Origin of the sequence: Brevibacillus sp. HB2.2 (assembly GCF_013284275.1) — a bacterium.
Taxonomy (GTDB): Bacteria; Bacillota; Bacilli; order Brevibacillales; family Brevibacillaceae; genus Brevibacillus; species Brevibacillus brevis_D.
In genome coordinates this window covers 1-57,427 of record NZ_JABSUV010000002.1, presented here as the reverse complement: position 1 = coordinate 57,427, position 57,427 = coordinate 1, and the positions used below count along the sequence as shown (strand labels likewise).

The following is a 57,427-nucleotide window of genomic DNA, read 5'->3' as shown; positions in this document are numbered from 1 at the left end:
TCACTCGCCTCGATGCCCATCAATCGCTCTGCTGCTTTGTTAAACAACGTAATAATTCCTTGGCGATTGACCCCGATAATCGCATCATGCGTGGAGTTCAACATCGTTTCCCGCTCCCGCTGATTTTGCATCAAGACTGCAATCAGCTTATCGCGTTCCCGAATCAATTTCATGACGATTCTCGTAAACGTTCCTGGGATGAGCACCGTCTTATCTTTCTTTAATTGCCTGAGATGCTCATACTCCCCCAGGTCCCCTGTAGCTTCTAAAATGACATCCAGATCCTCATCCAAATAAGGCTGATAATCCTGATCGACAGGAATCCCCAATGATTGAGCGAGCAGTATTCCTGGGGCGTCAGGCCGTTGATCAACAACAGCAACGACTTGTAATCGGTCCATCTGGTTTAACATCCGCAGGAGTGCTGTTCCACCACGTCCCGCACCAACGATGAGCAGCTTGTGCATGCGAGAGACCCCTCACTTTTTGAACAACCTCTTTACCATCCTACTGTTTACGATCTTACTCGTTACCATTGTACTCCAACAAACCGTTGATGGACAGGCGTTCTTCCCTAACGTGCGCTCGTTCGTGTGCAACAGGTACGGTGGACAAGGCTGTTGGCATTCGATATGATGAAATGACCATACTGTGGTTGTTGTAGTTGTTTACGCATTCGAGAAAGGGGTGAAAACCCTTGGTATTTCAGAAAATCATTGCACTCTTAATTATGGTAATCCCGGCGGCAATCGCCATGTACGGAATCAAATTAATCCGTGACGCATTTTTTTATTCTGCCTCTCCGGATGTCGGATTTTTATGGGGAAAACTCATTCTAGGTATACTGGCTTTCGCTCTCCCTGTATGGTTTATTGCCGGATTTATTCTCCATCATGAACGCAAAAAAAATCGCGTACAGCCCCGTTTCATGGTTCCTGAACCTGATGACGAGGACTAGACCAAACCGGACGAGCCAGTCTGGTTTTTTTTATTTTCAGCTTTTGTAACTCTCCCCCATTGATCGAGTCGTCGGAGCCAACTGACCTGTTCAATCACGCGGGAAAACGAGCAAAATTCTGCCGCAATCTGCATACACAGGAAAAGCACGAGCATACTCGCCTGAACATAAATCGGTGTCCCGATGACAAAGGAAAAGCCTGCTGCAAAACCCAAGGCATTCGCCCCTGTATCTCCGAGCATGATTTTGCCTCCAACGTCATGGGGAAACATGAGCATACTTGCAAGGAAGACAGGGGTCAAAAAAATCCAGTTTGCCATCCCCGTACTGGCTCCTATTGTCCACAGACTAAAAGTTCCTGCCAATGCTGTCAGACACCAAAATACTTTAATCGCTCGTCCAGGCCGCAAATCAAACAAGTTAATGATATTGGGTGAGAGCGCAAGTAAACCAAAGGCAACAAAGCCTGCCCATAACGAATCCGAAAGAGTTAGAGTGAGACAAAATGCCGTGCTTGTCCCTCCAATTAACTTCCACATCCCGCTGGTGATTCGCCTCTCTCGCCATAGCACGCCAAAATGTCCACGAAAGCCTTTTGCATCTAGATCTGATGCACAATCATCACGCCATCCCCAAAAGGCCATTGTGATCATACCTGTTAGAAATAATAAACCGTGCAGGAGAAACTCACTTTTGACCCCTCTGAGCAAAAATATTCCGATCAGCGCGATACCGGTTATAATGCTCGAACACACGAGGATAACCCCCCCTGCTGTCAGTACTGGCTCTCCTTCGTAATTGAACCGATTCATCCCCAGAGCTTTGAGCTTTTGCGTGCCGATTTTATACAGCGGACGGTCCAACACCAGTGGAATAACGACAGCGACGAGCATCATGAGCATCATGATTTTCGTTTCCACTCTTGGCCCTCCCACCATTTCCAGCATAGCGTTCGGCTAATCGCGACAAACTCCTTCCCGCGATGACTGAAGCCTGCCCAATCGTTTTTCGTTTCACGATGCGAAAAAAAGACAGGGACCTCTGCTACACGATACCCTGCCCGCAAAGCATCGACAGTGAGCCCCACCTCTAGGCCAAATCCCTTATCCTGACTCCCCAATCGGTCAAGAAGCTCGCGACGTATTGCCCGTTGTCCCGATAAAGGTGCTTTTGCTTCAAAGCCTGTCAACATCCGGATGCCATAACGGGCCAATCCTTTTGCTAATCCGAGACCTGCTTTCACTTGCGGAGGTGGCAGAACAGCTACCGCCATATCACAGACATCTTGTAGAACAGGCGTAAGCAAATGTGCTGCTTCTGCTGCGCTGTCTCGCAAATCACCGTCGAGAAGCATGACCACATCCCCACTGGCACACTTCCAGCCCAATTGAACAGCTGCACCTTTCCCTTGATTGCGCGGTGCTTGAATCACCTTATCCGCCCACTTGCTTGCGATGTGTGCCGTCTCATCTTGACTGCCATCATCAACAACGATTAGTTCATCACAAAATAAACGTTCACGGATGGCACGGAGTGTATCACCGATGGAAGCCTGTTCGTTGAACGCTGGGATGACAACGCTAACTTTTTTCACGCGAGCCCTTCCTCTCAGCCAATCTATTTTGCACTTGCTCCAAAAGTGCCCATTGTTTTGCGGGAGAGTCAGGCACATCTACGACCTGTATCCAGGAATTCACCTGTTTTTCCCGTAGCCAAAGCGGGGCTTGTCTTGCTACCACCAAAAGCACCCCATCTCCCCAATTATTACCCTCGTGATAAGAAATCACTTCCATGCCTACTGAATGCATCAGTTGCGTAATCTGTTCAGCAACGTTGCCATCCTCCTGCCAAACATACACCTTGCTTCCTGCAAGTTCATCCACATAGCGTATGCTCATGAGTTGGACGACTTCTTGGTTGCTGCGCGCAACTTCCTTCAGCAGACGATTTATTTGCTGCCTTAATTCATGGTTGCTTTTGAGAGCGCGATCGTACTTTGCTTCCATATTGGAAAGAATGCCTTTTGTTCCTTGCGTTATCCATGAATGGCCTGCGGTCCCTCCTAACAAGATACCTACCCCAAGTGCGACAAATATGGCAGCCAGTGAAATCAAATGATAGCGGAAGGGTATCATGTCTACCTCCATGAAGTGCGTTGTTCATAACGTCCAAGTCCGCCAACTGGTCCAAATCATCTGTACAGCATGTCGGGTAATTGGATTAATCACGAGCGCGGCTGAAACAGGGAGAAGCATCGCGACTATACACCAACCCCACAGCTTCCATGACTCGCTCGGCCGATAGAGATGACTGACTCCTTTGGCATCAATTAGCTTTGTCCCAATCTTCGTGCGAACCAATAACGTGCTCGCCATGCCTTTGCGGCCTTTTTCCAGAAAATCAATCATATTGGTATGGGCACCGATCGTGACGATTAGCTCAGCCTCCTTTTCGTACGCTAGCAGCATCGCCACATCCTCACTCGTACCAGGTGCTGGCAAAACATGAAAAGGCAAACCGAGAGCTTTTATGCGAATCGTTCCAGGTGCTGTCCCATCCATGAAAGCATGGACAACGACCTCCGCTCCGCTTTGGAGTGCTTTGTCCGAGACGCTATCCATATCTCCCACAATCAGGTCTGGACGATACCCCGCTTCCATGAGGGCATCTGCACCGCCATCGACCCCGATCAAAACAGGACGATATTCCCGAATATAGGAAGTTAGCGTCAGTAAGTCCTCTCTATAATGTTTCCCGCGAACGACTACTACGACGTGTCGCTGTTCCATTTTTGTATGTAATTGCACATGGCAAAGTGGTTTCAAAAACAGGTCTTTCTCCTTGCTGGCGTACAAAAGTGTATTATCGATAAACGACGAGAGTGTGTCATCCAACTTATCCTGCGCTTCATGCCATCGGTTCAAAACAGAGGGAACTGTCACCTGCTGTAGCCTGTACACATGGACCCACTTCTCTTCCAATAGGATGTACAAATTTTCTTCACGTATCGTTGCATACTTGCCCTCGATCCATTCCATGAACGAATCCGACACATCTACATCCAGTACCTCATAAAGGGTGACACCGTTTGTTAAAAGTTGGCGAGCTCCTTCAGCCGGGTATTGACCCGTCATAAATGGCGAAAGGTTGAGGACGACTTTTACCCCTCTTTCCAGTAAGGACTGTGCTGCTATCTCATCAACGTCCGGATGATCAATGATGGCGATATGATGGGAGTGGAGACGTTTGCACAACTGCTTCGTCTTCAGATCAGCCGCTACGACAGCGGTGTATGAATGTGCTGCAGAACCATTTCGTTTGCCCACTTTTCCACCTCCGCCTTTAGTATGCTAAATATTTCCTCCCTACATGCAAAAAACGGTCAGACCGTTTTTTGCAGACCGCCAGCGGTCCCGTCATGTTCAATGAAAAACATCGAGATGTTTTTCACAAAAAAAAGAAGCTGTGCATCGAATGCACAACCTCTTTTAAGCGAAACGTTTTCAGTTTAATCTACGCACCCTTGGCCAGGTAGTAAATGATCAAACCATCAGCGAACAGGAAGACCATCAAAGATACAAAACCAAATAGAATTGCAAAGGTGTTTTTCGCTTTGATGGAATTCAAACAGCCCCAAGCGATAAAGAATGTGAAGATAAACATCAGGATGTCAAATAAAACGATTTTCATTTACGACAACTCCTTCACCATGATGACGCAAACAGGAATACAATGGCAATTCCATTATATAGCTTCAGGTATTATGAGACAAGCATATCCAAATTTGTGAACAAAAAGTTTCACAATTTTTTCCCTTTTATTGTGCCACATGCTGCGCTACCTATCCATATACTCCAGCAATCTTGCTCATTCCATTTTTCTTGCCCGGCTACGTGATCATGAATGGTATGAACGAGGCCTTTCAGTTCTTCATCGGTTAATTCATGCAAAATGGAGCGGCCTTTTCTGGAAAGTAAGTCAGCTTCCAATTCAGACCAGCTATCGTATTCACGTCTTGTCTCCCATAGCGTCGTCTTATTCACCTGTTCAAGCCCCGCGAGCTTCATCGTGTTCTGCACCATTGTATCATCTGGTCTTCGTGTCTGCTCTATCGTTAGCAAGCGCGGGTATCGAGTAAAGAAAAAACCGCGAAAATGAGTCGGTGAGGCTGGCATTTTGACATCGTCCATTGTCCGGTCCTGGATTAAGCAAATCCCGCCCGGTGCCAATAGCCTGATAACTTCTTTAAAAAACTTCTGCAGGTCTTGTTCCGGGAAATGATGGATCAAGGCGCGAGCGAATACAATATCCGCACACTGACTCGGCAATCCGGTTGAGCGGGCATCCCCTTGTGCAAACGAAAGCTTCGGATCGTCTGCGCATTGCTCGCTCGCCGCTTCCACCATCACGCGGGAAAAATCAATGCCCGTGACAGAGGCAGCTCCTAGCCTAGACCAAGCCTTACTGTAAATTCCTCCGCCACAACCAATGTCCACGACATTTTTCCCCACGGGATTGACGAGTGACAGGATTGTCTGACTCCACGAATCATCAGCGGTTCTCCCCGTATAGCTCAACTGGTTTTTTTCCGCGTGAAAATCAATTGTCATTCCTGCTTCGCCTCCATGAACTCCAAACGGTTTCCAAATGGGTCCTCTGTGAAAAAGCGAATAAGGTGAGGAATTTCTTCGTCAATCCGAAATGAGATCCCATTTGCTTGCAGATGCTCCATCAGCGAACCAATGTTTTGCACAAGGAACGCCGGATGTGCTTTTTTCGCAGGGATGAATCCTTCCTCTACGCCAATATGAATCATTTGCGCCCCACATTGAAACCATACACCACCTCGAACGAGAAGCTTCGCTGGCTTTGGAACCTCTGGCATTCCCAAAAGCTCACCGAAAAACTTGCGCGCTACGTCCTCTGTCCCTGCTGGTGCTGCTAATTGTACATGGTCGAGCCCAATCCATTCATGCTTGGTTGTCATCGTCTTCTTGTCCTCCTCTTTTTTTGCACAGAACCATCCATTCGTCAATCTGATGGGTCATTACTCTTCCTTCGTTTGTGGTAATCCCAAGATACTCCTTTTGTTCATCTGTAGCGTTCAGCAGCAGATTTTCCACATTCACTTCCTGCTCAGATGATTCGGAGGTGCGCTGAACCCATGGTAAAAATTCAAACCTTTTTTTGCGTTCCCTCTGCTTTTGCAAAATCAAGCCATTCGCTTCAAACAAAGCGTGCCATTCACCGACGGAAAGACATCGCACATGACTGGGATCGCGTGTTTTCTCTACTTCATTTATGAATGCGGAAAGCGACGAGTCCTCAGGCGAAACGTTGTCAATGAAGAGAAACAAACCCCCAAGGGTCAGCACGCGACTCACCTCACGAACAAAAGCCGCCGGATCGGGAAAATGATGAGCTGCAATTCGGCATGTGACAATCTCAAATGATTCATCGAGAAACGGGAGAGATTCTGCATCAGCCTGCACATACATCACATTATTGACAAGTGCTGTTTCATTGGCAGCAGATGCCCCCATGAGCATCGGGCGAGTCAAATCCGTGGCGACGACCAAGCTCACATGAGGAGCCAAAGTCCTCGCTACGTGCCCACCTCCTGTAGCGATATCCAGTGCCCGCCAGTTCTCTCTTGGCTGCATCCACTCTACCATTAGTTCCAGGTCGCAGCCTTTTGCATGCGTCTTGCTTTGCACGTATTGCTCTGCATTTTTTCCAAATTGTGCTTGAACAGCTTGTTTGATCTCCTCATTCTTCATCGGGAACACCTCCTGCCTTTATCATATTCCAATGTTTGTCATCCTTGTTATAGAATACAGATAACTAGTTATCGACAATTTGAATAGGAGGCATCTTACAATGGATCGAGAAAGTCTTGAGGTATTTTTGACGATCGCTCGTCATGGATCGATTAATCGCGCTGCACAGGCTTTATTTTTGGCGCAATCAACAGTGACACACCGGTTGAAGCAGCTAGAGCGCCAGGTTGGGAGTGCGCTGTTTGTTCGTACTGCCTCAGGAGTAAGTCTTACAGGCGAAGGACGTCGGTTGCTACCGGTTGCGACGAATATCGTTGAGCAAATGCGCTCCTTTATCCAGGAGAAAGAACAGCGCCAATCGATGAACATCGTCGCAGGAAAAGCTTTTGTCGCCTATGAACTGCCGAGACTTATTGGGGAGTACCGGATTGCTCATCCCGGCTTTACCTGCTACGTCCGCTCTACGTTGTACGAGGAGTCCCTTAGCGCCCTGCTAACAGGAACGGCTGATATTGCCTTTCTCGGGAGTGAAATGTATCACCCGCACATCCATCAAGAATTCCTTCCCAGCGATCGACTCCTGCTCGTCATGGCGCCCAGTCATCCTTGGGCAAGCGGGTTTCCAGGTTTTCAGGCATGGGGAACCGAGGAAATGATTGTATTCGGGAATCACACCGCTCCTTATCGCCAACGAATCGACCGCTATCTGGCCCAGCAGGGAGTTTTTCCGAATATTATTATGGAATTAGACAGTTTCAATGCTGTTAAAAAAATGGTCGAACGTCAGCTAGGAATCACCATCCTGCCGGAAAGAACCATCCAACAAGAGCTGGCGACCGAAAGATTGGTTGCCTACGATATCGCAAACGGCGAATTAGTGCGCCCCACTCTCATCGCCTACCTACACCCAAAAAAAGAGGACGATGCTTTCCAGCAATTCGTCCAATGGATCAAAGAACATTATTAACAAAAGTTCACTGTAGTGTTAATACCGTAAGCTCTGGGCGGCAAAATAAACGAACTGGCAAGATCGTCGTACCCAATCCTCTGTTGGTGTACACAGCCATGCCGCCTACCTGATACAGTCCTTGTACATATTTACGTCCGTATTGAGGCGTCATGAGATGACCAATGAAGGGCAAGCGTACTTGTCCGCCATGGCTGTGGCCGGACAGTTGGAGATGCACAGGATGCTCTGACGCAATATCAGCAAAATCAGGCTCATGCGCCAATAAGATTACGCTGCCCTCCGGCGGGATATTTTCGAGCGCCCTTGAAAGATCAGGTACACCATAGAAAATATCATCGACCCCCGCCATGTATAACTGCTGGCCATCCTTGTGTACGACAACGTGCCGATTATCCAACACTTCGAAGCCTGACGCGACTAAGCCATCTCGAACCTTTTGCTGTTCACCAGCTCGATAATCGTGGTTGCCCAAAACGGCGAATTTGCCTAATGGGGCTAGAAGCTGATTGAAAAGGGGAACGGCGGCGAATAGCGGTCGCGTCACTTCATCAACGATATCCCCTGTGAAGCAAATCAAATCCGGTTTTTCGCTCTGGATTGCGGCAATAACTGGCTCCAACTCTTTCGGTTCAAAATAATGACCAAGATGGACATCACTGAAATGAATGAGCTTTGTCCCCTTAAAGCTTTCTGGCAATCCCGGTATTGTGATGGACAATCGTACGATATCCAGTGCTTTTCGTTCCCATACATGACCGTACACGCCAGTCGCTATACCGAGTCCAATCAATCCACCTACCCATTTACTGACTTTGTGGAGAAATGTCTTCCTTGAAATGGGAGCAAGGCTAGGATCATTCACTATCTTTTGTTCGCTCATACCCATTCACGACAACGTCCAATCTCCCCGTCAACGGGTCAATAAGCAAGCCATGTACCTCCACATTCGGTGGGAGGAGCGGGTGATTTTTAATCGTTTCTACGCTATTTTTCACACTTTCTTCTACACGATCGAAACCGTGCAGCCATTTATGTAAGTTAATCCCCGCATGTTGAAGCGTGGAGAACGTTTGAGCCGAGACTCCTCGCTCTAGCATCTTCTCCATCGTGCGTTTGCTGTCGATCGCACTCATCCCGCAGTCATAATGCCCGACGACCATCACTTCTTCGGCATTCAATTCGTAGATCGCAATTAGAATACTGCGCATGATACTCCCAAAAGGATGGGACACGATTGCCCCGGCGCTTTTCACGTGCTTGATATCCCCATTGCGCATGTTCATGGCTTTCGGCAAAAGTTCAACCAAACGGGTATCCATACAAGACAACACGACCAATCGTTTATCAGGGAACTTGGTGGTTTGGTACTTTTCATATTCTTGGTTGGCCACAAATTCACGGTTAAATGCGAGAATTTCATCCAAATTGCGCACTTTCACAGCACCTGCCTCGCTATTAGTAGTATGTATTTGTATCGTATGCTTTTCTATTTTACATAGGAGGATCAAAATCTCGCAAGGGACTGTGGCAGTTTCTTATCAAATGGTTCATTTTGTCAGGATGTAATGCTGCTCGTCCAAACGAAATTTTTTTGGTGAAAAGAGGTCTTCGATCGTTGAGTAAACGGGTTCTCTTTTTGTGAATTTGTCACCTATCCATAGATCATACAGTTCAACCTGCGTCTTGTCGTGATCAAGTAGCTCCTCGTACCAAGCACGTAGATGCATCATTCTTGCAATGCTGGATTAGGCTCAATTCCTGGTGTTTCTCTTATCATGACGAATAATTCTAGGCACATGGATTCAGTTCCTCCGGAAAGAGTAGTTTTTTAGTTATAGTAAAAATACTCCAACTTTGGTAAAATCAATAAAAACAGAATTAGGAGAGTTGCAGATTGAAATTTAGACTAGCCTTACTACTTGCACTAGCACTAATCCTTCCAGGTTGTAGTGAAACGGCAAGCACACCAGAAGTGCCGCTACCTGCATATGTATTAGCCATTGACCGATTTGACGAAAGCACCGGAATGTGGATGGTTGCTTTAGCGACAGAATCAAATGATGAAAAGGAATTGCGCGCTTTAGTGGAAAATACTCGGACCTTAGCGAAAGACAAGAAAGAGGAGATTAACTCCGTTTCTGTGACCATTATCAAACCAGATGGAAGGATTCCTCACACTGTAACGGCATTTGGCAGAATTGCCTTGACGAGTAAAGGCATGGAACAAACCGGATTGAGTAGTACCTCTGAAATGGTCTTTGAATATAGAAACGCACCCGCTGCAAGCCCCGAAAAACCACCTACTACACCAGCTAAAGAAACTACTAAGTGACCTTAATTCTATTTAGTAAAATGATGATCAAAGCCAGGGTTAAAATACCTTGGCTTATTTCTTGCCCCGACACAATAGCCATTTCATCAGGTTAAAACTTGGAAAAGCTTTTCTACTTGTTCCTTATTTGCGAATGACTCATCTATCGATAAAAAGGATAATAAGGTACTTGCTTTTTGGGCTTTATTTGCCGCAAACATTTTGTGATGGCCATCCAATAAAAAATGACTATAAACCCATATCTCATCAAAATGATTTAACGGATATTTTATATCTAGGAAAGAAATGCTCAACGCTGTAGGGGTTTCTTTTAAATCCACTCTGTCCATGTAATCATTAATTGCTATAGGATTTAATGATTCACTGGATTGAATGGGTACTATATATTCTTCAATTTTCCTCATACTGCTAATATTCCTTAGCCCAGCCTTATAGTACTCAGTCCCATGTGCCTCTCTTTTCAGCCTAGGATACACCTTCAGCAAAGTTGCAATGTAATGACCATTGGGAATGAGACAGGATAAATTAGACAGGAATTCTTGGTCTAGTGTATTTATCCCTTGATTTAATCGGTTGGATATTTTTGTTGCGCTTTTCATATCCATTCCTGAAGCGCTGGCATAAAAAAGACAGGTTTCACAATCTATACCTGTATTGGCGATCTCTTTTCCCCTCAATGGTTAGAAACCTTTGACGATAACCAGCCTGCTTATACGCAATTGGTGATGTAGAAGAACGAATATGAATTTCTTTATAGGACAATAGTTTGCTCATTTTTCATTATCTCCAAGATCGTATTAACCTTTGTATTTCGAGGGGTTTTCAACATAACTCTCGATAACATAACCACAATGCGTACAGATTCTATGAATGATGGCAGAACCAAGAGGAATAATCTTGCCTAAAGGAAACACTGCCGCATCTCCAGCTTGTCTCCCTTTTCCAATCTCATTACCTCCACATTTTGGGCATTGTTCGATTTGATTTTTCATTTTGTACCTCCCTATTTATTTTGATATTTCATTAATTTTTTAAATGGTTGTTCCACAATGCTTTGTCATAGTAATCGACACAAAGACCTTGATTATTTCGCGTAAATAGATCTAAATGATAGTGATCATGACCGAAACTCCTAAGAAACGAACCTGCTCCCGTTCTTGAAAGTGGCTCAAATAAACCAGAAGCGTATTCAAATACTATTTTGCTCCCTATTATAAAAAGAGTGTCATAATCTCGCTTCATCAATATCTTATCTTTATTTTCCTTATAATGGAACATTAAATAATCATCATAGTCTAAATCAGAAAATTTTCTTGGATTCACTTCAAAACTTCTAACTGTTCCCTTTTGCTGATTTGCTTTCTGTCTTAGCTCTTTCCACTGATGCGTATTAAGCTGGAGGGAATGATGAAGGAAAACAAGTTCATTATTCTTTTTCGCATGTGAAAATCTATGCAAGTGTATAGGTAAGTCTTTTTCCATATTTGTTACATGAATGATCTTATCTCTGTGATCTGCACCTATAAGAAGAACACAAGCTAAATACTGCAACGATTGTTGATTGCCAAAAATCATAAACATGTCCTTATCAAATTCACATGCGAATATATCTTTCGTATGAAATGCAGGAGTTAGAACAATGTACTTTTTATTCTGTAACCAGATTTCTTTTTGAAGGAATTGGATTTTCAAAACGGCCTCCAATAGATTTGTTTTTTCGCAAATGGCTATCTCGTTACAAAATGTTCCACTTTTTTCACGCGTTGCATTTCGATTCGTCCAGTTGTCCCTTGTAGCATTCTTTCTCCATCGCCATGCCACTTCGGATCTCGAATCCTATTCAGATCAAATATTCTTTCCCAACTGTCTTCTTTTGTAATTTTCAATAGTCCTTTTTCAAATGCACTGTCTTCCTGTTCATTATTGGAACAAAACGAATTATTCAACACAAAGTGCCAATCTTCAAAATCAGAAACTAGAACATCTTTCTCATCTAATTCTACTGTCAACCTCACACACCTTGTTCCTTCTTGAAAGTGACCCGTTTGTCGCATATCAGGTTTTTTCATCCAAAGCCAGATTGGATGTTCTCCCCTATAATTAGGCAATCGTTTCTTCATTTGATTCATCATCCATTTATATTCTTCTGGATACATTGCATGTGCTGGCGATCCTTCAAGATAGCCTTGCTTCTTAAAATGTTCCCATACTATTTCAGTTTGCAGCGTCCAGTATGTAGCCATAGCATCTGTTATTAAATGACTGTGATTCCGTAACAAATTACCCGCTCCCACCTTTTTAACTTTACTTGCATTTTTAAGGTAAAGAAAATTTCCCAAGCATGTAGAGTCCTACCAATACAAAAAGACACTAGCAAACAAGTGCTAATGTCTTTTGTATTGGTTAAGGATAATGTAAATGAGCATCTACACCTTAACTAATCTTCGCCTCAATCCGCATCTTGTCCGCCACCATGGCAATAAACTTACTGTTGGTAGGCTTCGCCTTAGATAATATTGATTAATTCCATCAGGAAAACGTGTCAAATGCATGATTTATTAAGGGTTTTAGTTAGTGAAGATTTGTTTTGAGCTTTAAGAATGTCGAAGTCATTTTACCAAAAATCCGAATGTTTATGAGCTTTCCATAGTAACATTTAAGTCCTACCTAATAAAATATGCCATTTTCAATATGGCCAAGAACAACAACCGGATTTTGACTCACAATCCGTAATTATTACCTTTAGTTAATTATATATGTTACTAAGTACAAATTTGAAGAATGCGTTCATAGCCTTAATTAAAAAATAAAAGGACTTCTCAAAGAAACTAATCTGTTTAGCTCCAAAAATATTGAAGGAACACCTCGTTTAACTTCTCCCTTACCATTTATTCTTTCTGTACTTGTACAGAGAACACAACACTGTTTGGCTCTTGTTATACCAACATAGTGCAAATTTAAATCTTGAATAGCTTCGGTATAAACTCCGTCAAACTCTTTTGGCAGAACGTATCTGTGTAAGTCAAGATGAAATACAACATCAAACTCCAGACCTTTCGATTTATGTAGAGACATAATTTGAATTTGGTTCTTATCAGCTGGCTTAAAACACTCAAGCAACTCTTCACTTTTTAGAATGTTGTTCAAAATAGAAATCGCATTCTGGTTTTCTGCTCTAGGATATATTATTTTAGCAACCTCAATAAATTTAGTAATACTGCTTTGTAAGTTTGATATGTTGTCCCTATTACTTTCTAGTTCACTTAGTAATCGCATAAATCGTCTTGCTTTCTCGACTTGTAGTTCAATTTCCAAATAACTTTCTACTAGTTCATATTTAGTAAATGAATCATCATATATAAAATTTAAAATTCCTTCAAATACACTACCCCAAAGAGTTTTATTACTATCAAACGGCGTTCCACCCAAGAACTTACTTTCTATTGTTAAATTTTTTTGGATAATCCTTCCTGTTCTGGCACTTCTCACAAGAATGCCTATTTCATTTCTTGATTGGACTCCAAAATTTGACATAACTTTAGGAATCACATCATTTAGCCATTTCGCAATATCAATTTCTCCACCAATTATTTTTTTAGAAAATATACGAATTTCGTCTGATGGAATATACTCAATAAAATCTTTTGAGATTAACTTTGTTGCATAGTTGATAATAGAGGGATGGCATCTTCGGTTTTTAGTTATTTGAAACAATTTAAAATCGGCATCTTGAGCTAGTCGTATTAGAAATTCAGAAGATTTATTTGAGAATCCAAATATTGATTGATTTACATCTCCAACTGCAATTGAAATAATATTCAACTGTTTCAACTTAATGAAAACATTGTGTTGGTCAGCACCAGAATCTTGATATTCGTCAATGAATACATACTTGTACCTAGTTTTTAAATAGTTCCTGCAGGAAGCGCAATTATCAATTATAAATAAAGCAAGTTTTGAAATTGATTCGAGCAATACATAGCCCTCTACATAGAGTTTAGTTATCGTATCAAGATGACCACTAATCCAATTGTCAGCATCCTCTTCTCCAATCTCAAATCCTGTGTATTCTTTGAAATAGTTATCTTTCATGTCAATTATCTCAAGTTCTTTTTTAGGAGCACCGAGAATATGCCTACCAAAAGGAAAAACAATTTCTGTTATATAGAATTTATCCATTGTGCCAAAGAATGAACCTTTTTTATCAGCCCCATTCTCCAAGCACCTTTTCTCAAGTTCTCTACTTGCTTTATTAGTATATGAAATCGCTATAACTCCTTGATAAAAAGACAACTCCTTTAATATACCAATAATTTTCCTGGATATTGTAAATGTTTTTCCACTTCCCGGTTGAGCTATAACGACCGTATGTCCAATGTAATCAATTATCTGTTTTTGTTCTGGTGTGGGATTCATCAAATAACTCCTCAACAATTTCTTTGCATCTGATTAAAGGACTAGATAAATTATCTGTTAATAGACCTTTCAATTTTCCTTGATTTTTATATAAAAAGTCGTACATAAATGTCGCTTTACTTTTTTGCATTTTATTCAGTAAGTTGTCATAATTGTTTTCCCCATAATATGTCTCAACTTGAGAGCGTAATGGTGAGTTTAATATATCATTTTCTAAGTCAATTTCAGATAGATACATATTATGACACTCCAACGCAGCTACAAACTCTTGACCTACTTCGACCTCAGATTCAGTTAGGTTTTCTCTTGAATTAATATTTGTTAATAGATTCTTCTTTTCTTTGATTAGTTGATTTATAGTTTCATCATTATTGCAATAGGCTTCGTAAATTTTGAGGCAACGTGAAATCCCAGCATAATAATGGTAATCTTTATACGGAACTTTTATGATGTCATTATCAGTTCTAACGACCCAATTAATACTTAAACTGCTTAAAACATCTATAAAAGGCTCGAAACCTACTCCATCGACCATCAAGATTGAAATGTTATACTTATCAATATCAATCTCTAAATCTGTCGCTAATGCTTTGTAAAATAGAACCTCTGAAGGTCCTTCAACTAGCAGTACAACATTTGAATAAAAAGCATCTGCAGGAACGATGTTCAATCTATATCCGAATTCAAGCATTGACTTTTCTAATCCTGTGTTACAACCATCATTAGCTGCTTTAGTTGAAGAATCAGCTTGGTTGTAAAGCCTGACAATAGAATCCGGAGAAAACTCACACGCAATTTGAGGTGAGTGTGAGGTTATTAAAACTTGGCTTTTTAGTGACTCCACTAAGTATTTAGATAGCCTCCTTTGTTGATGTGGATGGAGATGAGCTTCTGGTTCTTCAATACAACAAAAAGTTACCTCTAGTGGGGTATCGTCAGAAATTCTGTTTTTTGCAGTTCTTAATGCAAGGTAAATTTGATTATTACGTCCGTCTCCACCAACAGCTAGACTTTTACCGTTGACTTTAGAAACAAGTGTTACATTGTTTATAAAATCATCTACACCTGTCCCACCTGCATCAAAATCAATAGTGTTTGATATATGATGAAAGGACAAGTTTAGAAGTTCATCATTTAAACTATTGGTAGCATTGTTAATGTAGGATAGCTTCGTAATTCTTCTATTTAACAAGTGTATAGATTTTTCGATTTTTTTAGTTATTTTATCATCAGATTGTACTGTTTCTTCGCTTCTCTGTTTTCTCGATTCTAAAAGTAAATTTTTCTTTTCTTTCCTTATATACGAATGAAGCTCTCTACTACTCTCTATGTAATCCATATTCAATACCTTCAAGTAATACCGGGACTCAATCGGTTGTAAATCACTTTCATCGTGACCAATATAAAACTGATAACTTTTCTCCCCAGAACTCCCTCTCTTAACCTCATATGCAAGATAAAATTCACCTTGGTCATTTACATATTTACCAATTTTCCCAATTACACAATCCTCAACAACATTCTCAAATTTTATTCGTATGTATATTACATTATTTTCTTCATCATATACATGGAAATCAGAATCTTTAAGTTCTAAATCAGATTCAGATAATTTTTTATCAAGTAACAATCTGAGTGCATAAATCAAGTTTGATTTCCCTATATCATTTGAACCAATTATAAGAGTCTTTTTTTTAAAATTGATATTTGCCTGATTAAAGTTTCTAAAGCCATTGATTTGAACATTAGATATATACATAGTACCGTTCCTTTCAATCATAAATTATATTAATAAACACAAAAGTTTTCTGTTCAATTAATAATAGGAATTTCACACAAGTATATGGAATATAGTAATATTCTACCATAAATTTAGTTAGGAATAGTAATACGTTATTTAATTCGTAGAATATCATTCTAGGTTGAATAAAACCCTCGTAGCACTCTGTGGAATCAATAAATTAATTATTAGTAAAATACTCTATAATATAGGACAACCATCACCAATTCACTGAATGATACATAGGCATTACAGGAGACAGGGTCTTCTATTTAGCGTTCAGGCTTCGGATCATCAATGCTATCCACAGGATTTTTCGGTATTTCCCATTCAGCATGGTACAGATAATTGAAAAACCGATATAGTTAGCCATGGTTGTTATCGATATGTCCCTTTTAAAGTCACTTCCGTTGTCAGGATGATTAACCTTCTTGCTCTCTTCCTTATTGACCACTGTGTATTTGCCACGATCACGCGAAAACTTGATGTACTGACCACTGGACTTTCTTTACCTCTTCAATGCAGAAGCTGTCCTTGAGAAACAAGGCAAGCGGTTTGAGGGTTTGTTCATAGCTTGCTAATGTCTTACGAGATAAATTCTTGAGAACAATACCGCATGAAGTTGTCGATTTAATTCAATGTCGGTCATAAAAAATACCACTCCTTTATCGGCTTCTAGGAAGACCAATAAACAAGTGGAATTTGTTGGCTTGTCACTTCGATATTTATCGGCTCATAATGGATCATTTCCATTATTTATAGCCATCCTTGCAATAGCCCTTGACACGTTAAAACCCTTGCTCTGCCTACTCTTAGCTAATCTTCGCCTCAATTCGCAGCTTGTCCGCCACCATGGCAATAAACTCACTGTTGGTCGGCTTCGCCTTGGTGTTGGAAATCGTATAACCAAACAGGCTAGAAATGGAGTCCAAATTACCACGGGACCATGCTACTTCAATCGCATGACGGATGGCACGTTCTACACGACTAGCGGTTGTATTGAATTTCTTTGCAATGTCCGGGTACAGTACTTTGGTAATCGAACCAAGCAGCTCGACATCGTTGTATACCATCGTAATCGCTTCCCGCAAATACAAATAACCTTTGATGTGTGCAGGAACTCCAATCTCATGAATGATACTGGTGATGCTCGCGTCCAAATTGCGACCGCGGATTTGCAAGGTAGCTTGCGGTTTCGCAGAAGAAACAAAAGAAGAGGCAGGCTTGGTGGTAATGATTTGGCGGATGCGCTGAGCCAGCACCTCCATATCGAACGGTTTCAAAATGTAGTAAGCAGCTCCCAGCTCTACTGCTTTCTTCGTAATCTCTTCCTGCCCGAAAGCAGTCAACATGATAATTTTAGGTTGAGGACTTAAGCGCATGGCCTGAATTTGCTCCAAAACAGCCAAGCCATCCAGATGTGGCATGATGATATCCAAAATTAATACATCGGGTACACGTTCCTGCAGCAGTCGAACTACCTCATTGCCGTTGTAAGCAACACCCACAACATTCATGTCATACTGGCTACTGATGTACTCTTCTAACAGATTCACAAATTCTCGGTTATCATCTGCCAACAACACTTCAATCTTGCTCAAGGTCGTTCCTCCTAACAATGGACGGTCTTTTGGAAAGAAGGTGGCGTTCTAGAAGTTAACAAATCTAAAGGGATTAGTCCATACCATCTTTTTCTCTACAAAAATTATTCGACAAAGCAAATTCCATTCCTGCCAATGACGAAAGATTGAATGATTTAACTGATATTTCGACAAAGAATTCTTTCATTCCGAACCGATTCGTCAAAGGACTGCAAAAATCGGAAAAGCCGCCTCGCTTCGTTCGCGTGACGGCACTTTATTCAGGCAGCCTTGGGTGTATGGGTTCGGGATTCAGCAGTATCTCGGACATTCACGCCAGCATCCTGAAGCATCCATTCAATGTAGCAGCCGTATCCCGAAGTCGGATCATTGACAAACACATGCGTGACAGCACCGACGATCTTGCCTTTTTGAATGATAGGACTGCCGCTCATTCCTTGTACGATGCCACCTGTCTTTTCCAAAAGGCGTTTGTCCGTGACTTTGATAATCATCCCTTTGGTTGCAGGAAAATGCTGCTTGACCACGTTTGCGATCTCAATATCGAACTCTTCTACCTTTTGACCTTCCACGACAGTAAGAATTTTAGCTGGCCCTTCCTCTACCTGCTCAGCAAGAGCGATTGGTAACGGCTCCTGATAATAGCTGCGTTTGGGCTCGTCCTTCATTTTGCCGAAAATGCCAAATGGGGTGTTTTTCGTTATATTTCCAAGAACTTCACTTTCATTGTAGAAACGTGCAAATTTCTCCCCTGGATTACCACTTTGTCCTTTTTCAATCGATGTGACACTTGCTTGCACGATCTGGCCATCTCCAACAACAATGGCTTGACCAGTATCAACGTCGGATATGACGTGCCCTAATGCCCCGTACGCTTTGGAATTTGGATCATAAAAGGTCAGTGTCCCTACTCCTGCCGCTGAATCCCGAATATAGAGACCCATACGGTATTCACTGTCTTTTTTATCTTTTGCCGGGTGCAAAGTGAGGGATAGCTTTTCCTTGCCACGAACGACAAGCAATTGAACGGAATGATTCTTTTTCCCCGTTTCGTTAATCAATTTCTTTACGTCGTTCATGTCATTGATGTACATGTCGTTCATTTTGATAATCATGTCACCGACGTGTATACCTGCCTGTTCACCTGGAGAAAACTTGTTTTTCCCATCGTCTACTAAATGATGACCGACAACCAAAACACCCGCTGTTTGCAGTTTCACCCCGATTGACTGTCCACCAGGGTACAACCGCAGATCTGGCAATACATTAACTTTTACAGCAGTCAGCGGAATGTTATGCCACTTCACCTGCAATTGGGCTTCCCCAGCCCTGCGCGGTTCTACAGACATAGGCCTGCTCAAATCAACGGATACCTCACGCGCCTCTGTCCCGTTAACGTGCAAAATATCAGGATTGCTATTGATTAGCGTGCCCATTACCGGCACAGAGACCCGCAGTTGCTCGTGGGACCCTTCCATCAAACGCAATTCACGGGGAAAGGAGGACAGATCGCGGAACGGGGTGGAACTCACGACAAGCGCCGTGATGAGGAGAAGGAGACTTCCCATCCATTTTCTTTTGTTTTGTCGGATCACCAGTAATCACTCCTACCGTTCCCTACCTACACCTACAAAACAAAACGGTCAGGTCCATTTTGTTTGACCGAAAGCGGTCATGAGGGACACCTCCACCTTGTGTACCTTTAATGTTGCCACCAGCCAAGCGGATTATGTCAGGAAAATAACCCACTCAAAACATTAGAAAACCAGCCTTCACACCCCCTTGACGAGACCATCGTTGTTCTTCCTCCAATAAAAAAAGACCGCCAACCAAATTATCTGACGGTCTTTCGTTCACGGCCGAGGAGGATCATCTCGCGCGCATGTTCTTCTGTTTTTGCTGTGACCTCTGCCCCGCTTAGCATACGAGCCAGCTCTGATACCCGTTCATCATCAGACAAACGATTGACCCGCGTCTCTGTTTCATTCTCGCTCATTTCCTTTTTAATCAGAAAATGAGCGTCTGCCATGGATGCGACTTGTGGCAAGTGAGTAATGCACAGGACCTGTCGCTGCCCAGCGACTCGTGCGAGCTTTTCTGCTATCGCTTGAGCTGCTCTTCCGCTTACACCCGTGTCGACTTCATCAAAAATAAGGGTCTCCACTTGATCCGTGCCTGCCAAAATCGTTTTAATGGCCAGCATGACGCGAGACAACTCCCCACCAGAAGCAATCTTCGCCAAGGGACGCAATGGTTCTCCCGGGTTAGGTGAGATTAAAAACTCAATCTGATCCATTCCATTTGCATCTACAAAGCGCTTGATCCCGTCGATTTCTACCCCGTCATCATCCGGTGTCTGTCTGACGTCGATGGCAAAACGAGCACGCTCCATGTGCAGTTCTTTTAGCTGCTGCTCGATTTCTTGTGCGAGCTTTCCTGCACATTCGGAACGAATAACCGACAACTCCAATGCCTCCACTGCCAAATCGGCTGCGAACTCCTGCAATTGCTTTTCCACCTGCTGGAGGCGATCTTCGTAGTGATGCATGTCATCCAATTCATCCTGAATCGTGGCCGCGTACTCCAAAATATCGTCTACGCTTTTGCCATACTTGCGTTTTAGCGACTGGATTTGATCAAGGCGACGCTCTACTTCTGCCAGCTGCTCCGGTTCAAAATCCATTTGGTACGATAATTGACGAAGGTTATGCACCACATCTTCTATCTGATAGTATGCCGATTGGACTATCTCCAAAATCGGAACGAGCTGTTCTTCGTAGTTCACACCACGCTCGAGCTCCCCCATCGCATGTCCCAACCAATCCATGCCCTTCTGGTCACCATGCAATGCGCGGTATGCATCTTGAATCGTTGAATAAACTTTTTCAATGTTCATCCACTTTTTCCGCTGCTGCATGAGCTTCTCGTCTTCACCAGGTGTAAGGGTTGCCGATTCAATTTCATCGAGCTGATATTGCAACAGATCGATACGCTGTACCAGCTCCCGATCATTGCGTGCCATTCGCTCCAGATCTTGCTTTGTTTTGCGGTACGCCGTATACAGGGTACTGTACTCTTGTTTCGCAGCTCCCAACGCACTTTCCCCATACGCGTCAAGCCAATTGATATGCTTGTCTGACTGCATCAGCATATGCGTATCGTGTTGTCCATGTACCGTAACTAGCCATGGCCCTAACTCACGCAGCATTGCGAGAGTCACGAGTTGTCCATTGATTCGAATGATACTCTTCCCTTGGTTCGAGATATCTCGGCGTACCACGAGCATTCCGTCTTGCTCAATCTGGATGCCGACATTCTTACAAACGTCAAGTCCAGGGTGACCAGGCGGCAATTCAAACAGTCCTTCCACTTCTGCACGAGGCTCACCATATCGGACAAAATCAGCCGAAGCCCGGCCCCCTAACAACAGTCCTAGCGCATCGATAATGATGGATTTACCGGCACCAGTCTCCCCTGTCAGGATGTTTAAGCCTTTTTGGAATGAGACCGTCACTGATTTGATGATGGCAAAATTTCGGATCGAGAGTTCCACTAGCATCGCGAGCGACCACCTTCTACAACATTTCCATTAAGCGTTTTGTCACTTCATTGGTATTTTCTTTGGAACGGCAAATAATCAGGATAGTGTTGTCGCCACTGATTGTCCCCATGATTTCTTCCCAGGGAAGGTTGTCAATCAGTTCAGCTACCGCATTCGCATGTCCCGAAAGTGTCTTCAGTACAATAAAATGATCGGCCTGGTCAATGCTAATAAAGGAATCCACAAGCATGCGTTTCAGCTTTTGCAGTGGATTGAATTTTTGTTCAGCAGGCATTGAATACTTATATCGTCCATCAGGGAGCGGCACTTTTACCAAATGTAGTTCCTTGATGTCTCGGGATACAGTCGCTTGCGTCACGTTAAAGCCAGCAGTCCGCAAGCGGTCCACCAGATCATCCTGTGTTTCCACCTCTTGATTACTGATGATATCCCGAATACGAATATGTCGTTGCCCTTTGTTCATATGGATTACTCCCATTCCCCTTGTAATTTCGTTCGTATCGCTTCGAAAAAGCCACCTTTTTTCCACTTAATCAGCGGGGTAACACACGGTGACTTTTTAATGTAAATCTGATCGCCGCCCTCGAGTCGATAGCCAAACTGACCGTCAATGGACAGTCCCATCTCCTGATGAATGGCATCCACTTCGACCCGGATCGTTTGATTGCCTGACAATACCATTGGTCGAGCCGTCAAGGAATGAGGAGCCACTGGTGTCAGTAATAGCATGTCCACATTGGGAGCCACTATCGGACCGCCTGCAGAAAGTGAGTATGCCGTTGATCCCGTTGGTGTGGAGACAATGACACCATCTCCACTGAACGTCGCGACGTACTCATCATCCAAAAAGACTGCACATTGAATGATCCGGCAAAATGACCCTTTGGCAATCCCTATATCATTCATGGCCGTGTATGTCCCCAGTGTGATTCCTTTTCGCACCAAACAGGCTTCCAGCATCGCTCTCTTTTCAATGTCGTACTTTCCTGAAAGGAGATTGTCGACAGCCTGTGGCAGATGCTCCGGCTCCGCTTCCGACAAAAAGCCTAACGTGCCTAAATTGATTCCAAAGATCGGGATAGAGTGACCGGCAAGCTGGCGAGCAATTCTGAGTAGCGTGCCATCGCCTCCCAATACACAAACCAAATCCGCTTGGTTCCCCATCTCTTCTACAGATGTGCCCAGTTCTGGATGCCCTACATCTGATGCGATATGATCATCCAGGAATACTTGCGCCCCTCTGTCCTCCAGTAAATACAGCAGTTCCCGTGCAACGATACGTGCTTCGGGTTTTCCTTTGTTCGCTATGATTCCAATTTTCTTCACGTGGTCCACCCCAAAACTGGTTGGTTGGAAATCCTTCTTGAACAACCTCATATACAAGTATACAACTTCACATGCATAAATAAAAAGCCTCGATTGTGACAAAACTCCCGAGGCTTTGGTTTTTTATCCTATTTCAAATTCGCATGAGCAGACGCAACTACCTCTGTTACGCATTGCAGCCAAGCTTCCGAATCCATGCCGCCTTCACTTTTTTGGACATGCATAACAAATTCAATGTTTCCTTCTCCCCCTGTAATGGGAGAGTAATCCAAGCCCTTTAGCGCGAAACCCAATCCACTGGCAAATTGGCCGATGTCAGTCAGTACGCTTTCGTGTACGTCTGGATCACGAACGATTCCATTCTTTCCGACTCTATCCTTGCCAGCTTCAAATTGAGGCTTGATCAGCGCGACGACGTCACCGCCATCCGTCAGAAAACGGTACAGCACTGGCAAGATCAATCGCAACGAAATAAACGATACGTCAATCGATGCGGCGTTTGGCCGTTCATGTTCAAACGCATCCGGGTCCATATGACGGAAATTCGTCCGTTCCATGACGACCACTCGTTCATCCTGTCGCAAGCTCCACGCGAGTTGTCCGTACCCGACATCAATGGCGTATACAAGCCGTGCACCGTTTTGTAGCGCACAGTCCGTAAATCCGCCAGTGGACGCCCCGATGTCCATCATGACACGATCCTTCATGTCGATTTCAAAGACACGTAATGCTTTTTCCAGCTTGAGGCCACCCCGACTCACATACGGGTGTACCTCGCCCTTCACCGTAATCGCAACATCCTCGGCAAATTTGGTTCCCGGCTTGTCACAGCGGTCGCCAGCTACCTGCACAAGACCTGCCATTACAGCTGCTTTTGCTTTTTCTCTGGTCTCATAATGGCCTCTTTCGACCAAGAGAATATCAATCCGTTCTTTTCTTACACTCATGCTTCCACTACGCCCTTCGAAATTGGCATCAAGGATCGGACACGAGCAGCGATATGATCAGCTGTGAGCCCTACCTCTTGCCGCTGTTCCTTCACACTTCCATGCTCAACAAAATAATCTGGTACCGCGACAACCTGCACATTCATGCCGTGATAGCCTGCACGACTGTAGCATTCAATGACAGCGCTGCCGAAGCCGCCCATTTCACTGCCTTCTTCAACCGTAATGATATCGTAGCCTTCCTTTGCCAGACGGAATAGAAGCTCTTCGTCCAACGGCTTACAAAAACGTGCATTGACCAGCATCGGTTTGATTCCCTCTTCTTGAAGCTGATTGACCGCCGCCTCCGCAATTTCGAATACGTGACCGAACGAGAGAATCGCCACGTGTTTGCCTTCGCGTACAATCTCCGCTTTTCCGATTGGCAGCACTTGCAGTTCTTCATCCATTTTGACGCCACGAGTCGGCAATCGCGGATAACGATAAGAGATCGGACCGCCTTTATATTCCACTGCTGTCTTCATCATGTGACGCAGTTCATTTTCATCCTTCGGTGCCATGATGACCATATTCGGAATGATGCGCATGAATGCCACATCGTACATCCCTTGGTGTGTCTCCCCGTCTGCTCCGACGAGTCCAGCACGGTCAACGGCGAAAATCACATGGAGCTTTTGTCGTGCGACATCGTGGATCAACTGATCATAGGCTCTTTGCAAGAAAGTCGAATAAATCGCAAAGACCGGCTTCAAACCTTGTGTCGCTAATCCTGCCGCAAATGTACATGCGTGCTGCTCTGCAATCCCAACGTCAAACAGTCTGTCAGGATACTTCTGTCCAAATGGGATCAAGCCTGAACCCGCTGGCATCGCAGGAGTCACAGCCACAATGGAATGGTCTTCATCCGCAAGCTTCATCATGGTATCGGCAAAAACGGATGTATATGTTGGTGCGGATTTCGGTGTATCACCTGACTCGATTTTATACGTACCGATACCATGCCACTTGACCGAATCAGCTTCAGCTGGGGCATAGCCCAGTCCTTTTTTCGTGATGGCATGGATCAATACAGGTCCTTTTGTATGCTTGGCCGTCTTCAACGTATCGAGCAACAGCTCCATGTTATGTCCGTCAATCGGACCAATATACGTAAAGCCGAGTTCTTCGAAAAGAACGCCAGATACGAGCAGATACTTCATGCTGTCCTTGAAGCGCTCAGCCATGTGAGCCAATTTGCCCCCTACAGCCGGTATCGATTTCAACAAGCCTTCGACTTCATCCTTCGCCCACTGATAGTTCTCCGTCGAGCGAATCTTCCCCAAGTAGTTGTGCAAGGCACCAACGTTTGGCGCAATAGACATCTCGTTATCATTTAGCACAACGATGACATTCTTGCGTTCATGACCGATGTGGTTCAAGGCTTCTAAAGCCATACCACCTGTCAAGGCACCGTCACCAATCACAGCTACGACATGGTTCTTTTCCTTTTTCAAATCCCGAGCAGTCGCCATCCCCATTGCAGCAGACAACGAAGTACTGCTATGCCCGGTTTCCCAGACGTCATGCGGGCTTTCCACCATTTTAGGGAACCCGCACAGACCTTTGTACTGGCGCAAGGTCGGAAACATCTCCCGGCGTCCTGTCAGCATCTTATGTACGTAGGCTTGATGTCCGACATCCCAAATCAGCTTGTCTTTTGGACTGTCAAAAACGTAATGCAGAGCTAGCGTCAGCTCGACAACTCCCAGATTCGGCGCGAGATGTCCTCCTGTTTTCGAGAGCGTTTCGATTAGAAACTGACGGATCTCAGATGCCAATGTATGTAACTGCGGTTGCGTGCACTTTTTCAAGTCTTGAGGATCATTTATAGTAGTAAGCAGCATTGGTATTCCTCACTTTCCACTGTTCGTTCTCCGGCGATTGTGCATGCTGCATATCAATCAAGCCACTAGAAAACCCGGCTTTCCTTATTGCTATAGCCGATTCCGCTTATTTTCAGCTTGATTCATTATAACGGTTTCTTAATAAAAACACCACTTTTGATCAACATATACGAATATGAAGGCGATATCTTGTATTTTCTGGTAAGATAATTTTGAATACATACTCCGAACAAAAGAGGTGACGTCCGTGAAGTTCTCACAAATTCAGTATGAGCGCATGGATATGAACAAAGTTGAAGGACAATTCACGCAATTATTGGAAGCGTTTCAACATGCTTCAAGCTTCTCTGAGCAAGATTCGATCATGGCTCAATTGAACAAACTGAGACAAGAAGTGGAATCTGCGCGGTATGTCGCACAAATCCGCCACACGATCAATACAGAAGATTCCTTCTACAAGGCGGAACAGGACTACTGGGATGAAGCCACTCCTGTGTATACCGGCATCGTTTCCCGCTACTATCAGGCGATCGTCGATTCTTCCTTCCGCGCAGAATTGGAGCAAAAATGGGGAGCACAGCTGTTTCGCATCGCGGAGAGCACACTCCGTACATTTTCGCCGGAAGTCATTTCTGATTTGCAGGAAGAAAACCGTTTGGCCAGTCAATATGTCGCACTGAAAGCGTCTGCCAAAATCATGTTTGAAGGAGAAGAGCGAAACCTTTCAGAGATGATTCCTTTTACAATTGCGCAAGATAGAGACATGCGCAAACGCGCTAATGAAGCGAAGTATGATTATATGCGGCAACATACGGACGAATTTGATCGCATCTACGATCAGCTCGTCAAGGTACGCACACGCATCGCCAAAAAACTCGGCTTCAATAGCTTTGTGGAGCTAGCTTATGCACGTTTGAATCGTACCGACTACAATGCAGAAATGGTAGCCAGTTTCCGCCAGCAAGTGCTTGAGCACATCGTTCCAGTAGCATCAAAGCTCGTCGAACGTCAGCGACAACGCATTGGTGTCGGTACACTTGAGTATTACGATCTTTCCTTTGATTTTGCTACAGGGAATCCAAGCCCGAAAGGCCCGCCGGAATGGATTGTGGAAAACGGGAAAAAGATGTACGCCGAGTTGTCACCTGAAACGGACGAATTTTACAACTTCATGCTGGACAATGACTGTTTAGATTTATTGAGCAAAAAAGGGAAGGCAACTGGCGGCTACTGTGAATACATCAGCCAATACAGGCTCCCCTTTATTTTCGCTAACTTTAATGGTACGTCCGGTGATATCGACGTACTTACGCACGAGGCAGGACATGCGTTTCAGGTGTATGTAAGCCGAGATTTTGAGGTGCCTGAATATCATTTCCCAACCTTTGAGGCGTGTGAAATACATTCGATGAGCATGGAGTTTTTGACGTGGCCATGGATGGAGCATTTTTTCAAGGAAGATACCGACAAATACAAATTCTCACATCTGAGCAGCGGACTCCAGTTCATACCGTATGGCGTATCTGTTGATGAGTTCCAACATGTTGTCTATGAGAATCCAGATATGACCCCTGCGGAGCGTAAACAGGCTTGGCGTGAAATTGAGCGCAAGTACCTACCGCATCGCAATTACGCACAAAATGCGTATCTTGAGGAGGGCGGGTTCTGGCAGCAGCAAACCCATATTTTCCAAAGCCCCTTCTATTACATCGACTACACACTGGCCCAGATTTGCGCGTTCCAATTTTGGAAACGATCTCAATCTGAGCCAAAACAAGCTTGGGAGGATTATTTGACGCTTTGCCGCGAAGGCGGAAGTAAATCGTTCCTCGAGCTGGTACAAGTGGCGAAGCTCTATTCTCCATTTGAGGACGACTGCATTCCATCGGTGATTGGCGAGATTGAACAATTCTTAAATAGTATTGACGATAAAAGCTTGTAATCAGTAGGTGTACAAAAAAGCTGGCAGTTCCCGTACGGGTTGCCAGCTTTCCCTTATTTATTACGATCACGCACGTAGTCTGCCAACGGGCTGAGTGCAGAGTTCTCGATTCCCGCATCCGCAAGCGCTGCTTTTGCCTCGGTAATCAATTCGTCAAGACGCGCCTTCGATTCGGCTAGACCAAGAAGTGATGGGTACGTTGCCTTTTCCCGATCCGCATCGCTGCCAACTGCTTTCCCCAGCTCTTGGGCATCCCCTTCCACATTCAAGATGTCATCCTGAATTTGAAAAGCAAGACCTATGCAAACACCATAGCGTGTCAATGCTTCCATTTGGCCTTCGGATGCTTCTGCGAGGTAGCCTCCCCCGCGCAAGGCTGCGATCAAGAGATCACCTGTTTTGTGACGATGGATAAATTCGAGCTGATCCAGATTAAGGCGCTTGCTCTCCCCTTCGATATCCGCCATCTGTCCGCCGACCATGCCAGTTGCTCCTGCACGTTTTCCCAGCTCCGCAATCAGGTTCACGGTAGTAGCCGCTGAAACATCGGTGCGATCCATGTAAGCTTCTGCAATGTATGCAAACGCACGCGTCAGCAAGGCATCTCCTGCGAGAATGGCTGTTGCTTCACCGAATACTTTGTGATTGGTCGGTTTACCGCGACGAAGATCATCGTCGTCCATCGCAGGGAGGTCATCGTGAATCAAGGAGTACGTATGTATCATTTCCAGGGCAACCGCAAATGCCACGCCCCGTTCAATCGGCTTGTCCAATGCTTCGAGGACCGCCAACACCAGCATGGGACGCAACCTTTTTCCGCCTGCCATGAGCGAATACTTCATGGATTCGTACAAGTTTTCCGGAACTCCTTGCTGCTCAAGGGCTGGCTGGAGTCTTTGCTCTATATAGGCGGTCTTTTCCACCAAATAACTCTCGAATGTATGCACGCCGATCATGATTCTCCTTCCACGCGAAACGCCTTCTGCTTTACCTGTCCGTCTTCTTCCACCAACTGGGTAATCTTCGCTTCGATTGCGTCCAGCTTTTGACCACAAATTCTGGAAAGAGTTACTCCTTCCTGATATAGCGTAATCGCTTCTTCGAGGGGAATATCTCCTTCTTCAAGTCGATTGACGACTTCTTCCAGGCGCTTCATCGCGTCCTCGAACTGCATATCAGTCTCTTGTTCCGTTTTTTTGCGAGCCACTCTGCTTCTCCTCCTCCCGGTTCACTTTTTCCACACGTGCAGTCGCACTGCCATCACTTAATCGTACCATGATCTCATCGCCAGGGGCAAACTGTTCCACTGATTTCACGAGCCTGTCATTGGTGTATACGAGTGAGAATCCACGTTGCATGACCTTTAGTGGACTCAGTGCTTCTAACGTCGCTATACGAGCTGCGAATGCCATTCTTTTTTGGTTGAGACGGCCCAGCATCCGTTCGTCCAAGGTGGCGCGGAGCTTAGACAGATTTTTTCTTTTCTCTCCAATTTGATCAGCGAGGCGATAGCGCTTGATCTGTTCATCTAATCGCGTATAGCGTTCGCGTCTTCTGTCCAGCAAATGCTTCATGGATTGACGCATCCGCAAATGTGCCCGATCCAATCGTTCTGCCGCTTCCTCCAGCCTACGCTCCGGTTGGCGCATTGCATACGAATTGCCCAAGCGTGTCAAACGATTTCTCTGCTCTGTCATGGTACCACGTACTGCTCGATGCATCCGTATCTCGAGCTGTCGCACTCTTTCGACCCATTCCAAATAATGCGGTACAGCCAATTCAGCAGCGGCTGTCGGCGTAGCTGCCCGTACATCTGCTACGAAATCGGCGATGGTCACATCCGTCTCGTGTCCTACAGCGGAGATGACGGGAATGAGTGAAGTAGCAATTGCCCTCGCGACGTTTTCATCATTAAACGCCCACAGTTCTTCGATGGAACCTCCACCACGCCCTACAATGAGAACATCAATGTCAGGCTGATCGTTTATGATCCGAATAGCGGAGACAATCGATGCAGGTGCATCCGCACCTTGGACAACGGCTGGTGAAAGTACGATTTCTGCTTGCGGATATCGTCTACGAATCGTCGTGCAAATATCTCGGATGGCAGCTCCTGTCGGAGAAGTGACGACACCGACACGTTTGGGAAAACGCGGGAGCATCCGCTTTCTCTCTGCTTCAAACAACCCTTCTTGCGCCAATTTTTCTTTCAGCTGCTCGAATGCTAAATAAAGCGAGCCAAGACCGTCTGGCTGCATCTCTTTGGCGTAAAACTGATACGCGCCATCCCGTTCGTATGCAGAAATAGACCCACGCACAATCGCTTTTGCGCCATCTTTGGGCAAGAAACGCAGGAAGCGATTATAACTCGCAAACATGACGACTTTGATACGTGACTGCTTGTCCTTTAGCGTGAAATACATATGACCGCTGGAATGGTGAGTAAAATTAGAGATTTCTCCCCTCACCCATATATCTTGCAGGTGGGGTTCCTTTTCCAGCACCAGCTTAATATAACGATTGAGATCACTGACAGATAAAATATCTTGTAATGCCATGCGGCCCCTCCTTTACAAAAACTTGGCTTTGCCGTGCATGCAACAAGGACTATGCAAAAGAATGGATAAAGCTTATGCCTTATCCATTCTATAATAAGTTGCCGATCTTCTTCTATTGTTTTGCTTGCTTTTTCGCCGCCGCAACAGTATTTTTCAGCAGCATCGTAATCGTCATCGGGCCGACACCGCCTGGAACTGGGGTAATAAAGCTAGCCACTTCTTTGACCTCGTCGAACTTGACATCTCCAACGAGCTTACCCGTTTCAATGCGATTCACACCAACATCAATGACGACAGCGCCCGGTTTAACATGCTCCTTGCCAATCATATGAGCCCTACCAGTTGCAACGACGAGGATGTCCGCCTTTTGGGTGTATTCCTCGAGATTTTGCGTGCGAGAATGACACATGGTTACCGTAGCATTTTCCTGTTGCAGCAGCAATGATACCGGCTTACCAACGATGTTGCTACGTCCGATCACCACTGCGTGTTTGCCTGCCATCTGGGTGCCTGTGCGCTTGATCAATTCAATAATTCCATGCGGTGTGCAAGGAAGCATCGTATCATTTCCCAATACCATGTTGCCTATGCTAATCGGATGGAAACCGTCCACATCTTTTTCAGGAGCAATGGCTTCAATGACCGCATGCTCTGAAATATGAGCAGGAAGAGGAAGCTGAACCAAAATCCCATTAACGTTCGGATTTTCGTTCAACTGTTGAATGATAACCAACAACTCTTCCTCTGTGATGTCAGCGTCCTTCCGAATGATCTCGGATGAAATACCGACTTCCTCGCAGCCTTTTGCCTTACCCCGTACATAAGAGTGAGAAGCTGGGTCGTCTCCTACAATGACAACAGTCAAACCCGGGACGACCCCTTGTTTTTTCAATTCAGCTACTTCGTTCGCCAATTCGGCCCGAATACTCTGTGCGACTTCTTTTCCCTGGAGAATGGTTGCAGCCATGGAGAAAATGCCTCCTTTATCAACGTCGATACGTTAAGTGTACCGATTTCTCTCTCAGCTGTAAAGGCGAATTATAAAAAGTTCTTATTTATTTAATGTTCGCCTTTTGCTTCATCCAACCCAACATTGCGACTCCATAGGCATTATCACCGGAGTAAACGGGATCACAGAAGTACAGCTTCGCCTTCACGGCAGGGTGTTCCAGGCGTTTGATCAACCGCTCACGAATGTAATAATTAGCAGCTACTCCTCCGACAATCAAGATGTCCTTCGGGTAGCCTTGCTCTACTGCATGGCGCAAGGACTTCTCTAGTGCATTGGCAATACATTGCTCTGTCGCTCGCGCAATCTCAGCAGGGCTCGTACTCCCCTTCTCCACTTCCCGTAAAAGCGATGCTTCTGGACCAGAAAAACTAAAGGAGAGTCCGTCAACCGCCGAAGAAACCCGAAACTCACCTGTTGCTTCCTTTGCTAACTGCTCCAATGCAGGACCTGCAGGAAAGGACAGACCAAGTGCCACACCAATCCGATCGACCAGTTGACCTGCGTGCAGATCGATCGTCCCACCGATTTTCTCAATGGTATATCCGGCTGCATGACGCTCGCACAGCAGCAACTCGCTGGTACCTCCAGACAAATGCACAGCCAAAAAGCGGTCTTCTGTCGGACGCACCTCAGCAGTGTATTCCCCTGCCGCAATATGTCCCTCTTGATGAGTCGTCAAGTGCAGCGGAACGCGCAAATAAGTCGCCAACGATTTCGCCAAGCCTTCTCCTACTTTAAATACAGGCATATACGATCCGTCTTGCGGGCGTGGCTTCTCACTTACACAAATCGCGGCAATCTCGTAGTCCTTCCACTTCATCTCATCACTTAATTCCGGCAGGTTCATCACATGCTGAAAGACGGCTTCGGATTGTTGCAGTCCGCGCTTGCCCTCCTTTACTTTCAGAAGGCGTTTTGCTTCTGCGACAATTCGGCCGTCTTCCTCAGCCAAGCACAGTGATGTCCGGTAATTGCTCGTGTCGATTCCCAACATTACCTTACTCATGCTTGTATCTCCTACCTATTACGCCTGCTTGGTTTCACGTGATTGCAAGAAGCTTGACAACACACCGTTAATGTACCTGTGGGACTGCTCGTCGCTAAAGAGCTTCGCGACCTCAATCGCTTCGTTCATCACGACTTTGTCAGGTGTGTCTTGCTCAAACATGATCTCGTAAAAAGCCAGACGAAGAATAGCGCGATCTACATTGGCGATGCGTTCCAATTGCCATCCACGCAGATACTTCTTGATTTCTGCATCAATCTCAGTCAAGTTTTTCAATACACCATCGAGGAGATAACGTAAATACTGTGCATTTTCCTCGGATTCTTCCATGACGAGAGCAACCGCATCTGTTAGCGGAACCTCTGCCATATCAATTTGGAAAAGACATTGAACTACTTTTTCTCGTGCTGTTCTTCGTTTCATACCATTCATTCACCTACTAATTAAAATGAGCTCGGCCTTTGCTTCTTTCACCGAAACTTGCCTGGCAAAATCTTGTCGAGTATTTCACGCAAGTCTTCTTTATGATCGAGCTTTCGTCCAATATAATAACCGGTCCCGACAAACACAACAAAAACCAGTGTATCCCAAAATCCCACGAGAAGGTAGATGATGCCTAAAAAAAGTCCGGCAAAAACCCCCATTAGCTTTCCCTTGTGTTCCCACATTAACTCCCGCATCATTTACTTCACCTTCTATTCCACCCGTTTACGAGACGAGTAGTTTTCCTGCTGAGCTACTTCCGTCACGACAATGGTCACCTCAGAAATGACAACACCAGCAATCCCCTCGACTTGCTCCTTCACGTCAGCCTGTAGCTTCTGTGTCAGTTCAGGCAATGGCGTTTCTCCATCTACCGAAACACGCAGGGTGATAATATTGCCGCTCTCGAGTGCTTTGACTGTCGTTTTCAGATCGCGCACGCCTTTTACTCGGCGGGCGGCACGCTCTGCAATGGTCTGGATCGTCTGGATCGTAATGTTGACCTCACCCAAATCACTGCGCTGACGGATTCCCCGTTCTACTTTAGGCTTGTTAGAGCGGAAAGAACTGAAAAAGAAGCGAAGGCTTACTACGAGGAAAATGATCGCGACAATAAGATAGGTGATGTTCGTACCCGCCAGCATCTGATCCACATATGGACGGAAAAAATCTTGCGAGATCAATCCGCTGGTCGCTGCTATCGCGATGCAGGACAAAACAATGAGCGCAAAGCTATAAATCGTCAAGATAAAGCGGTCAAACAAGTTCACAAGCACCTCTCCTTTCAGCCATGTTTGAAAAAGGAGACAAACACGGCACGCTCCAGAAAACTCCATGAATGTATGCTCTACGCCTAAACTAAAATCACGTTTTCAAATGAGGAAAATGCCCCCTGTTCGTAGGGGGCATCCATCCGCTGCTTGTTAGCGCACGCGCTGGTGTTCTTCAACCGGTACTGGAGCCGGTACTTTTTCTTCTGCTTTCAATTCAACATCAACGATATGTACGTTTACTTCCACTACAGAAAGACCTGTCATGCTCTCAATCGCATTGCGTACACTATCTTGAATATTTCGAGCGACTTCCGGGATGCGATGTCCGTATTTGACAATGATCGAAACATCCACCGCCGCTTCGCGGGAGCCAACCTCTACACGCACACCACGTGCTATATTTTTACGGCCTAATCGTTCAGCTATTTCTCCTACGAAACCGCCGCTCATTTGCGCTACACCTTCTACTTCGGACGCAGCCATGCCGGCGATCACTTCCAACACTTCGGGAGCGATCTGGACTTTACCAAGTTCTGTTCTATCTAAGTCTGGAGTAAACTCTTCCATGCTTCGCACCTCCCTCTAATTTGTAATTCATTATACCAAGCACACCGTATTTTTACAAATCAGCCCTACTTACTCTTCATCCAGGTTCAAGTCGTAGGTTTCCAAGAATTTCGTATCGAAATTCCCGCTGACAAATACTTCGTGCTCCAATACCTTCAAATGGAATGGGATCGTTGTCGTAATACCTTCTACGACGAATTCACCCAAAGCACGCTTCATACGGTCAATCGCTTCGTTACGATCCTTGCCCCACACAATCAGCTTGGCGATCATCGAGTCGTAGTATGGTGGAATGGAATATCCTGCATACGCTGCACTGTCTACGCGCACACCAAAGCCGCCTGGCGCCAAATATTCCGTGATACGACCTGGCGAAGGCATGAAGTTTTTCGCAGGATTCTCAGCATTAATGCGGCATTCAATAGCCCAGCCATCCAATACGATATCCTCTTGCGTAAAGGACAATGGTTGGCCTGCCGCTACGGTCAACTGCTCCTTGATCAGGTCAAAGCCAGTCACCAGCTCAGTCACAGGATGCTCTACCTGAATACGCGTGTTCATTTCCATGAAGTAGAACTTTCCATGTTTGTCCAACAAAAACTCGACAGTTCCCGCACCGTGATAAGAAACGGCTTTTGCCGCCGCAACAGCAGCATCCCCCATTTGTCGGCGTAGCTCTTCACTCAATGCTGGAGATGGCGCTTCCTCAATCAGCTTTTGGTGACGGCGTTGGATGGAGCAGTCGCGCTCACCTAGGTATACGGCATTGCCATGCTTGTCAGCCATGATTTGAATTTCCACATGGCGCGGGCCTTCTACGAACTTCTCCAAGTAAACACCTGGATTGCCAAAAGCCGTTTTTGCTTCGTTTTGCGCCTGACGGATCGCTTTTTCCAAATCTTCATCGTCAACGGCTACGCGCATACCACGTCCGCCGCCACCCGCCGTCGCTTTGACCATGACAGGATAGCCAATCTTGTTTGCGGTAACGACAGCGTCAGCCACATCTTCGATCAGCCCTTCCGTACCTGGTACAGTAGGTACACCTGCCGTTTTCATCGTATCCTTCGCTGTGGACTTGTCCCCCATCTTCACAATGGCTTCTGGGTCTGGACCGATAAAGGTAATGTTACATGCGGCACAAATCTCGGCAAAATCGGCGTTTTCTGCCAAGAAGCCATAACCAGGATGGATGGCGTCTGCCCCTACCTTGGTCGCTACACTCATGATGTTTGCTATATTCAAATAGCTTTCCTTGGATGCCTTGGGACCAATACAGTAGGCTTCGTCGGCCAGCTTCACATGAAGCGCTTCACGATCCGCTTCGGAGTAGACGGCGACCGTACGAATGCCCAGCTCGCGGCATGCACGGATAATACGCACGGCAATCTCCCCGCGATTGGCAATCAATACTTTTTGAAACATTCCGCTCTCCCCCACCTTATTCTGGCTTCACCAAAAACAATGCTTGGCCATACTCAACCAATTGGCCGTCTTCTACGAGCACTTTCACGATCTCTCCGCTTACTTCTGCTTCGATTTCGTTAAAGAGTTTCATGGCTTCCACGATGCAAACAACTTTGCTCGCATTCACTTTGTCACCAGCTTGTACGTAAGCCGGCTTGCCTGGTTCTGGTGCGCTATAGAAAGTCCCTACCATTGGAGATACAATCTTGTGGAGATTTGCGTCATCCGCTGCTTGTACAGCTGCTGCTTTCGGAGCTTCTGCTGCGACTGGCGCTGCCGCGACAACTGGCTGAGCCGGGATATGTGCTACGGGTGCTGCAACAGGAGCTTGAACCGCTGGTTGCGTGACGACAATCGTTTCCGTACCATTGGATTTTTTCAGAGACACCTTGGCACCTTCTGTTTCCAAGTTAAATTCTTGAATGGATGATTGATCAATTAACTTAATAATTTCACGTATTTCATGCATTTTCATTACGAACAAGCACTCCTTCTTTTCTTTCAATAGAGGTTCGTGAAGTCCAGTATGTATCCTTTTGGCAAACCATAAATCCATGGTAGCCTGTTGCCTAAACCACGTCAAGAAAGGATTTCCCCGCTTCTTTTCTAACAGAAGCGAGAAAATCCTTACCATCATGCCCGATTCTCCTATCCCTTATAACGAGAAAGTGCCGTAGCTTTATTAGGATGCCTTGTATTGTACGTTAATGTTTGTCGCCGGGATATTCAGGTGTTGCTTCACGTTGGCAATGATTTCCACTACCTCGTTTGCGCTCAATTTATCTTTTTGTACAATGACTGTCGCAATGTCATTTTGGACAGTAACGACCGCATCCTGATAGCCGCTCGCCTTTAGCATTTCTTCTGCAGTCATCGTAGCACTTTCCATATTGGACAGTTCTTCAAACTTGGCCATCGCTTCAGCAACTGCCTGCGGAGAGGACTCCGTGCTGTTTACGATTGCTAGCTGTTCGTCTTTTTGTTGCGCCAGCATGGCTTCGCGTTTCATTTTGAAACCTTGGAAGATTTCACTCGCCGTTTCTGCTACTGGGACGACCGTGTTCGATGTCGCTGGTTTTGCTTCTGGTGCAGCAGGAGTTTTCGCTCCTTGTGTGCCAGTTTTTCCTTCTACTGGGTTTGCCTTTGGAGCTTGATCGACAGGCGTTGCTTGTGGGGCGTGATCAACTTGCTTGGATTCAACCACCACACCGGAAATTTGCTCTTGCTTCTGGACAGCGTGCTCTTGTCCTGATGTTGGGACCTGTTCTTGCGGTCCCTTCACCAAGTAATATCCAGAGAGCACAACCATAACAGCAAGCATTGTCAACAACCAAACCGTTTGCTTTCGCAGAATCATTCGCCATTACCTCCTACCCTTTTTTGGGCAAAATGGATATTTTATAAGCGGGAACATCCAAAACCTTTTGAACGGCTTCAGTGATCCACGCTTTAACCTGGATGTTATCGGCCCCTTTTGCTACTACCAGGACCCCGCGGACTTTCGGCTTCAACGTCTTCACAATAACAGGGGCATCTTGCTTGCCGCCTTGCACGATGACGACCTGCTCATCTCGTGACTGGTCATTTTGATTGCGGGTTGCCTTTTCTTTGTCCATTTCCTGATTGGTTGAGGAACGAATGTTGCGATTTTTTTCTACAACCAGCTCTGGTGTTGATTCCAGATTGACCATGACCTGTACTTCACCGACACCGACAACGGAAGCGAGGATCTCACGAAGCTGTGTCTCGTAAATGTTTTCATACTCTGCAATGATATCTGTAGTCGGTGATCCCCCCAACACCTGGGAAGTTGCATCACCACCAGGAGGACCCTGGGCCTCACTCCCTATATCTCCAAATCCGAGTGGCTGGTCTTTTTCCACTCTGAGGAAGTCCGTCAGAATCATGATGGCAACGCCAATTCCTAATATGACGATGAAATAATGCAGTGGCTTTAGCTTTTGGTTTTTCCCCTTGCTCCCCACCACGATTTTCTTTTCTTCCTGCATCGTCTCGCCTTGTTTCTTCATGAGCAGACTTTTCAGCTTTTCCCACAATTGGTTCATTGTTTTCACCTCGCTTCACTGACTGTATCCGCTACTGTTTCTCTCTTTCTCTCGATTCGTCTTTGATGACGACCTGGCTCTTCGATAGCCCCCACTCTTTGGCGACATCGGTTGTGATTTGCGCGTAAAGTGGATTGTCATAATGAGCTGTTGCAGCCATATCTGCTTTGGGATCAGGTTGCATTTCAGTGGGTTTGCCAATCGTGATCTCAACAGGCTGGACAGGCTTAATCGGTTCAATCGTGCTCTGCCCTTTTTGCTCTTCCTTGTTCGCGTCACTGACTACCAGCTCGATACGTTCAAGGATTGGCTGTTCCGGATTTTGCTGATTGACGGTAATCGTGACATCATCGACAGTTACGCCGTACTGCTCTTTGACACTGGCTTTAACCGAGGACGCAACCTGTGACTGAACGTAAGCCGTCATCTGTTGGTTCTGTTGACCGAGCAGCTTGTCAGTGATGCGTTTCCATTCTGCCGAAGCAGGCTTGTTCAACTCTTGTTGGTATCGATCCAGACGAAAGGCCAGATCTTCCTGCGAGAGGCTGAACAGACTGAACACGGGAGAAATGATCGTCAGCAAGAGAATCAAGCCCATCACCATTTTTACGTAGCGTTGCAGTGTCGTATTGGGCAGGATCAGATCGAGGAAGGCAGCCAAAAGGACGAGCAGGATAATTTTTTTCAACCACAGGGTTAACCACGTCATCTCATCACCTACCGAACCATCATGGAGATGTTGCCCGCCGCAATCATGATCGTAATCGCCAGAAAGAACATCAAGCCGACCGTTGCCAAAGCAGCGAAGACGAACAAAAGACTTTTCCCAATCGTACCTAGCGCACTGATGATTGGGCTGTTTCCAAGCGGTTGGAGTACGGCAGATGACAGATTGTAGATCAGAGCCAGTACCAGTATCTTCAAAGCCGGAAACGCGCATAGCATGATCAGGATCAAAACACCCGCCAAGCCTACGGCATTTTTGACCAGTAGCGAGGCATTGAGTACGGTATCTGCCGCATCGGAGAACACACGACCTACTATCGGGATGAAATTGCCCGTGATGTATTTCGCTGTTCGGAGAGTGACCCCGTCCGCAACGGCTGAAGTCGCTCCTTGTATGGAAATGATGGCGAGAAAGATCGTCAGAAATGAACCAAGGACACCCATTGCAATATTGCGTAGCAAGGTCGCTAACTGCGTGACTTTGTACCTCTCTGAAAACAGGCTAACAATAGAGAGCATCGCAGAGAGAAACAGAAGCGGGAACACGACATAAGAGATCATCATGCCGCTGGTGTTGATCATGAAGATAATCAGCGGGTGAAACATTGTGGCGGATGCCAGATTGCCTACCGAAGCCAGTAGCGCGATGACGAGTGGGATCATGGCCAGCATGAAATCAGACATGTTCGCGATTGCGTCTTTTGCATAGGTAATGGCGACATGAAAGCTGTTGATCGCAAGTACCATCAAGACGAGATACGTAATCGAGTACGCCACTGTCGATACCGCATTGCGTTCAAAGGCGTTCTGCATCGTTTCGAGAATCATCGCGAAGACCGTAATGATAATGATGGAGCTGAGCAGCTTGCCATTCATCAAAATCTCATGAAAGATAAACTTGCCCATTCCTTGCAGGACTCCTGAAATACTGAAGTCACCTTGCTGCATGAGGATTTGGATAAAGCCTTCCGATTTCAAATCGGGCAAGTACCCTTTATAGTCGCGTAACAACTGTTTCCAATACTCTTCGACTCGGTCTAGCTGCAAGTGATCGACCTGTTGTTGCACGATTTGATTGATTGGACCGGCTGCGGGTGCCACAGCGGGTGTCGCAGTAGCTGACACGGCAACTGGAAACAAGGCAAGGAACAAGAACCAGAACAGGATCAGCTTGCAAGTGTGTGCCATGGACATCCCACCTCCCTTATGCCGGCAACAAGTCGATCACTGTTTCGATAATGATTTGGATGATCGGCACAGCCATAACCAGGATGAGGACTTTTCCAGCGAGCTCGATTTTCGAAGCAATCGCACCTTGTCCAGCATCTCGGGTCATCTGTGCACCGAATTCAGCGATGTAGGCAATTCCGATGATTTTTAGAATCGTTTCCAGAAACACAAGGTTCAAATCTGCTTGAACCGCCAATCTTTCCAAAATCCGAATAACATCTGCTATTTTTCCGACGAGAAAGTAAAAGATGATGACCCCGCTCGCGATCGCCAGCAAAAAGGCGAACATCGGCTTCTGTTCCTTAATGACTAGCGCGAGAATCGTAGCCACCAGTCCTAGTCCGACAATTTGTACAATCTCCATCTGGAGCCCCTCCTCAGTTGAACAGGAAGACGCGTTTTACCTCGGAGAACAAGTCACCGATGTAATGGGACACCATGTACAGGACAATGATGAATCCGACCAGAGTTGCCCAATGCGCAATGTCTTCCTTGCCCGCCTGCTTCAGGACCGTATGCAGGATGGCTGTAATGAAACCTACTGCTCCTATCTGGAAAACAGGTGTCAAATCAAAATCCACTGTGAACACCTCGCCTTTAGAACATCAGGATGACGACCAAGAGTCCACCTAAAAAGCCCAAACTCTTGTACATTTTTTCGTACTTTTCCTGTTCCGCACGAGCCTCCTCTTCCAGCCCTCGCAAGTGGGTGACAGCTAGGCGCAAATGCTTTTGCTGGTCTTCCCGATCGGATGATCCGAGTACCTGACCTAGACTCTCAAGCACCTCTCGCTCTTGTCTGCGCAAGGCAGTTTGGGTCCAGAGTCTATTCATTGCTTGTTGCAAGGCTTCCTCAGCCGAATGCACCTTTTCTGTCTGTAGGAATTCCGCGGCCAGAAGAAATACCTTCCCTACCTCTTCGGAAACGCGATGACCGACCTTCACAAACGCTCGCTGTAATGGCGTCATCCCGAACACGATTTCCGTTTCGAGCATTTGCAGAGCAACGAGCAGAGCCCGAAGCTGAACGGGACGATTCGCGTAATACTTGCCGATCTGCCAACCAACCATCGACGCCGAAAACAGGATGAGTACGGCTCCCATCAGCTTGACCATGCAGCCTTCTCCCTTTCAACCAGGTTCATGCTTTGATCGTAGATGGCCTGGATTGTTCCGACACCTTTTTCGCGGCTGAGTACGATATAGCGGGAAAAGGCACCATATCGAATCAGCTTACCTAGCATAGGACGTTCAGCAACTTCCTTGACGCTTGCTCCATGCGCAGAGCAAATGACGGCTACACCCGCATGAATCGCTTCCCAGACTGCGTCGCCATCCTCCGCTCTTCCTACCTCGTCCACAATCAGAACATCAGGTGACATGGAGCGAATCAGCATCATCATCCCGACAGCTTTTGGGCAAGCGTCCAGCACATCCGTTCGCGGACCGACATCTCGTTGAGGAACTCCTTGCAAGCATCCCGCCAACTCAGAACGCTCGTCCACAATTCCTACCTTGCGACTTGAAGACCACTCGCTCCCGTAGCTGATGGTTCGTGCGATATCACGCAACAAGGTTGTCTTCCCGCATTGGGGTGGGGAGATGAGCAGCGTGTTTTGCAATTTGCCATCCTCAAACAAATACGACATGACCTTTTTGGCCGCGCCCTTTTTCTCGCGGGCAATCCGGATGTTGAAGCTGGTCACATCTCTGATTCCCTTCACTTCTCCTTTGTCCAGCACCACTTTCCCCGCAATGCCAATGCGATGACCGCCAACTACCGTGATGTAACCCCTTTTCAACTCTTCTTCCAAAGCATAAAGAGAATGCTGGCTGACCTGGTTTAAGAGTTTTGCTGCCTCTTCTGCTGAAAATAGCCATCCTTGTGCGGGTATCGAGGTGATTTGCCCCGACGATGTCACATAGCTGGATTGTTGGCCAAACCGGACTTCTAGCGGCTGGTTTTGCCGAAGCCGAATCTCTTCCAGATTCTCTCTTACCGCGATAGTAAGGGCCGTCAAAATCGTTCGTAAAGTTGCTGGCAATATCGTCAAGATCTCATTCATCAGGTACCCTCCTTTTTGCAGCCTTCTGCCTTTGTCCACTTTGACTTACCTCCATCCTATGCAGAGGTGGACGAGATTTATGCAAAAAAAATAGCTTGCTCTCGTGCTAGAAAGACGAGTGCAAGCTTTTCCTATTGGAATCATCGATTATCCGATTTCTTGTTATCCACCGGCTCTATTACATAATGTCTGAAACCTTCCTCATCTTTGCCTTCGTGCAGATAGATTTCTTTCTGGCAGCTAGGGCATGCAAACTCGTAAGTCGTATCGAGATGGGGATCTACTTGTGCTTCGTATTGTTGTGCGTCTTCATCATCATCCAAATCGTAGAAAGTCGCGTACTCGTCGTCATCATCCTCACAATCGACAACGGTTTCATACAAGTCATCATCATCTTCAAAAAGATACAGCTCAATGTCCTCTAAGTCTTCATCCAAGGCCTCCACATAATCCTCCGCCTCTTCCACTCGCGCGTGAAGCTCTCGTAGCTCACCCTGCACCTCATTTAGAATCTCAATCATCTCTACCATAATTTTTCCTTCGGGGCTTTTCTCCCCCACTTCCAATCCATCTGCCAACCCTTGCAAGTATGCGATTCGATTCGCCAATGATTCTGGCATCCACATTCCCTCCCATCCAATCTCTCCCACTTATCGTTCCCCATCGTGATGTCATTTACAAATGGAAGGAAATGGGTAATTATTTACGGACGCCAATCAAGATGCACGAGATCCCCACCAGAATCCAGGCTATTTTGGCGAAGCTAACCCGATCCGACATGCCTAACAAACCGATTGTCGTTGTGGTGATCAAGATAATTGGCCCAACAATCGCAAGCCCTGAATTAATGAGCAGAGCTTTTTCGACCTGGTTCACTTTTAAAATGAGCAAAGCTGCAATGATCTCGATACTGCCTGAAAAGACCCTAAGTGCTGCCATACCCATAATCGCTTTTTCCAACATCCCGTCTCGTCCTCCCCTCCTTTCACTCTATGCCTGTACCACATCATTTCAGCACTTTTTGAATCATCTCTGTAGGCTTTTGCCCTCACTCCTCCCCTTCACTGGGCATACACTGAACCATACGCCTAGAAGAAATGAGGAACTTGCCGATGGTAGAGTGTGATCAATCGTTTTTACCTGATAGCTGGGCAAACCCGTCCGGGCAAATACGAGAGAAGCCCCGTGTGAAGGGCTTAACCATGGTCATTGACAAAGGCCTTGGACTTACTGCATATTCCGACTTGTTAGCGCTGGCTGCTCCCTATATCGATCTATACAAACTCGGTTTTGGCACCCTTGCTCTGTACCCCCTCGAGATACTCAACCAAAAGCTGACCCTTGCAAAACAATTTGGTGTACACATCATGCCAGGAGGAACTTTTTTTGAAATCGCCATTCGCCACAATTCAATTGCAGATTATATGAAGCTGATTCGCTCTCTCGGTTTTTCTGCGGTGGAAATATCCGATGGAACGTTCCCTTTATCCTTTGCACAGCGCCAGGAAGCCATCAATTACGCGTTAGACAACGATTTGGTGGTCTACACAGAGGTCGGAAAAAAAGCTGCCGACTATCGCACTTGTCGAGAGGAATTGCTGGAGACGCTTAGCTTTGACCTGCACAATGGTGCCAGTCACGTGATTGTGGAAGCGAGAGAAAGTGGAACCGTCGGCGTGTGTGACGGGGATGGCAAGATTGACGATTCCTTCGTTTCAGACATTGTTGCAGCAGCCAAAGAAAAGGCATCCCGTCTAATCTGGGAAGCACCTCAAAAAGATCAACAGGTCTGCTTCATCAAGGCCATTGGCAGCGACGTGAACCTCGGAAATATTGCCTATACGGATGTATTCTCTTTGGAGACGCTACGGCGCGGATTGCGCGGCGATACAGCCCTAATCATGGATAGAGGGAGGTGTTTTCCGTGCGAATAGAGGTGGTGCCGACCGTGGAAGAAATTCGTTTTGAACAGATCAGCAATCATGTAGTCATCGTCATCGATGTGCTTCGTGCCTCCAGTACGATTGTCACCGCATTAGGTAATGGATTTCGCAGCGTCATCCCGGTCGAAACCATTGGGCAAGCAAACTCCCTACGCACTAACGACTGTATTTTGGCCGGGGAACGCCACTGCAAAAAAATCCCCGAATTCGACTGCAATAACTCACCAACCGAAATCGCAGGTTTGGGGAAAACGGGGAGCCAGCTTATTCTCACCACGACAAACGGGACTCGTGCGATCCAAAAAGCAGAACGTGCCACTGCTCTCTTGATCGGCTGCTTCTTGAATGCCACTGCATGCATGCGGCACGCTCTTTCGTATCATCTCGACATAACTCTGTATTGTGCAGGTACCCGGTCGGAATTCGCTCTGGAAGACGGTCTGGCTGCCGGCTTGATGATTGCACAGGTACAACAATCGTTACCGAGCATCCAAATTTGTGATCTGGGTGAAGTGCTAAAGGCGAGCTACCTTTATTACGCGGGAAAACTGAGCGAGCTGTTACCCCACACGACAACAGGAAAAAGGCTCATCCAGCACCATCTCGCAAGCGACATACGGTACTGTGCTCAAGTGGATCAGTATCAAATCGTTCCCTACATCAAGGAGAAACGCATACTCCCACACCTTGTCTCATAATGTGAAAAGAGAACAGGGACAGGGGTTTTGATGCCAATGATGTCTGGAGAAGTAATGCTGGTCATCCTAATCGTTATCGGTCTTATTGGGCGCTCACCGATTATTGCGACTGCCGCAAGTATATTGTTGGTGTTGAAGCTAACGGCACTGGAGCGTTTTTTCCCAACAGTAGAACGGCGCGGATTGGAGCTCGGGCTGCTCTTTTTGACTATTTCCGTACTGGTTCCATTCGCCAGCGAAAAAATATCATGGAAAGACGTCACTCCTCTTTTCACTACGGTTGTCGGCTTAACCGCACTGGCTGGTGGGGCCATTGCCACCTGGATGAATGGAAAAGGACTCGATTTGCTACGCTCGGAGCCACATATGATTGTCGGTCTAGTCATTGGCTCGATTATTGGCATTGTGTTTTTTCGGGGTATTCCCGTCGGCCCTTTGATGGCTGCTGGTATTACAGCGTTTGTGTTGAAGCTGTGGGAATGGTTTGGAAGCAGATAAAAACGAAATCCCCCTCTTTTACATCCAGGAGGGGGATTTGTCTATGTTGTTTTAGCGTTTGGTGTTATTGGACGTGTCAAACGGAACTTCCCAATTGAGGTCTTGGTATTGGCGTTGTTGAATAGCGTGTGACAGCTTTAACTCTTTTGGCTGTTTTTCAAGGTCGCGGATGAAGAATGTTCCTGTTACATGTACTCTTCCGTCCTTGCCTCTTGTATATGTTGTTCCGTTAAGAGATACCTTGTATGTTTGTTTGGACTCATCCAGTGCCGACCATTCAGTCGTGTAGACGATCCCTTCTGGAAGAATGGCCGAAAACGAGATCAGTGCACCCTTTCCAAAATAGGTCTCATTTCCGATTATTTCATCTTCCTCCGTTGTTTTTAAGGTAAAGCCCGTTAAGGTATAGGTACTGTCACTATTCGTCACGGTTGCCTTATCCTTTAACAGGGTATCAATCGGGATGGTTGCCTGAAACTTCGCTGGCTCATACAGGTACAGAGAATGCATTTTTAATTTGTACGTTTGATCCTTTGCTAGTGGAGTTATCCCATTCCATTTCGTAACTCCTTTGCCGTCATCATGCACTTTTCCACGGTACGAGTGCTCTACGTTGTTCTTTCGAATTTGGTTAAGTTCTTCATGCAACGCATCGTCCCATCCTGCTACCACATTCCCTTTTTCATCAAATATTTGGAATGCTACCCCCATGTCGATGAAATACCTCTCCATCCTCTCGGCTTCTGTGAATGCACCTGTTTTTGGCCCTTTTACAATCCAACCGTTTTGCTCTTTCCATTTTTGGATTTGTTCTTCTCTTTCTTTTGTCCAGTCTATTTCCAACTCCATCATACTTGTGCTCGGTACCGTCATAATGTTTTGCAACATGATCTCGATTCCATTCGGAGTCATATATTTTTGTCCAATCTTGGTGTAGTTTGCCACTGCCCTTGCCTTTTTCATATCAACTGGAAACTCTACCTTCCAGCTACCTTCTTTCCCACCTAACATGGTTGCTTCGACACCGACGATGATCTCATCCGGCAATGTCTTGCTATCTTTCAGGAATCGGAAAATATCATGGCTGACGACAAGATACTCTCCTTCCTCACCGTAGGTATAGCCCCCTCCCCCAGGATTCAGGTCTTCACCTGACTTGGTTTTGTAAGTAAGGGACAATCCGTCTTTTTCCACATCAAAAGGGATTCGCTTGCCATTTTGATCCACGATATTTGCAATGATCGCCATCCGCACTGGATCCGCAACTACTTCTTTTACAACCAGTGTAAGTCCTTGATCCGTCACCTTTTTATTGATTTCCTGGACGTACCCCTTCTCAGCTGCCTGCTTCATTCCTTGGTCGATACCTTGTATGGATTGTATGACACTGTTTACGTAGCTCGCAAAAGTCGGAGACACCATGGACCCAAACGTAATGATTGCTGTGACACTCGCCACAGCTAACGCTGTTTTCTTCAAAATGTTTACACTCCTTTTTTTCCAGTTTGGTTTTGGCTTTGGCAATTGCACTTGCTCTAACGCCGTCATTACCTGGGAAGTAAAATCTGTGGGCAACGCGCTTGGAACGTGCAGGCTCGGGAACTCCTCGTTGCTATCCTCTTCCTCCATCATCAGCCTCTGACAGAGCAGGCAGTCTTCGACATGTCGTTCCAGCAGTCTAGCATCACCTTCAGATAGCTCACCAGTCAAATACCTGCGCAACTCTTCAGTTTTGGAGCAATTCATAGATAGCTGCACCTCCTGACATTTCTTGCGCGATACTAGCCCGGAGCTTTTTCTTGGCGTGATGGATACGCATTTGTACAGTTGTAACCGGAACATGCAAAATTTCGCTAATCTCTTTGTAGCTCATCTGTTCCAAGTATTTCAGCATAAACACAACGCGGTATTCTTCCCCCAACGCCATGATTTGCTGCTGCAAGGTATCTTGCTTTTCTTTTTCCAAATACGCTTTTTCGGGTGTATCAGATTCAATCAGTCTTGTCTCTTCCAAAGGTGTTTTGGCGTAGTGCTTGTTCTTGCGCCACGCGTCTATACACAAGTTGGACGCAATCCGATACAGCCAGGCCAAAAAAGCATCTGTCGGCTTATATTTATCGAGTTGACAGTACGCTTTGATGAAAGCCTCTTGTGTCAGGTCTTGAGCATCCTGCTGCTGTCCCGTCATTCGATAAAGATAGCTGTATAATCGTTCTTTGTACTTGTCGACCAGGTGCGCGTAGGCATCCCGATTCCCTTTTTGTACCTGTTGTATGAGCAACCAATCATCCTGCAAAGGAAATCCTCCCATTTCAAAAAAGTTCGCTGCGCAGCGTTCGTTTTGGCAGGTTCATATGGATTAACGGATCATTTTGTATTTTCTTTCCAAAAATGAATGCATTTTTTAAAAAAAGTTTGAGTCAACATTGTGGAGGAGAAGAAAAAGCACAGTTCTCTTCGACTCTGACACGCCCGCAAGGGGGATTCACTGGCCGTCTACACTTAAAAAAGGGGACCGTCGAGCAAAGCCACCCTACGGGCGGATGTTTCTCGAAGAAGAAGTGTTCGACAAGCGTGGTCAAGCGATCGACAACACAAGAAAACCGCCCTTGATAAAAGGCGGTCGGGTTCCATCCATCATTTCCATGAATGGTAGATATGTTCCGCGTACTTGGTAATGGCTTCATCGTAATCTGGATACGGATATTCGAGATTTTCTGCCACCGCTTTGGAGTACTTTCGAAATAGCTCATAGCAAGTGAATAACGATTCCCACATCTGCGGGTAGCCGTTTTCGTTATAGCTGGATAGTAACGCTTCCCAGTCTTCTTTTGGAAGATAGCGATCGATAAATTTGTAGTTTTTCCCGACACTAAAGGTAAATCCTTTCTCACATCCGATTTGCCAAGCCATCATGCGGAGCAAATTTGGTCGGGCAATTTCGTTGAGATGGTCAATCGCAAACAGAATTTCTTTTCTCGCCAAACCTTTGACAACATAAGTAGAGACCATCCAAAATTCATTGCAGCAGTCATCAAACTCTCTGGCACTTGGCTTCCGGGTCCAATATTGGCGATCGGTAGGGAGCACCTCGTGTTTGATAAGCTCGTCTTTATCCAGCAAAACCTCAACCAGACCGTCGCTATCTGCAAAATACTGCTCTGTCTCGTCTATCGGAATCAGCGTCAGATCCACTTTATTTCCATCCTCAAATAACATGAGATAAGAAAACCAATTCCCTAACTCGGACGGAAAAAGCTCCATATCCTCTGGTTTTTGCATCATGATCCGATTCCCAAAAGCATCGAGCCATTGATCATTTTCCTTGAAAGAAGCCATCTCAGTCACAAAATACGAAATATCATAATCTTGGAAAGGATCAGCGGGTATATTTTTGTTCGTGCGTGACCCTTCCAAGGTTACCAAGCGGATTCGATCATCCTTCCTAGCGAAATCAATCAGCATGTTCATCATTTCTTGTTCCGTTCTCAAAGCCATGCCCCTCCACATTACTATTTCTCTGTACTACTAAATGTAGTGGAATTGCATAATTTTTACAATCCCACATCGATAGGAGAAGCAAATAAAAAAAGCTGCACCCATTTGGGCACAGCTTTTTCTTGCAATCCGTACTTTTACGCGCGGGAAACGTATGCTTCCGTACGAGTATCGATGATCAGACGCTCTCCTTCTTCTACGAAGAGAGGAACGTTTACTACGAAACCAGTTTCCAAGGTTGCTTTCTTTGTTACGTTAGAAGCAGTGTCACCTTTTACACCTGGCTCACATTCAGTTACAACGAGTTCAACCGTATTCGGCAATTGAATACCGATTGTTTCTCCGTTGTACTGCATGATTTGCACGTTCATGTTTTCTTTGAGGAAACGCAGCTCACGCTCGATTTGGTTGCGAGTGAACGTCATTTGCTCATATGTTTCAGTATTCATGAAAGTGTACTCGTCTCCGCTCGCATACAGGTATTGCATCGTGCTGGATTCGATGCGGGCAGGGTTAACTTTTTCACCGCCGCGGAAGGTCATTTCTGTTGTGTTGCCGCTACGCAGATTGCGCAGTTTGGAGCGAACGAATGCCGCACCTTTACCTGGTTTTACGTGTTGGAATTCTAGCACGGTAAAAATATTGCCATCCACTTCGATTGTCAAACCGGTACGAAAATCGTTTACAGAGATCATGGTAGTCCTCCCAAATCAATCAATAACAGAATAAGTATAAATTACACAGGCAAAATGAGCAACTCTTTCGTAGACTTGTTCAGGTTCTCATGGCCATCAGCTGTAATCCACACATCGTCTTCGATTCGAACGCCACCAAGTCCTGTCACGTAAATGCCTGGCTCCATCGTTACGAGCATACCTGGCTCCAATACGAAGGTGCTCACAGTCGACAGCCCTGGCAGCTCGTGAACTTCCAATCCGAGACCATGACCTGCGCTATGTCCATAGGCATCCCCATAGCCTGCTGCTGTGATGAGATCTCTCGTTGCTGCGTCAGCGTCTTTTGCGGATACACCTGGCTTCAGTGCTTCTAAACCTGCCAGTTGGGCACGCAGAACGATATCGTAGATTTCACGCATTTTCGGGTCTGGCTCTCCCACAGACAATGTGCGTGTGATATCGGAATGATAGCCCTGATAAGCGGCACCAAAGTCGAGTGTAACCATTTCCCCTGCCTGAATCACTTTCTCGGACGCACGTCCATGTGGCAGAGCGCCGCGCACACCTGACGCTACGATAATATCAAAAGCAGAGCCTGTCGCACCTTGCTTGCGCATGAAGTATTCCAGTTCCAAGGCAACATCGGCTTCACGCACACCTGGCTTGATGTAGCCTTGAATATGCGTAAATGCTGCTTCCGCGATACGAACCGCTTCACGAATGATAACCATCTCGGATTCGTCTTTAAACATGCGAATTTTTTCAAGCAGACCGCTTGTTGGCACCAGCTCTACTCCGTCGAATCCTTTGTTCCATTCCTGATACGTGCTAAAGGACACGCTGCTCTCGAATGCCAAGCGCTTGATCCCTTTTTCTTGCAAGAGCTTTGCCATCGCTTCCACAGCTTTTCTCTCGTTATTGACCACTGTGAATTCAGGTGCCTGTTCTTGCGCTTGTTCCACATAGCGGAAATCAGTGACGAGAAACGCTTCTGTTTCCGTGACAATTACCCATCCCGTTGATCCAGTGAAACCGCTCAAGTAGAAGCGATTCTCTGTTTTTTCGGTAATAAACGCCTCTGCTCCAACTTGTATAAGTGCCTCGCGCAATTTATGCAGACGTTGTTTCATGGCAGCCTTTTCCCCTTTTTGAAAGCTTTTATTTTTTTTCGACTTTACGGACGAGCGCTCTTAACGCCCATTCATATCCATCGATCCCCAACCCGACAACTTGGCCAATCGTAATAGGTGCGATGACTGAGTGATGGCGGAATGGTTCCCGTGTATGAATATTGGAAATATGTACTTCAATCGTCGGAAGAGCTACACTGGCCAAAGCGTCTCGGATCGCATAGCTATAATGGGTGAATGCGCCTGGATTGATCAGAATGCCGTCATGGACACCTCTCGCTTGATGAATCGCGTCGATGAGGGCACCTTCGTGATTCGATTGAAGATGCTCAAGCTTTCCGCCCAACTCATCCATGACGCCCGTCAGGATTGTCACCACATCCTCCAGCGTTTCCCTTCCGTAAACATCCGGCTCCCTCGTCCCCAATAAATTCAGGTTGGGCCCGTTCAATAACAAGACGGAAGTCATCGACCATCCCTCTCCCTATAAAAGTTTTTTTATTAATGAAACATTTTACCACAAGCCGCTCTGAATCCAAAGTAGACATTCGCCAAAGCAACATTTCGAACATTGTTACATCCATTTTGACAAGGAACGGAGAAATCCTCCTACCTTGTGTACTCATTCCATGCATGATTCTCGTCTGATTGCTCGAGCATGATTGTCATCCCAATGAACAAGCCAAACGTCAAATACCAAGCGCCTTCCGTGCTTAAGGTGGCAACCTCCCAATTTCCGATATGAAAGAAGAAACCCGCTATCCCTAACATGACTGCCCCGTAGACGAGCCCCAACCACCACACACGGATCCGACTAAATAGCAAGCTGAATACAAATGAAGCAACGAAAGTTTCAACGAACAGCACGATACCACCAAGGCACACGCTCGTAAACGTATTTTCGTCCTCGATACCGATAAAGGGACGTGCAAATGCTCCGACTCCGTACGGGGTCATGTGCAAAAAGTGAGCCATCAATCGAACGAGCCCCCAAATAATCGTTCCCCAGAATGCCACCTCCAAAATCTTCGAGAAGGAGACTCTTTTACTCCCTTGCCTGCCTTCTTCTGTATGCGATATGCGTGCTTGCTTGTGCCTTCGTCCTGTCTTGCTTATTTCCATTTCCATCACCTCTGTTCTCTAGTATGCTCTTCCTCTAAGCTTTTCACTTCTGCTTTACATTTGTTGGAAAAATACGAACTCCTTGTAGCTTCAAGTCGCCATTTCCGTTAATATAGTGGTAAGGATGGTGATTGAATTGGCGCAACAAAACGTACCTAGCTACGGCGGTCAGGCCGTCATCGAAGGTGTTATGTTCGGTGGCAAAACCACGACCGTTACAGCTGTTCGCAAAAAAAATCATGAAATTGAGTATTTTGAATCCCCAAGGTCCGAATATAAATGGATTACTACGCTAAAAAAGATTCCGTTTTTGCGTGGGATTGTTGGTTTGGTCGAAGCCAGCGCCAATGGGGCCAAACATCTCAACTTCGCCTCTGAACAATACAGTAAGGAGTCTGGAGAAGAAGCTTCTGAAAGTCCATCGAAGCTCACCATGATTTTAGGTGTTGCTGTTGTCGGAGTACTTTCCTTCCTGTTCGGGAAATTCGTATTTACACTCGTTCCCGTTTTCCTGGCAGACTTTTTACTTGGAAAATGGGTACCGGATGGCGTTCCTCAAACGTTAGCTGAAGGCGGATTTAAAATTTTGCTCCTCCTCGGCTACATTACTGCGATTGCACAAACGCCGTTGATTAAAAGGCTTTTTCAATACCATGGAGCCGAGCATAAAGTGATTAACGCGTTCGAATCCGGGGTAGAATTAACAGTAGCCAATGTGCAAAAATTTTCCGCCCTGCATTATCGTTGTGGGAGCAGTTTTCTCATTTTTTCAGTGTTCGTCGGTGTTGTGATTTACTCCCTGTTTAGTTATGACTCCCTGACGGAGAGGGTCGTACAACGCATTGTTCTTTTGCCACTGGTAATCGGCGTCTCTTATGAGGTTTTGCAGTGGACAAACAAGCTCCGTGATGTACCCGTCCTACGTTACCTTGGTTATCCAGGATTGTGGTTGCAAAAGATCACAACTCGTGAACCAGATGACAGCCAAGTCGAGGTAGCCATCGCTTCCTTCCAAAAGATGCGGGAGCTTGATCAGAAGCACGTGCAGGAAAGAATGGTTACGACCGGATAACGTGAGGCATTTTTATTCCCATAGAGGTGAAGCCCTATGTTACGCCGCATTCCACCAGTGATTCTGATAGTGATTGTATTGGCGATTTACGGATTTTTGGTCACCCTCTTCAATGATCCTATCAGTACGATTGTCATCTTGGGATTATCCGTTGTCCTTTTCTTGGTCGTGCGCAACTATTTACAAACCGGCTCCTTCTTTTCACAAGGCGCTGGAGCAGGCAAACCTAGACAACCAAAGGTCAAGGTGAAGCAAAAGCCCTCCATCGCTCGGCAAGCAGTGAAAAAGCAGTCGACTCCTCCTAGAAGAGATCATCCGTTTCGTGTGATCGAAGGCAGCAAAGGGAAGCAAAAAGAGAAACCAGACGAAAAATCGCAAAATAATATCTCCCACTAAAAAACAGGTTGCCTGAATCGGCGACCTGTTTTTTTGTTAGACCAGTATTTTCGGTGAATGATTGCGAAACACTTTGACGTAATCTTCAAAATCCCATTGTGCCAAAAATTTGTGAGCCGCTGCCTCCCCTGACTCAAACAATTGTTGCCTGATTTCTTTTGACAGCTGAAATTGAGTGGTTCTCACCCCTAATGTATGGATGAAAATCGTCCGAACAGCTTTTGCCTTTTCCACATACAGGCGGTCATGAGCATCGAGCATAGTCGCCAGCAATCCCCGGGAGAAGGAAAAAAGACCTTTGATTCTAGTCCCTTCTCTCTTGTCTTGATCATCAGTCAGACGAAAACCAATCGTCGGCCACCGCGGAGTACCCGGTACATCAAATAACCAAACGGGATAGTTGCTCAATAATGCGCCATCGACGATGTAATGCACATGTCCAGCACTTTTCAGCTTTGCAGGCTGAAAAAAGAACGGAATGGAGGAAGACATACGAACAGCTCGTGCCACAGGGAAATGATCGGGTTCTACACCATACCGTGCTAAATCATCGGGAAGGATAAGCATTTTTCCGTTTGTGACATCAGATGCGACAACCTTCAGCTTACCAGGAGGAAGATCTCCGAATGTTCGTACCCCTTTTCGTAATAACAACTCCTCTATGAACAACTCGATTCGATCTGCTCGATAAATCCCTTCTCGCACGACTAGTTCATAGATTGGTCCGATGAGAGGGAGCCTGACCAGCCCTGAGCGTTTGAGAAAGTGGAGGTAATCCAGCTCTTCAAAGATCGGTTTCAATTCATGGCTGGAATAGCCTGCGCCGAGCAAAGCTGCAACAATGGAGCCTGCCGAGGTACCTGCGAGTCTCTCCCATGTGTATCCATTCTCCTCCATGACTCGCAAGGCACCGATAAAAGCGATTCCTTTTACGCCGCCACCCTCAAAGACTGCATCCGCTTTCACCTTGTTTTCCCCTCCCTAAAATTCCTCCCCATTTTCCATGTATAAGACGACAGCTTTTCCGTTACCACAAAGAAAAAAACGCAAGCCTGATCGGCTTGCGCTATAATACGATAACGATATAGACTATTCCTCTTTTTGCTCATCTAACAAACGAATATTACGAAGCTCTTCTATACGCTTTGGATCTGCCTCGAAGTACTGAACCAGATACTCCAGACATGTAATCGATTCCCAGCTCAGGTGATGCTCGATTCCTTCCACATCCTGATAAATATGCTCTTCATCTAAGCCAATGATCCGCATAAATTCTTCTAGAAGAGCGTGACGGTCCACAAGGCGTTTCCCGATTTTCTTCCCTTTTGGCGTCAAGACAAGCCCACGGTATTTTTCATAAACGAGATACTTGTCTTTGTCTAGTTTCTGAACCATTTTCGTGACCGAAGAGGGATGTACTTCCAACGCTTCAGCAATATCGGAGACACGAGCATAGCCCTTTTCTTCAATTAAGTTGTAAATGCGTTCCAAATAGTCTTCCATACTCGGCGTCGGCGGCATTGTGAACCCCTCATTTCCAAACCGTTATTTCATCTTGCCAAAAAAGGCACGTAGAAATATGATACCGCGTAATGAGAAGCATTTGCAAGAGAAAAGTACCTATCGCAGCTGTTTTTCTGTTGTTGGATTCATCATTTGGACATATTGTACGAGCTGTTGACCCAACTGCTCCATGCGCGCCTGCAATCGCTCATCCTTGAGCTTGCCTTCTGGTGTAAAGGCATTGTAAGCACTTGGGATGGAAGGGCTAGATGGCAACGGCCATGCATGCAAATTGCGCATGATTAACTGCAAGGTGTTGACCGTATTCGTAGCACCCATGCTTCCACCAGCGACACCAATGATGGCAACCTGCTTGTCACGCAAAATGCGCCCTTCCAGGAAGTCAATGGCGTTTTTCAAAGCACCTGTCATTGTGCCATGGTATTCAGGCGAACCGATCACAAGTCCATCTGCTTCAGAAACCGCTTTGACAAATCGATGGACAATTTCAGGGTACGTACTGGTATCGTCACGATCATCGTACAGCGGCAGCTTCCAGTCCGCAAGATGAATCATTTCAACATCGGCACCTGCAGCCTTTGCGGCTTCAAGAACAATATGAATTGCTTGTTTTGTCGTAGAATTGGCATTCATGCTTCCGGCTATTCCTACAATTTTCATGGTTTCACCCCATCGATAATCTAAATACTGGTATGCTCCTCATTATATTCCATTAAATATAATTTGTAAACATTTATGTTTATTTAATATCATCTGTTCTGAACAAGCCTGTTTGCTTCATACACTTGTACCAAGTTGCAAGTGAGGATGATGCCTATGGACAAAGTCGCTTGGTATATCGCCGTGCTTTTTGCAGGGTCTGCGTTAGGTGGATTCTACTTGGGCGGATATGAATGGTTACGCTTTTTTACTTATTTCGGTTCCTGGGGGACAATAGGCATTGCCCTTGCGGCTCTTGGCCTCGGCTGGTTCGGCGCCCAGCTGTTGACCTTTTGCCATCGCAAGCAAATTCGCTCCCTGTACGAGCTGTACTACGTATTGTTTGGCGAAGCGTTCGCTTCTAGCCTATCTGCGATCACCCACATTCTGCTATTGGGGTATACAGGAGTCATGCTTGGCCAACAGGCAGATTTCCTCTTGGAGGAGTTCTCTCCTCTATGGTTCATCCTTCTGACCATTGCAGCCGTCTTCTTTATCTTAAATCGTTGGAGATGGATTGTCACTGCAACAGCCATATCTCTATCCACCGGTTTATTATTATTCGGATTGATTTTTAGTGCACAATCCCATGTCCCAATACCGAGCTTGGGTTATCAACTGAATGTGAACTGGCTGATTCACGCCGTATTTTTCCTTGCCTTGCATTTTCTCATCGGCTTGGCCACGACTTTACCACTGGCAGTACTTGCGTCCCATGAGCGAACGGTTCGGATGGGCGCAATGATCGGAGCCGGAATCTTCCTTTTGTTCACGCTGTTAGGTCAAGCTATTCTTCTTGCCCACTGGCATGATTCCCACGCCTCTGTACTGCCCATCAAACAAATTTTAGTTCAAATGATGCCAGGTGGCGATTGGCTTCTCGCTATCCTCTCATTTGTGCATGGTGGAGTCATCGTCGCCGCCCTACTCTATTCGTTGTCCCATCCAATAGCGACACGTCAACATCTGCAAATTCTTCCGCTGATTGTCGCCATGCTGCTTACCGTATTTGTATTCTCTCTTCTCACACTCGTTGTTCCCTGGAGTATGTCTGCAATCGCCAGTGCAGCGACCTATTGCGGCATGTTCTTAATGGGCTGGTACGTTTGGAAGCAGCCGAATTGACCTGATCGTTTCCTCGTAGCTCCTGTGGTCAAGACAGAGTCTTGGCCACTTTTTTTCGCACTATAGGAGCCAATTCACTATTCCGACCACGACCAAGAACAAAAGGATAAACACCAAAATATTCAACGGACTCATCGTCACGTAGGCCTCCTCTATCCATGGTTTCTCTCCCTCATTTTACCACAAATGAAAAACGTCCCCCGAAGGAGACGTTTACTGCAGAGCCTCACTTTCCGTTCTTAGTTGTCCCCCATTTGGAGATCCCATCGGATAAGCTGGCGTTGTTTGTTCTGTCATTTTGTGAATCGCTGAAAGGACCGCCTTCGTCGCCTTTGCAATTTGTTCCCAATCCATTTGTGCGATAGAGTCATCTGTTGCTTGTCTCGTCCCCGCACTCGTCACAAGTGCCGTAGGAATACCTGCGGCGGCTAAAGAGCTTGCGGCGCCGATTCCTTCAAGCGTTCCAGCCTTATCGCTAGGAGACACCCCCGCTGCTCTTAGGAGTTGGATTGGCAGATTTTCGTTACCCAGCGGATTGGTTGCAACGAGCTCTGTCTTTTGGCTGCCCACCCCCTCGACATAGAAGGCTGCTATCATGGCTTGTCGCTCTTTGGCTGATAAGGCATTCGCATAAGCAATTGGGCCTCTGCTTCCTGAAGTAACAGCGCCAAAGCTGACGAACCTCACTTCCGTATCAATCGGCTTGTCAGCCATATTACGAGCTATCTCAAGCAAGGCCGCTACACCGGAGCCATTGTGATTTGCCCCAGCTGATAACCCGGCGGAATCATGGTGAGCAGAAACCATGACGACCTGCCCGGTGTCATTTTGATTGGGCTTTCGGCTTGCCACGATATTATACGAGGTTTGCTTGGTCGTTACGGCTCCTTCTACCTTGACGGTTCCCTTCACGGGCCGCTTGTCCATGATGCGTTTTTGGAGCTTCGTGCCATCCCCCTTGGACAAAGCGATTACAGGAACAGCGATATCCAAAGGTTCGCCCAGGGAAGCATTCCAGCCTTCCTCCCGATCATTCCAGATGATCAGTCCAACAGCTCCGGCAGCCGCTGCCTGGCGTACTTTTTCTCCGAACGGAATCTCGCCTCGCTTGACCAAGGCAATCTTTCCCCTGGAGGCATCATTCGTAAAATCAACCGCCCTACCCAAGCCTGCATCCACCACCTCTGCTGTCGCAGTTCCATTGATCCCAAAAGTAAATCCACTTATTGTCCATTTTTGACCCGGCCATTCTTCCATCGTCAGGGATAGAGTCGTTGGCTTTCGGTACGTATAATAAGAAAAAGGATCGAGCTTTGTCTTGTACCCGTAAGAGCGAAGTGTATTTTCCACATAGACAGCTGCCGCAAATTCCGTTTCAGTAGCAGGTGGACGGGCTGTTCTTGCCAATTGCTCGACATGGCTGTACAAGCGTTCACTATCGATCCAATCTTGAGCTTCCTCTGCATGAACACGATGGGAAAGGAAAGGCATCGGCAATATCGTTCCACAGGCAAGCAGGGCACATAGCGTGTAATGACGGACAGATCGCATGGCATTCTCCCTTTCCTTTGCTCTTTGCTCTTTGCTCTTTGCT

The 57,427-nt window shown here is 46.0% G+C and carries 66 protein-coding genes (1 of these 66 cut by a window edge); 10 read left to right on the top strand and 56 right to left on the bottom strand.

Translation table 11 applies throughout. The features are described 5' to 3' along the window. On the bottom strand, positions 1-467 hold the 5' end (the start) of the coding sequence (locus HP401_RS01545) for a sigma 54-interacting transcriptional regulator (RefSeq protein ID WP_173603832.1). Its footprint begins 1,603 nt before the window's first position; 467 of the gene's 2,070 nt are visible here — the first part of the coding sequence; the start codon lies at positions 465-467; the stop codon falls past the left edge of the window. A 230-nt stretch (positions 468-697) separates the two neighbouring features. Here HP401_RS01545 and HP401_RS01540 point away from each other — a divergent pair, with 230 nt between their 5' ends. Beyond that, positions 698-958, top strand: coding sequence for a DUF2627 domain-containing protein (locus HP401_RS01540; RefSeq protein WP_172137864.1), 261 nt, complete (start codon positions 698-700; stop codon positions 956-958). Here the strand turns inward: HP401_RS01540 and HP401_RS01535 are convergent. From HP401_RS01535 to HP401_RS01500, 8 genes are all read right to left on the bottom strand, one after another. Continuing rightward, on the bottom strand, positions 955-1,878 hold the full coding sequence (locus HP401_RS01535) for a UDP-N-acetylmuramyl pentapeptide phosphotransferase (protein ID WP_309145107.1): 924 nt from the start codon (positions 1,876-1,878) through the stop codon (positions 955-957). The genes HP401_RS01540 and HP401_RS01535 overlap by 4 nt on opposite strands. Beyond that, positions 1,860-2,552 (bottom strand): glycosyltransferase family 2 protein, encoded by a 693-nt coding sequence (locus HP401_RS01530; protein ID WP_173603830.1) that lies wholly within the window; start codon positions 2,550-2,552, stop codon positions 1,860-1,862. The genes HP401_RS01535 and HP401_RS01530 overlap by 19 nt, the downstream gene beginning before the upstream one ends. Continuing rightward, entirely contained in the window at positions 2,539-3,093 is a 555-nt protein-coding gene (locus tag HP401_RS01525) for a copper transporter (RefSeq protein WP_173603829.1), read from the bottom strand. Before HP401_RS01525 ends, HP401_RS01530 begins: the two co-directional genes overlap by 14 nt. Positions 3,094-3,117: 24 nt before the next feature. Further along, entirely contained in the window at positions 3,118-4,284 is a 1,167-nt protein-coding gene (steA, locus tag HP401_RS01520; protein WP_173603828.1) for a putative cytokinetic ring protein SteA, read from the bottom strand. 187 nt (positions 4,285-4,471) lie between these two features. Further along, a complete protein-coding gene (locus tag HP401_RS01515; protein ID WP_064506648.1) occupies positions 4,472-4,648 on the bottom strand; it encodes a DUF2759 family protein in 177 nt (58 codons plus the stop codon). A gap of 110 nt (positions 4,649-4,758) precedes the next feature. Further along, the gene (locus HP401_RS01510) at positions 4,759-5,568 is read right to left on the bottom strand and encodes a methyltransferase domain-containing protein (protein WP_173603827.1); all 810 of its coding nucleotides are present in this window, start codon (positions 5,566-5,568) and stop codon (positions 4,759-4,761) included. Next, on the bottom strand, positions 5,565-5,945 hold the full coding sequence (locus HP401_RS01505) for a VOC family protein (RefSeq protein ID WP_012686053.1): 381 nt from the start codon (positions 5,943-5,945) through the stop codon (positions 5,565-5,567). The genes HP401_RS01510 and HP401_RS01505 overlap by 4 nt, the downstream gene beginning before the upstream one ends. After that, the gene (locus HP401_RS01500; RefSeq protein WP_173603826.1) at positions 5,929-6,738 is read right to left on the bottom strand and encodes a class I SAM-dependent methyltransferase; all 810 of its coding nucleotides are present in this window, start codon (positions 6,736-6,738) and stop codon (positions 5,929-5,931) included. The genes HP401_RS01505 and HP401_RS01500 overlap by 17 nt, the downstream gene beginning before the upstream one ends. A 100-nt stretch (positions 6,739-6,838) precedes the next feature. Between HP401_RS01500 and HP401_RS01495 the strand changes: the two genes are divergently transcribed. Next, positions 6,839-7,705, top strand: coding sequence for a LysR family transcriptional regulator (locus HP401_RS01495; RefSeq protein ID WP_173603825.1), 867 nt, complete (start codon positions 6,839-6,841; stop codon positions 7,703-7,705). Positions 7,706-7,712: 7 nt separating this feature from the next. Here the strand turns inward: HP401_RS01495 and HP401_RS01490 are convergent, their stop codons facing one another. Together HP401_RS01490 and HP401_RS01485 are read right to left on the bottom strand one after the other, a co-directional pair. Beyond that, positions 7,713-8,594: a metallophosphoesterase gene (locus tag HP401_RS01490; RefSeq protein WP_254456977.1), complete on the bottom strand. Its 882-nt coding sequence runs from the start codon at positions 8,592-8,594 to the stop codon at positions 7,713-7,715. Further along, on the bottom strand, positions 8,563-9,141 hold the full coding sequence (locus tag HP401_RS01485) for a beta-class carbonic anhydrase (protein WP_173603948.1): 579 nt from the start codon (positions 9,139-9,141) through the stop codon (positions 8,563-8,565). Before HP401_RS01485 ends, HP401_RS01490 begins: the two co-directional genes overlap by 32 nt. A 461-nt stretch (positions 9,142-9,602) precedes the next feature. Between HP401_RS01485 and HP401_RS01480 the strand changes: the two genes are divergently transcribed. After that, positions 9,603-10,040: a hypothetical protein gene (locus HP401_RS01480; protein ID WP_173603824.1), complete on the top strand. Its 438-nt coding sequence runs from the start codon at positions 9,603-9,605 to the stop codon at positions 10,038-10,040. An 86-nt stretch (positions 10,041-10,126) separates the two neighbouring features. Here HP401_RS01480 and HP401_RS01475 read toward each other — a convergent pair whose 3' ends face one another. From HP401_RS01475 to dxs, 13 genes are all read right to left on the bottom strand, one after another. After that, the gene (locus HP401_RS01475) at positions 10,127-10,717 is read right to left on the bottom strand and encodes a hypothetical protein (protein ID WP_254456976.1); all 591 of its coding nucleotides are present in this window, start codon (positions 10,715-10,717) and stop codon (positions 10,127-10,129) included. Between the two features lie 120 nt (positions 10,718-10,837). Continuing rightward, a complete protein-coding gene (locus HP401_RS01470) occupies positions 10,838-11,032 on the bottom strand; it encodes a hypothetical protein (RefSeq protein ID WP_064199909.1) in 195 nt (64 codons plus the stop codon). 31 nt (positions 11,033-11,063) lie between these two features. Next, complete coding sequence (locus tag HP401_RS01465) at positions 11,064-11,732, bottom strand: hypothetical protein (protein WP_173603823.1); 669 nt, start codon at positions 11,730-11,732, stop codon at positions 11,064-11,066. 35 nt (positions 11,733-11,767) lie between these two features. After that, entirely contained in the window at positions 11,768-12,379 is a 612-nt protein-coding gene (locus tag HP401_RS01460; protein ID WP_254456975.1) for a DUF3841 domain-containing protein, read from the bottom strand. A gap of 460 nt (positions 12,380-12,839) precedes the next feature. Continuing rightward, positions 12,840-14,456 (bottom strand): UvrD-helicase domain-containing protein, encoded by a 1,617-nt coding sequence (locus tag HP401_RS01455; protein ID WP_173603822.1) that lies wholly within the window; start codon positions 14,454-14,456, stop codon positions 12,840-12,842. Continuing rightward, the gene (locus HP401_RS01450; protein WP_173603821.1) at positions 14,422-16,215 is read right to left on the bottom strand and encodes an ATP-dependent nuclease; all 1,794 of its coding nucleotides are present in this window, start codon (positions 16,213-16,215) and stop codon (positions 14,422-14,424) included. Before HP401_RS01450 ends, HP401_RS01455 begins: the two co-directional genes overlap by 35 nt. Positions 16,216-17,048: 833 nt before the next feature. Beyond that, on the bottom strand, positions 17,049-17,837 hold the full coding sequence (gene spo0A, locus HP401_RS01445; protein ID WP_016739922.1) for a sporulation transcription factor Spo0A: 789 nt from the start codon (positions 17,835-17,837) through the stop codon (positions 17,049-17,051). A gap of 260 nt (positions 17,838-18,097) precedes the next feature. Next, a complete protein-coding gene (gene spoIVB, locus HP401_RS01440) occupies positions 18,098-19,432 on the bottom strand; it encodes a SpoIVB peptidase (protein ID WP_012686042.1) in 1,335 nt (444 codons plus the stop codon). Between the two features lie 239 nt (positions 19,433-19,671). Continuing rightward, complete coding sequence (recN, locus tag HP401_RS01435; RefSeq protein WP_173603820.1) at positions 19,672-21,396, bottom strand: DNA repair protein RecN; 1,725 nt, start codon at positions 21,394-21,396, stop codon at positions 19,672-19,674. A 16-nt stretch (positions 21,397-21,412) separates the two neighbouring features. Continuing rightward, on the bottom strand, positions 21,413-21,862 hold the full coding sequence (gene ahrC, locus HP401_RS01430; protein WP_012686040.1) for a transcriptional regulator AhrC/ArgR: 450 nt from the start codon (positions 21,860-21,862) through the stop codon (positions 21,413-21,415). A 5-nt stretch (positions 21,863-21,867) separates the two neighbouring features. Then, entirely contained in the window at positions 21,868-22,725 is an 858-nt protein-coding gene (locus HP401_RS01425; RefSeq protein WP_173603819.1) for an NAD(+)/NADH kinase, read from the bottom strand. A 128-nt stretch (positions 22,726-22,853) separates the two neighbouring features. Further along, a complete protein-coding gene (locus tag HP401_RS01420) occupies positions 22,854-23,672 on the bottom strand; it encodes a TlyA family RNA methyltransferase (RefSeq protein ID WP_064199894.1) in 819 nt (272 codons plus the stop codon). Further along, positions 23,669-25,555, bottom strand: a complete 1,887-nt coding sequence (dxs, locus tag HP401_RS01415) for a 1-deoxy-D-xylulose-5-phosphate synthase (protein ID WP_016739918.1) — start codon at positions 25,553-25,555, stop codon at positions 23,669-23,671. The genes HP401_RS01420 and dxs overlap by 4 nt, the downstream gene beginning before the upstream one ends. 247 nt (positions 25,556-25,802) lie before the next feature. Here dxs and HP401_RS01410 point away from each other — a divergent pair, with 247 nt between their 5' ends. Then, positions 25,803-27,497, top strand: coding sequence for a M3 family oligoendopeptidase (locus HP401_RS01410; protein WP_173603818.1), 1,695 nt, complete (start codon positions 25,803-25,805; stop codon positions 27,495-27,497). 53 nt (positions 27,498-27,550) lie between these two features. On the opposite strand, the gene HP401_RS01405 is transcribed toward HP401_RS01410, so the two are convergent. The 21 genes from HP401_RS01405 to HP401_RS01305 form a co-directional block, all read right to left on the bottom strand. After that, complete coding sequence (locus tag HP401_RS01405) at positions 27,551-28,453, bottom strand: polyprenyl synthetase family protein (protein ID WP_173603817.1); 903 nt, start codon at positions 28,451-28,453, stop codon at positions 27,551-27,553. Further along, positions 28,450-28,704: an exodeoxyribonuclease VII small subunit gene (gene xseB / locus HP401_RS01400; RefSeq protein ID WP_048032540.1), complete on the bottom strand. Its 255-nt coding sequence runs from the start codon at positions 28,702-28,704 to the stop codon at positions 28,450-28,452. The genes HP401_RS01405 and xseB overlap by 4 nt, the downstream gene beginning before the upstream one ends. Beyond that, complete coding sequence (gene xseA / locus HP401_RS01395; RefSeq protein ID WP_173603816.1) at positions 28,673-30,055, bottom strand: exodeoxyribonuclease VII large subunit; 1,383 nt, start codon at positions 30,053-30,055, stop codon at positions 28,673-28,675. Before xseA ends, xseB begins: the two co-directional genes overlap by 32 nt. A gap of 112 nt (positions 30,056-30,167) precedes the next feature. Next, complete coding sequence (gene folD, locus HP401_RS01390; RefSeq protein WP_142496228.1) at positions 30,168-31,022, bottom strand: bifunctional methylenetetrahydrofolate dehydrogenase/methenyltetrahydrofolate cyclohydrolase FolD; 855 nt, start codon at positions 31,020-31,022, stop codon at positions 30,168-30,170. Between the two features lie 88 nt (positions 31,023-31,110). Next, entirely contained in the window at positions 31,111-32,073 is a 963-nt protein-coding gene (locus HP401_RS01385; protein ID WP_012686031.1) for a tRNA (adenosine(37)-N6)-threonylcarbamoyltransferase complex transferase subunit TsaD, read from the bottom strand. A gap of 18 nt (positions 32,074-32,091) precedes the next feature. Then, positions 32,092-32,496 carry a transcription antitermination factor NusB gene (gene nusB / locus HP401_RS01380; protein ID WP_041749380.1) on the bottom strand — a complete coding sequence of 135 codons (405 nt, stop codon included), beginning with the start codon at positions 32,494-32,496 and terminating at the stop codon, positions 32,092-32,094. 47 nt (positions 32,497-32,543) lie between these two features. Then, on the bottom strand, positions 32,544-32,756 hold the full coding sequence (locus HP401_RS01375; protein ID WP_012686029.1) for a DUF2273 domain-containing protein: 213 nt from the start codon (positions 32,754-32,756) through the stop codon (positions 32,544-32,546). 12 nt (positions 32,757-32,768) lie between these two features. Continuing rightward, positions 32,769-33,326, bottom strand: coding sequence for an alkaline shock response membrane anchor protein AmaP (amaP, locus tag HP401_RS01370; protein ID WP_041749379.1), 558 nt, complete (start codon positions 33,324-33,326; stop codon positions 32,769-32,771). A gap of 153 nt (positions 33,327-33,479) precedes the next feature. Then, positions 33,480-33,896 (bottom strand): Asp23/Gls24 family envelope stress response protein, encoded by a 417-nt coding sequence (locus HP401_RS01365; RefSeq protein WP_012686027.1) that lies wholly within the window; start codon positions 33,894-33,896, stop codon positions 33,480-33,482. A gap of 69 nt (positions 33,897-33,965) precedes the next feature. Then, complete coding sequence (gene accC, locus HP401_RS01360) at positions 33,966-35,321, bottom strand: acetyl-CoA carboxylase biotin carboxylase subunit (RefSeq protein WP_087343752.1); 1,356 nt, start codon at positions 35,319-35,321, stop codon at positions 33,966-33,968. Between the two features lie 16 nt (positions 35,322-35,337). Next, positions 35,338-35,838 (bottom strand): acetyl-CoA carboxylase biotin carboxyl carrier protein, encoded by a 501-nt coding sequence (gene accB / locus HP401_RS01355; protein ID WP_012686025.1) that lies wholly within the window; start codon positions 35,836-35,838, stop codon positions 35,338-35,340. A gap of 207 nt (positions 35,839-36,045) precedes the next feature. Continuing rightward, a complete protein-coding gene (locus tag HP401_RS01350) occupies positions 36,046-36,720 on the bottom strand; it encodes a SpoIIIAH-like family protein (RefSeq protein ID WP_087343755.1) in 675 nt (224 codons plus the stop codon). Between the two features lie 13 nt (positions 36,721-36,733). After that, positions 36,734-37,429: a stage III sporulation protein AG gene (spoIIIAG, locus tag HP401_RS01345; protein ID WP_173603815.1), complete on the bottom strand. Its 696-nt coding sequence runs from the start codon at positions 37,427-37,429 to the stop codon at positions 36,734-36,736. 31 nt (positions 37,430-37,460) lie between these two features. Further along, positions 37,461-38,138, bottom strand: a complete 678-nt coding sequence (gene spoIIIAF, locus HP401_RS01340; protein ID WP_173603814.1) for a stage III sporulation protein AF — start codon at positions 38,136-38,138, stop codon at positions 37,461-37,463. An 8-nt stretch (positions 38,139-38,146) separates the two neighbouring features. Then, positions 38,147-39,343: a stage III sporulation protein AE gene (spoIIIAE, locus tag HP401_RS01335; RefSeq protein WP_173603813.1), complete on the bottom strand. Its 1,197-nt coding sequence runs from the start codon at positions 39,341-39,343 to the stop codon at positions 38,147-38,149. 16 nt (positions 39,344-39,359) lie between these two features. Continuing rightward, a complete protein-coding gene (gene spoIIIAD, locus HP401_RS01330; protein WP_016739903.1) occupies positions 39,360-39,749 on the bottom strand; it encodes a stage III sporulation protein AD in 390 nt (129 codons plus the stop codon). Between the two features lie 13 nt (positions 39,750-39,762). Then, entirely contained in the window at positions 39,763-39,966 is a 204-nt protein-coding gene (gene spoIIIAC, locus HP401_RS01325) for a stage III sporulation protein AC (RefSeq protein WP_007725726.1), read from the bottom strand. 16 nt (positions 39,967-39,982) lie between these two features. Further along, positions 39,983-40,501, bottom strand: coding sequence for a stage III sporulation protein SpoIIIAB (spoIIIAB, locus tag HP401_RS01320; protein ID WP_137029466.1), 519 nt, complete (start codon positions 40,499-40,501; stop codon positions 39,983-39,985). Next, the gene (gene spoIIIAA / locus HP401_RS01315; RefSeq protein ID WP_173603812.1) at positions 40,489-41,451 is read right to left on the bottom strand and encodes a stage III sporulation protein AA; all 963 of its coding nucleotides are present in this window, start codon (positions 41,449-41,451) and stop codon (positions 40,489-40,491) included. Before spoIIIAA ends, spoIIIAB begins: the two co-directional genes overlap by 13 nt. 140 nt (positions 41,452-41,591) lie before the next feature. Next, the gene (locus HP401_RS01310; protein WP_173603811.1) at positions 41,592-42,071 is read right to left on the bottom strand and encodes a CD1247 N-terminal domain-containing protein; all 480 of its coding nucleotides are present in this window, start codon (positions 42,069-42,071) and stop codon (positions 41,592-41,594) included. A 79-nt stretch (positions 42,072-42,150) separates the two neighbouring features. Beyond that, complete coding sequence (locus tag HP401_RS01305; RefSeq protein WP_007725730.1) at positions 42,151-42,414, bottom strand: YqhV family protein; 264 nt, start codon at positions 42,412-42,414, stop codon at positions 42,151-42,153. Positions 42,415-42,563: 149 nt separating this feature from the next. Between HP401_RS01305 and comA the strand changes: the two genes are divergently transcribed. Genes comA through HP401_RS01290 form a run of 3 tightly spaced genes read left to right on the top strand, consistent with a single transcriptional unit; the run spans position 42,564 to position 44,590 of the window. After that, a complete protein-coding gene (gene comA, locus HP401_RS01300) occupies positions 42,564-43,385 on the top strand; it encodes a phosphosulfolactate synthase (protein ID WP_173603810.1) in 822 nt (273 codons plus the stop codon). After that, positions 43,376-44,092, top strand: a complete 717-nt coding sequence (locus tag HP401_RS01295; RefSeq protein WP_173603809.1) for a 2-phosphosulfolactate phosphatase — start codon at positions 43,376-43,378, stop codon at positions 44,090-44,092. Before comA ends, HP401_RS01295 begins: the two co-directional genes overlap by 10 nt. A 36-nt stretch (positions 44,093-44,128) precedes the next feature. Beyond that, the gene (locus tag HP401_RS01290; RefSeq protein WP_012686015.1) at positions 44,129-44,590 is read left to right on the top strand and encodes a DUF441 domain-containing protein; all 462 of its coding nucleotides are present in this window, start codon (positions 44,129-44,131) and stop codon (positions 44,588-44,590) included. A 51-nt stretch (positions 44,591-44,641) separates the two neighbouring features. Here HP401_RS01290 and HP401_RS01285 read toward each other — a convergent pair whose 3' ends face one another. From HP401_RS01285 to HP401_RS01255, 7 genes are all read right to left on the bottom strand, one after another. Continuing rightward, entirely contained in the window at positions 44,642-46,336 is a 1,695-nt protein-coding gene (locus HP401_RS01285) for a DUF4179 domain-containing protein (RefSeq protein ID WP_173603808.1), read from the bottom strand. Beyond that, a complete protein-coding gene (locus tag HP401_RS01280) occupies positions 46,317-46,886 on the bottom strand; it encodes an RNA polymerase sigma factor (protein ID WP_064199881.1) in 570 nt (189 codons plus the stop codon). The genes HP401_RS01285 and HP401_RS01280 overlap by 20 nt, the downstream gene beginning before the upstream one ends. 341 nt (positions 46,887-47,227) lie before the next feature. After that, on the bottom strand, positions 47,228-48,082 hold the full coding sequence (gene ant(6) / locus HP401_RS01275) for an aminoglycoside 6-adenylyltransferase (protein ID WP_173603945.1): 855 nt from the start codon (positions 48,080-48,082) through the stop codon (positions 47,228-47,230). A 143-nt stretch (positions 48,083-48,225) separates the two neighbouring features. Next, positions 48,226-48,783 carry an elongation factor P gene (gene efp, locus HP401_RS01270; protein WP_012686011.1) on the bottom strand — a complete coding sequence of 186 codons (558 nt, stop codon included), beginning with the start codon at positions 48,781-48,783 and terminating at the stop codon, positions 48,226-48,228. A 41-nt stretch (positions 48,784-48,824) separates the two neighbouring features. Further along, positions 48,825-49,895 carry a M24 family metallopeptidase gene (locus tag HP401_RS01265; protein ID WP_173603807.1) on the bottom strand — a complete coding sequence of 357 codons (1,071 nt, stop codon included), beginning with the start codon at positions 49,893-49,895 and terminating at the stop codon, positions 48,825-48,827. A gap of 28 nt (positions 49,896-49,923) precedes the next feature. After that, complete coding sequence (gene aroQ, locus HP401_RS01260; RefSeq protein ID WP_064199879.1) at positions 49,924-50,364, bottom strand: type II 3-dehydroquinate dehydratase; 441 nt, start codon at positions 50,362-50,364, stop codon at positions 49,924-49,926. A gap of 140 nt (positions 50,365-50,504) precedes the next feature. Then, a complete protein-coding gene (locus tag HP401_RS01255) occupies positions 50,505-51,017 on the bottom strand; it encodes a YqhR family membrane protein (protein ID WP_173603806.1) in 513 nt (170 codons plus the stop codon). Between the two features lie 124 nt (positions 51,018-51,141). Between HP401_RS01255 and HP401_RS01250 the strand changes: the two genes are divergently transcribed. Together HP401_RS01250 and HP401_RS01245 are read left to right on the top strand one after the other, a co-directional pair. Then, positions 51,142-52,089, top strand: coding sequence for a DUF1385 domain-containing protein (locus tag HP401_RS01250; protein WP_050763827.1), 948 nt, complete (start codon positions 51,142-51,144; stop codon positions 52,087-52,089). Between the two features lie 36 nt (positions 52,090-52,125). Beyond that, on the top strand, positions 52,126-52,485 hold the full coding sequence (locus HP401_RS01245) for an ABC transporter C family protein (RefSeq protein WP_173603805.1): 360 nt from the start codon (positions 52,126-52,128) through the stop codon (positions 52,483-52,485). A 36-nt stretch (positions 52,486-52,521) separates the two neighbouring features. Here the strand turns inward: HP401_RS01245 and HP401_RS01240 are convergent, their stop codons facing one another. From HP401_RS01240 to HP401_RS01230, 3 genes are all read right to left on the bottom strand, one after another. Further along, positions 52,522-53,451 carry a patatin-like phospholipase family protein gene (locus tag HP401_RS01240; protein WP_173603804.1) on the bottom strand — a complete coding sequence of 310 codons (930 nt, stop codon included), beginning with the start codon at positions 53,449-53,451 and terminating at the stop codon, positions 52,522-52,524. A gap of 123 nt (positions 53,452-53,574) precedes the next feature. After that, entirely contained in the window at positions 53,575-54,006 is a 432-nt protein-coding gene (mntR, locus tag HP401_RS01235) for a transcriptional regulator MntR (RefSeq protein ID WP_012686004.1), read from the bottom strand. A 99-nt stretch (positions 54,007-54,105) separates the two neighbouring features. Next, positions 54,106-54,669 carry an NADPH-dependent FMN reductase gene (locus HP401_RS01230; RefSeq protein ID WP_064199875.1) on the bottom strand — a complete coding sequence of 188 codons (564 nt, stop codon included), beginning with the start codon at positions 54,667-54,669 and terminating at the stop codon, positions 54,106-54,108. A 156-nt stretch (positions 54,670-54,825) separates the two neighbouring features. Between HP401_RS01230 and HP401_RS01225 the strand changes: the two genes are divergently transcribed. Then, positions 54,826-55,833 (top strand): hypothetical protein, encoded by a 1,008-nt coding sequence (locus HP401_RS01225; RefSeq protein WP_173603803.1) that lies wholly within the window; start codon positions 54,826-54,828, stop codon positions 55,831-55,833. Positions 55,834-56,046: 213 nt separating this feature from the next. On the opposite strand, the gene HP401_RS01220 is transcribed toward HP401_RS01225, so the two are convergent. Beyond that, positions 56,047-57,427: M28 family peptidase (locus HP401_RS01220; protein ID WP_254456974.1), on the bottom strand; the 1,381-nt coding region annotated here is incomplete at its 5' end.

What these genes read in the sequence shown, in the direction of transcription:
- HP401_RS01525 (WP_173603829.1), bottom strand. Translation starts at nt 3,093, where the DNA reads ATGATACCCTTCCGCTATCATTTGATTTCACTGGCTGCCATATTTGTC.
- HP401_RS01515 (WP_064506648.1), bottom strand. Translation starts at nt 4,648, where the DNA reads ATGAAAATCGTTTTATTTGACATCCTGATGTTTATCTTCACATTCTTT.
- HP401_RS01510 (WP_173603827.1), bottom strand. Translation starts at nt 5,568, where the DNA reads ATGACAATTGATTTTCACGCGGAAAAAAACCAGTTGAGCTATACGGGG.
- HP401_RS01505 (WP_012686053.1), bottom strand. Translation starts at nt 5,945, where the DNA reads ATGACAACCAAGCATGAATGGATTGGGCTCGACCATGTACAATTAGCA.
- HP401_RS01500 (WP_173603826.1), bottom strand. Translation starts at nt 6,738, where the DNA reads ATGAAGAATGAGGAGATCAAACAAGCTGTTCAAGCACAATTTGGAAAA.
- HP401_RS01495 (WP_173603825.1), top strand. Translation starts at nt 6,839, where the DNA reads ATGGATCGAGAAAGTCTTGAGGTATTTTTGACGATCGCTCGTCATGGA.
- HP401_RS01490 (WP_254456977.1), bottom strand. Translation starts at nt 8,594, where the DNA reads ATGGGTATGAGCGAACAAAAGATAGTGAATGATCCTAGCCTTGCTCCC.
- HP401_RS01470 (WP_064199909.1), bottom strand. Translation starts at nt 11,032, where the DNA reads ATGAAAAATCAAATCGAACAATGCCCAAAATGTGGAGGTAATGAGATT.
- HP401_RS01455 (WP_173603822.1), bottom strand. Translation starts at nt 14,456, where the DNA reads ATGAATCCCACACCAGAACAAAAACAGATAATTGATTACATTGGACAT.
- HP401_RS01450 (WP_173603821.1), bottom strand. Translation starts at nt 16,215, where the DNA reads ATGTATATATCTAATGTTCAAATCAATGGCTTTAGAAACTTTAATCAG.
- recN (WP_173603820.1), bottom strand. Translation starts at nt 21,396, where the DNA reads ATGCTAGTGGAACTCTCGATCCGAAATTTTGCCATCATCAAATCAGTG.
- ahrC (WP_012686040.1), bottom strand. Translation starts at nt 21,862, where the DNA reads ATGAACAAAGGGCAACGACATATTCGTATTCGGGATATCATCAGTAAT.
- HP401_RS01420 (WP_064199894.1), bottom strand. Translation starts at nt 23,672, where the DNA reads ATGAGTGTAAGAAAAGAACGGATTGATATTCTCTTGGTCGAAAGAGGC.
- dxs (WP_016739918.1), bottom strand. Translation starts at nt 25,555, where the DNA reads ATGCTGCTTACTACTATAAATGATCCTCAAGACTTGAAAAAGTGCACG.
- HP401_RS01405 (WP_173603817.1), bottom strand. Translation starts at nt 28,453, where the DNA reads ATGATCGGCGTGCATACATTCGAGAGTTATTTGGTGGAAAAGACCGCC.
- xseA (WP_173603816.1), bottom strand. Translation starts at nt 30,055, where the DNA reads ATGGCATTACAAGATATTTTATCTGTCAGTGATCTCAATCGTTATATT.
- folD (WP_142496228.1), bottom strand. Translation starts at nt 31,022, where the DNA reads ATGGCTGCAACCATTCTCCAGGGAAAAGAAGTCGCACAGAGTATTCGG.
- HP401_RS01385 (WP_012686031.1), bottom strand. Translation starts at nt 32,073, where the DNA reads ATGAGTAAGGTAATGTTGGGAATCGACACGAGCAATTACCGGACATCA.
- nusB (WP_041749380.1), bottom strand. Translation starts at nt 32,496, where the DNA reads ATGAAACGAAGAACAGCACGAGAAAAAGTAGTTCAATGTCTTTTCCAA.
- HP401_RS01375 (WP_012686029.1), bottom strand. Translation starts at nt 32,756, where the DNA reads ATGATGCGGGAGTTAATGTGGGAACACAAGGGAAAGCTAATGGGGGTT.
- HP401_RS01365 (WP_012686027.1), bottom strand. Translation starts at nt 33,896, where the DNA reads ATGGAAGAGTTTACTCCAGACTTAGATAGAACAGAACTTGGTAAAGTC.
- accC (WP_087343752.1), bottom strand. Translation starts at nt 35,321, where the DNA reads ATGTTTCAAAAAGTATTGATTGCCAATCGCGGGGAGATTGCCGTGCGT.
- accB (WP_012686025.1), bottom strand. Translation starts at nt 35,838, where the DNA reads ATGAAAATGCATGAAATACGTGAAATTATTAAGTTAATTGATCAATCA.
- HP401_RS01350 (WP_087343755.1), bottom strand. Translation starts at nt 36,720, where the DNA reads ATGATTCTGCGAAAGCAAACGGTTTGGTTGTTGACAATGCTTGCTGTT.
- spoIIIAG (WP_173603815.1), bottom strand. Translation starts at nt 37,429, where the DNA reads ATGAACCAATTGTGGGAAAAGCTGAAAAGTCTGCTCATGAAGAAACAA.
- spoIIIAF (WP_173603814.1), bottom strand. Translation starts at nt 38,138, where the DNA reads ATGACGTGGTTAACCCTGTGGTTGAAAAAAATTATCCTGCTCGTCCTT.
- spoIIIAE (WP_173603813.1), bottom strand. Translation starts at nt 39,343, where the DNA reads ATGGCACACACTTGCAAGCTGATCCTGTTCTGGTTCTTGTTCCTTGCC.
- spoIIIAD (WP_016739903.1), bottom strand. Translation starts at nt 39,749, where the DNA reads ATGGAGATTGTACAAATTGTCGGACTAGGACTGGTGGCTACGATTCTC.
- spoIIIAB (WP_137029466.1), bottom strand. Translation starts at nt 40,501, where the DNA reads ATGGTCAAGCTGATGGGAGCCGTACTCATCCTGTTTTCGGCGTCGATG.
- spoIIIAA (WP_173603812.1), bottom strand. Translation starts at nt 41,451, where the DNA reads ATGAATGAGATCTTGACGATATTGCCAGCAACTTTACGAACGATTTTG.
- HP401_RS01310 (WP_173603811.1), bottom strand. Translation starts at nt 42,071, where the DNA reads ATGCCAGAATCATTGGCGAATCGAATCGCATACTTGCAAGGGTTGGCA.
- HP401_RS01305 (WP_007725730.1), bottom strand. Translation starts at nt 42,414, where the DNA reads ATGTTGGAAAAAGCGATTATGGGTATGGCAGCACTTAGGGTCTTTTCA.
- comA (WP_173603810.1), top strand. Translation starts at nt 42,564, where the DNA reads ATGGTAGAGTGTGATCAATCGTTTTTACCTGATAGCTGGGCAAACCCG.
- HP401_RS01290 (WP_012686015.1), top strand. Translation starts at nt 44,129, where the DNA reads ATGATGTCTGGAGAAGTAATGCTGGTCATCCTAATCGTTATCGGTCTT.
- HP401_RS01285 (WP_173603808.1), bottom strand. Translation starts at nt 46,336, where the DNA reads ATGAATTGCTCCAAAACTGAAGAGTTGCGCAGGTATTTGACTGGTGAG.
- efp (WP_012686011.1), bottom strand. Translation starts at nt 48,783, where the DNA reads ATGATCTCTGTAAACGATTTTCGTACCGGTTTGACAATCGAAGTGGAT.
- HP401_RS01265 (WP_173603807.1), bottom strand. Translation starts at nt 49,895, where the DNA reads ATGAAACAACGTCTGCATAAATTGCGCGAGGCACTTATACAAGTTGGA.
- aroQ (WP_064199879.1), bottom strand. Translation starts at nt 50,364, where the DNA reads ATGACTTCCGTCTTGTTATTGAACGGGCCCAACCTGAATTTATTGGGG.
- HP401_RS01255 (WP_173603806.1), bottom strand. Translation starts at nt 51,017, where the DNA reads ATGGAAATAAGCAAGACAGGACGAAGGCACAAGCAAGCACGCATATCG.
- HP401_RS01250 (WP_050763827.1), top strand. Translation starts at nt 51,142, where the DNA reads ATGGTGATTGAATTGGCGCAACAAAACGTACCTAGCTACGGCGGTCAG.
- HP401_RS01245 (WP_173603805.1), top strand. Translation starts at nt 52,126, where the DNA reads ATGTTACGCCGCATTCCACCAGTGATTCTGATAGTGATTGTATTGGCG.
- mntR (WP_012686004.1), bottom strand. Translation starts at nt 54,006, where the DNA reads ATGCCGCCGACGCCGAGTATGGAAGACTATTTGGAACGCATTTACAAC.
- HP401_RS01230 (WP_064199875.1), bottom strand. Translation starts at nt 54,669, where the DNA reads ATGAAAATTGTAGGAATAGCCGGAAGCATGAATGCCAATTCTACGACA.
- HP401_RS01225 (WP_173603803.1), top strand. Translation starts at nt 54,826, where the DNA reads ATGGACAAAGTCGCTTGGTATATCGCCGTGCTTTTTGCAGGGTCTGCG.